Annotated in this window: 58 protein-coding genes and 1 pseudogene (2 of these 59 running past the window's edge); 23 read left to right on the top strand and 36 right to left on the bottom strand. The window is 43.3% G+C overall.

Going from position 1 to position 57,157, the window contains the following annotated elements; all coding sequences use genetic code 11:
- Positions 1 to 135 carry the 3' portion of a hypothetical protein gene (locus tag DIU38_RS27455; RefSeq protein WP_112655557.1) on the top strand. Its footprint begins 855 nt before the window's first position, so the window shows 135 of its 990 coding nt (coding positions 856-990); the start codon falls outside the window, past its left edge; its stop codon occupies positions 133 to 135.
- Here the strand turns inward: DIU38_RS27455 and DIU38_RS27450 are convergent.
- The 4 genes from DIU38_RS27450 to DIU38_RS27435 form a co-directional block, all read right to left on the bottom strand.
- Positions 104 to 733, bottom strand: a complete 630-nt coding sequence (locus DIU38_RS27450; RefSeq protein ID WP_112655559.1) for a rhomboid family intramembrane serine protease — start codon at positions 731 to 733, stop codon at positions 104 to 106. The two genes, DIU38_RS27455 and DIU38_RS27450, sit on opposite strands and share 32 nt — an antisense overlap.
- Positions 734 to 2,479, bottom strand: coding sequence for a M14 family zinc carboxypeptidase (locus tag DIU38_RS27445; protein ID WP_112655561.1), 1,746 nt, complete (start codon positions 2,477 to 2,479; stop codon positions 734 to 736).
- A 196-nt stretch (positions 2,480 to 2,675) separates the two neighbouring features.
- Complete coding sequence (locus DIU38_RS27440; RefSeq protein WP_112655563.1) at positions 2,676 to 3,029, bottom strand: MmcQ/YjbR family DNA-binding protein; 354 nt, start codon at positions 3,027 to 3,029, stop codon at positions 2,676 to 2,678.
- The gene (locus tag DIU38_RS27435; protein WP_146750306.1) at positions 3,026 to 3,766 is read right to left on the bottom strand and encodes a hypothetical protein; all 741 of its coding nucleotides are present in this window, start codon (positions 3,764 to 3,766) and stop codon (positions 3,026 to 3,028) included. The genes DIU38_RS27440 and DIU38_RS27435 overlap by 4 nt, the downstream gene beginning before the upstream one ends.
- 78 nt (positions 3,767 to 3,844) lie before the next feature.
- Here DIU38_RS27435 and pepT point away from each other — a divergent pair, with 78 nt between their 5' ends.
- Both pepT and DIU38_RS27425 read left to right on the top strand, forming a co-directional pair.
- On the top strand, positions 3,845 to 5,095 hold the full coding sequence (pepT, locus tag DIU38_RS27430; RefSeq protein WP_112655567.1) for a peptidase T: 1,251 nt from the start codon (positions 3,845 to 3,847) through the stop codon (positions 5,093 to 5,095).
- Positions 5,096 to 5,136: 41 nt separating this feature from the next.
- On the top strand, positions 5,137 to 5,631 hold the full coding sequence (locus DIU38_RS27425) for a GNAT family N-acetyltransferase (protein ID WP_112655569.1): 495 nt from the start codon (positions 5,137 to 5,139) through the stop codon (positions 5,629 to 5,631).
- A 7-nt stretch (positions 5,632 to 5,638) separates the two neighbouring features.
- Here the strand turns inward: DIU38_RS27425 and DIU38_RS27420 are convergent, their stop codons facing one another.
- From DIU38_RS27420 to DIU38_RS27410, 3 genes are read right to left on the bottom strand one after another with little or no spacing between them, the layout of a single operon-like run.
- On the bottom strand, positions 5,639 to 5,830 hold the full coding sequence (locus DIU38_RS27420; RefSeq protein ID WP_091169281.1) for a hypothetical protein: 192 nt from the start codon (positions 5,828 to 5,830) through the stop codon (positions 5,639 to 5,641).
- Positions 5,820 to 6,398, bottom strand: coding sequence for a zeta toxin family protein (locus tag DIU38_RS27415; RefSeq protein WP_112655571.1), 579 nt, complete (start codon positions 6,396 to 6,398; stop codon positions 5,820 to 5,822). The genes DIU38_RS27420 and DIU38_RS27415 overlap by 11 nt, the downstream gene beginning before the upstream one ends.
- The gene (locus DIU38_RS27410) at positions 6,391 to 6,930 is read right to left on the bottom strand and encodes a GNAT family N-acetyltransferase (RefSeq protein ID WP_112655573.1); all 540 of its coding nucleotides are present in this window, start codon (positions 6,928 to 6,930) and stop codon (positions 6,391 to 6,393) included. Before DIU38_RS27410 ends, DIU38_RS27415 begins: the two co-directional genes overlap by 8 nt.
- A gap of 70 nt (positions 6,931 to 7,000) precedes the next feature.
- On the opposite strand from DIU38_RS27410, the gene DIU38_RS27405 reads away from it, so the two are divergent.
- Complete coding sequence (locus DIU38_RS27405; RefSeq protein ID WP_112655575.1) at positions 7,001 to 9,361, top strand: S9 family peptidase; 2,361 nt, start codon at positions 7,001 to 7,003, stop codon at positions 9,359 to 9,361.
- 126 nt (positions 9,362 to 9,487) lie between these two features.
- Positions 9,488 to 10,069, top strand: a complete 582-nt coding sequence (locus tag DIU38_RS27400) for a hypothetical protein (protein ID WP_112655577.1) — start codon at positions 9,488 to 9,490, stop codon at positions 10,067 to 10,069.
- A 27-nt stretch (positions 10,070 to 10,096) separates the two neighbouring features.
- Here DIU38_RS27400 and DIU38_RS27395 read toward each other — a convergent pair whose 3' ends face one another.
- Complete coding sequence (locus DIU38_RS27395) at positions 10,097 to 10,696, bottom strand: murein L,D-transpeptidase catalytic domain-containing protein (RefSeq protein ID WP_112655579.1); 600 nt, start codon at positions 10,694 to 10,696, stop codon at positions 10,097 to 10,099.
- A 66-nt stretch (positions 10,697 to 10,762) separates the two neighbouring features.
- On the opposite strand from DIU38_RS27395, the gene DIU38_RS27390 reads away from it, so the two are divergent.
- The 4 genes from DIU38_RS27390 to infB all read left to right on the top strand — a co-directional run bounded on the left by DIU38_RS27390 (position 10,763) and on the right by infB (position 16,183).
- Positions 10,763 to 11,188 carry a hypothetical protein gene (locus DIU38_RS27390; protein WP_112655581.1) on the top strand — a complete coding sequence of 142 codons (426 nt, stop codon included), beginning with the start codon at positions 10,763 to 10,765 and terminating at the stop codon, positions 11,186 to 11,188.
- A 126-nt stretch (positions 11,189 to 11,314) separates the two neighbouring features.
- Positions 11,315 to 11,779, top strand: a complete 465-nt coding sequence (rimP, locus tag DIU38_RS27385) for a ribosome assembly cofactor RimP (RefSeq protein WP_112655583.1) — start codon at positions 11,315 to 11,317, stop codon at positions 11,777 to 11,779.
- Positions 11,780 to 11,782: 3 nt separating this feature from the next.
- Positions 11,783 to 13,018, top strand: a complete 1,236-nt coding sequence (gene nusA / locus DIU38_RS27380) for a transcription termination factor NusA (RefSeq protein WP_090532515.1) — start codon at positions 11,783 to 11,785, stop codon at positions 13,016 to 13,018.
- Between the two features lie 60 nt (positions 13,019 to 13,078).
- Positions 13,079 to 16,183, top strand: coding sequence for a translation initiation factor IF-2 (gene infB, locus DIU38_RS27375; protein WP_112655585.1), 3,105 nt, complete (start codon positions 13,079 to 13,081; stop codon positions 16,181 to 16,183).
- A gap of 159 nt (positions 16,184 to 16,342) precedes the next feature.
- Here infB and DIU38_RS27370 read toward each other — a convergent pair whose 3' ends face one another.
- The 3 genes from DIU38_RS27370 to DIU38_RS27360 all read right to left on the bottom strand — a co-directional run bounded on the left by DIU38_RS27370 (position 16,343) and on the right by DIU38_RS27360 (position 17,363).
- Positions 16,343 to 16,693: a DUF2513 domain-containing protein gene (locus DIU38_RS27370; protein ID WP_112655587.1), complete on the bottom strand. Its 351-nt coding sequence runs from the start codon at positions 16,691 to 16,693 to the stop codon at positions 16,343 to 16,345.
- 3 nt (positions 16,694 to 16,696) lie between these two features.
- The gene (locus DIU38_RS27365; RefSeq protein WP_112655589.1) at positions 16,697 to 17,086 is read right to left on the bottom strand and encodes a helix-turn-helix domain-containing protein; all 390 of its coding nucleotides are present in this window, start codon (positions 17,084 to 17,086) and stop codon (positions 16,697 to 16,699) included.
- Between the two features lie 91 nt (positions 17,087 to 17,177).
- A complete protein-coding gene (locus tag DIU38_RS27360; protein WP_112655591.1) occupies positions 17,178 to 17,363 on the bottom strand; it encodes a type II toxin-antitoxin system HicA family toxin in 186 nt (61 codons plus the stop codon).
- A gap of 558 nt (positions 17,364 to 17,921) precedes the next feature.
- Between DIU38_RS27360 and DIU38_RS27355 the strand changes: the two genes are divergently transcribed.
- The 3 genes from DIU38_RS27355 (at position 17,922) to DIU38_RS27345 (ending at position 21,669) form a co-directional block, all read left to right on the top strand.
- Complete coding sequence (locus tag DIU38_RS27355) at positions 17,922 to 19,487, top strand: M28 family metallopeptidase (RefSeq protein WP_112655593.1); 1,566 nt, start codon at positions 17,922 to 17,924, stop codon at positions 19,485 to 19,487.
- A gap of 228 nt (positions 19,488 to 19,715) precedes the next feature.
- Entirely contained in the window at positions 19,716 to 20,285 is a 570-nt protein-coding gene (locus tag DIU38_RS27350) for an RNA polymerase sigma factor (RefSeq protein ID WP_112655595.1), read from the top strand.
- Between the two features lie 16 nt (positions 20,286 to 20,301).
- Positions 20,302 to 21,669, top strand: a complete 1,368-nt coding sequence (locus DIU38_RS27345) for a carboxypeptidase-like regulatory domain-containing protein (RefSeq protein ID WP_146750307.1) — start codon at positions 20,302 to 20,304, stop codon at positions 21,667 to 21,669.
- A gap of 72 nt (positions 21,670 to 21,741) precedes the next feature.
- On the opposite strand, the gene DIU38_RS27340 is transcribed toward DIU38_RS27345, so the two are convergent.
- The 8 genes from DIU38_RS27340 to DIU38_RS27305 are packed head-to-tail and all read right to left on the bottom strand — an operon-like array spanning position 21,742 to position 28,822.
- Entirely contained in the window at positions 21,742 to 22,479 is a 738-nt protein-coding gene (locus tag DIU38_RS27340; protein WP_112655599.1) for a DUF4197 domain-containing protein, read from the bottom strand.
- 34 nt (positions 22,480 to 22,513) lie between these two features.
- Positions 22,514 to 23,524, bottom strand: coding sequence for an inorganic phosphate transporter (locus DIU38_RS27335; protein WP_090532528.1), 1,011 nt, complete (start codon positions 23,522 to 23,524; stop codon positions 22,514 to 22,516).
- Positions 23,525 to 23,545: 21 nt separating this feature from the next.
- Positions 23,546 to 24,196, bottom strand: a complete 651-nt coding sequence (locus DIU38_RS27330; protein ID WP_091169240.1) for a DUF47 domain-containing protein — start codon at positions 24,194 to 24,196, stop codon at positions 23,546 to 23,548.
- A 48-nt stretch (positions 24,197 to 24,244) separates the two neighbouring features.
- Positions 24,245 to 25,309 (bottom strand): sensor histidine kinase, encoded by a 1,065-nt coding sequence (locus tag DIU38_RS27325; protein WP_091169237.1) that lies wholly within the window; start codon positions 25,307 to 25,309, stop codon positions 24,245 to 24,247.
- Positions 25,310 to 25,318: 9 nt separating this feature from the next.
- Entirely contained in the window at positions 25,319 to 26,017 is a 699-nt protein-coding gene (locus DIU38_RS27320; RefSeq protein WP_112655601.1) for a methyltransferase domain-containing protein, read from the bottom strand.
- An 18-nt stretch (positions 26,018 to 26,035) separates the two neighbouring features.
- A complete protein-coding gene (locus tag DIU38_RS27315; RefSeq protein WP_112655603.1) occupies positions 26,036 to 27,160 on the bottom strand; it encodes an NAD(P)/FAD-dependent oxidoreductase in 1,125 nt (374 codons plus the stop codon).
- Between the two features lie 6 nt (positions 27,161 to 27,166).
- Positions 27,167 to 28,276, bottom strand: coding sequence for a type III polyketide synthase (locus DIU38_RS27310; protein ID WP_112655604.1), 1,110 nt, complete (start codon positions 28,274 to 28,276; stop codon positions 27,167 to 27,169).
- A gap of 18 nt (positions 28,277 to 28,294) precedes the next feature.
- Positions 28,295 to 28,822 carry a YceI family protein gene (locus tag DIU38_RS27305; protein ID WP_112655606.1) on the bottom strand — a complete coding sequence of 176 codons (528 nt, stop codon included), beginning with the start codon at positions 28,820 to 28,822 and terminating at the stop codon, positions 28,295 to 28,297.
- Positions 28,823 to 28,952: 130 nt separating this feature from the next.
- Between DIU38_RS27305 and DIU38_RS27300 the strand changes: the two genes are divergently transcribed.
- Entirely contained in the window at positions 28,953 to 29,837 is an 885-nt protein-coding gene (locus DIU38_RS27300; protein WP_112655608.1) for a UbiA family prenyltransferase, read from the top strand.
- 135 nt (positions 29,838 to 29,972) lie between these two features.
- Here DIU38_RS27300 and DIU38_RS27295 read toward each other — a convergent pair whose 3' ends face one another.
- From DIU38_RS27295 to DIU38_RS34250, 7 genes and pseudogenes are all read right to left on the bottom strand, one after another.
- On the bottom strand, positions 29,973 to 31,760 hold the full coding sequence (locus tag DIU38_RS27295; protein WP_112655609.1) for a DUF885 domain-containing protein: 1,788 nt from the start codon (positions 31,758 to 31,760) through the stop codon (positions 29,973 to 29,975).
- Between the two features lie 45 nt (positions 31,761 to 31,805).
- Positions 31,806 to 32,060 carry a Txe/YoeB family addiction module toxin gene (locus DIU38_RS27290; RefSeq protein WP_090532546.1) on the bottom strand — a complete coding sequence of 85 codons (255 nt, stop codon included), beginning with the start codon at positions 32,058 to 32,060 and terminating at the stop codon, positions 31,806 to 31,808.
- Positions 32,057 to 32,311, bottom strand: a complete 255-nt coding sequence (locus DIU38_RS27285) for a type II toxin-antitoxin system Phd/YefM family antitoxin (protein ID WP_090532548.1) — start codon at positions 32,309 to 32,311, stop codon at positions 32,057 to 32,059. Before DIU38_RS27285 ends, DIU38_RS27290 begins: the two co-directional genes overlap by 4 nt.
- A gap of 108 nt (positions 32,312 to 32,419) precedes the next feature.
- Complete coding sequence (gene uvrA, locus DIU38_RS27280; protein WP_112655611.1) at positions 32,420 to 35,266, bottom strand: excinuclease ABC subunit UvrA; 2,847 nt, start codon at positions 35,264 to 35,266, stop codon at positions 32,420 to 32,422.
- A 215-nt stretch (positions 35,267 to 35,481) separates the two neighbouring features.
- Positions 35,482 to 35,619 carry a hypothetical protein gene (locus DIU38_RS34260; protein ID WP_243770648.1) on the bottom strand — a complete coding sequence of 46 codons (138 nt, stop codon included), beginning with the start codon at positions 35,617 to 35,619 and terminating at the stop codon, positions 35,482 to 35,484.
- A gap of 69 nt (positions 35,620 to 35,688) precedes the next feature.
- Positions 35,689 to 35,736 (bottom strand): annotated as a pseudogene (locus DIU38_RS34255) (hypothetical protein); the annotation flags it as partial.
- Between the two features lie 59 nt (positions 35,737 to 35,795).
- Entirely contained in the window at positions 35,796 to 36,266 is a 471-nt protein-coding gene (locus DIU38_RS34250; protein WP_244311240.1) for a lytic transglycosylase domain-containing protein, read from the bottom strand.
- Positions 36,267 to 36,497: 231 nt separating this feature from the next.
- Between DIU38_RS34250 and DIU38_RS27270 the strand changes: the two genes are divergently transcribed.
- A complete protein-coding gene (locus DIU38_RS27270) occupies positions 36,498 to 37,916 on the top strand; it encodes a pseudouridine synthase (RefSeq protein ID WP_112655613.1) in 1,419 nt (472 codons plus the stop codon).
- Between the two features lie 161 nt (positions 37,917 to 38,077).
- Positions 38,078 to 39,211, top strand: coding sequence for a lactonase family protein (locus tag DIU38_RS27265; RefSeq protein ID WP_112655615.1), 1,134 nt, complete (start codon positions 38,078 to 38,080; stop codon positions 39,209 to 39,211).
- A gap of 151 nt (positions 39,212 to 39,362) precedes the next feature.
- Here DIU38_RS27265 and DIU38_RS27260 read toward each other — a convergent pair whose 3' ends face one another.
- The 4 genes from DIU38_RS27260 to DIU38_RS27250 form a co-directional block, all read right to left on the bottom strand.
- Positions 39,363 to 39,845 (bottom strand): hypothetical protein, encoded by a 483-nt coding sequence (locus tag DIU38_RS27260; RefSeq protein ID WP_091169207.1) that lies wholly within the window; start codon positions 39,843 to 39,845, stop codon positions 39,363 to 39,365.
- A 50-nt stretch (positions 39,846 to 39,895) separates the two neighbouring features.
- Positions 39,896 to 40,063 (bottom strand): hypothetical protein, encoded by a 168-nt coding sequence (locus DIU38_RS33245; RefSeq protein WP_167516291.1) that lies wholly within the window; start codon positions 40,061 to 40,063, stop codon positions 39,896 to 39,898.
- 177 nt (positions 40,064 to 40,240) lie between these two features.
- Entirely contained in the window at positions 40,241 to 40,825 is a 585-nt protein-coding gene (locus DIU38_RS27255) for a non-canonical purine NTP diphosphatase (protein ID WP_112655617.1), read from the bottom strand.
- 22 nt (positions 40,826 to 40,847) lie between these two features.
- Positions 40,848 to 41,441, bottom strand: a complete 594-nt coding sequence (locus DIU38_RS27250; protein WP_146750308.1) for a hypothetical protein — start codon at positions 41,439 to 41,441, stop codon at positions 40,848 to 40,850.
- Between the two features lie 178 nt (positions 41,442 to 41,619).
- Here DIU38_RS27250 and DIU38_RS27245 point away from each other — a divergent pair, with 178 nt between their 5' ends.
- The gene (locus tag DIU38_RS27245; protein ID WP_112655621.1) at positions 41,620 to 43,089 is read left to right on the top strand and encodes a peptidylprolyl isomerase; all 1,470 of its coding nucleotides are present in this window, start codon (positions 41,620 to 41,622) and stop codon (positions 43,087 to 43,089) included.
- A gap of 4 nt (positions 43,090 to 43,093) precedes the next feature.
- Complete coding sequence (locus DIU38_RS27240; RefSeq protein WP_112655623.1) at positions 43,094 to 44,056, top strand: AAA family ATPase; 963 nt, start codon at positions 43,094 to 43,096, stop codon at positions 44,054 to 44,056.
- Positions 44,057 to 44,185: 129 nt separating this feature from the next.
- Here DIU38_RS27240 and DIU38_RS27235 read toward each other — a convergent pair whose 3' ends face one another.
- Positions 44,186 to 45,049: a Cif family virulence factor gene (locus DIU38_RS27235; protein WP_090532564.1), complete on the bottom strand. Its 864-nt coding sequence runs from the start codon at positions 45,047 to 45,049 to the stop codon at positions 44,186 to 44,188.
- Between the two features lie 276 nt (positions 45,050 to 45,325).
- Between DIU38_RS27235 and DIU38_RS27230 the strand changes: the two genes are divergently transcribed.
- A complete protein-coding gene (locus DIU38_RS27230) occupies positions 45,326 to 46,000 on the top strand; it encodes a hypothetical protein (protein ID WP_112655625.1) in 675 nt (224 codons plus the stop codon).
- A gap of 15 nt (positions 46,001 to 46,015) precedes the next feature.
- Here the strand turns inward: DIU38_RS27230 and cysS are convergent, their stop codons facing one another.
- The 5 genes from cysS to mutL all read right to left on the bottom strand — a co-directional run bounded on the left by cysS (position 46,016) and on the right by mutL (position 52,189).
- Positions 46,016 to 47,482 (bottom strand): cysteine--tRNA ligase, encoded by a 1,467-nt coding sequence (gene cysS, locus DIU38_RS27225; RefSeq protein ID WP_112655627.1) that lies wholly within the window; start codon positions 47,480 to 47,482, stop codon positions 46,016 to 46,018.
- A gap of 87 nt (positions 47,483 to 47,569) precedes the next feature.
- Positions 47,570 to 48,679: an endonuclease/exonuclease/phosphatase family protein gene (locus tag DIU38_RS27220; protein WP_112655629.1), complete on the bottom strand. Its 1,110-nt coding sequence runs from the start codon at positions 48,677 to 48,679 to the stop codon at positions 47,570 to 47,572.
- Positions 48,680 to 49,552: a rhomboid family protein gene (locus tag DIU38_RS27215; RefSeq protein WP_091169178.1), complete on the bottom strand. Its 873-nt coding sequence runs from the start codon at positions 49,550 to 49,552 to the stop codon at positions 48,680 to 48,682.
- 33 nt (positions 49,553 to 49,585) lie between these two features.
- Complete coding sequence (locus tag DIU38_RS27210) at positions 49,586 to 50,311, bottom strand: rhomboid family intramembrane serine protease (protein ID WP_112655631.1); 726 nt, start codon at positions 50,309 to 50,311, stop codon at positions 49,586 to 49,588.
- 18 nt (positions 50,312 to 50,329) lie between these two features.
- Positions 50,330 to 52,189 carry a DNA mismatch repair endonuclease MutL gene (gene mutL, locus DIU38_RS27205; protein ID WP_090532576.1) on the bottom strand — a complete coding sequence of 620 codons (1,860 nt, stop codon included), beginning with the start codon at positions 52,187 to 52,189 and terminating at the stop codon, positions 50,330 to 50,332.
- 127 nt (positions 52,190 to 52,316) lie between these two features.
- Between mutL and DIU38_RS27200 the strand changes: the two genes are divergently transcribed.
- The 5 genes from DIU38_RS27200 to DIU38_RS27180 form a co-directional block, all read left to right on the top strand.
- Positions 52,317 to 53,948 carry an amidohydrolase gene (locus DIU38_RS27200; RefSeq protein ID WP_112655633.1) on the top strand — a complete coding sequence of 544 codons (1,632 nt, stop codon included), beginning with the start codon at positions 52,317 to 52,319 and terminating at the stop codon, positions 53,946 to 53,948.
- Positions 53,935 to 55,752 (top strand): serine hydrolase domain-containing protein, encoded by a 1,818-nt coding sequence (locus DIU38_RS27195; protein WP_112655635.1) that lies wholly within the window; start codon positions 53,935 to 53,937, stop codon positions 55,750 to 55,752. The genes DIU38_RS27200 and DIU38_RS27195 overlap by 14 nt, the downstream gene beginning before the upstream one ends.
- Positions 55,753 to 55,869: 117 nt before the next feature.
- Complete coding sequence (locus DIU38_RS27190) at positions 55,870 to 56,082, top strand: type II toxin-antitoxin system Phd/YefM family antitoxin (RefSeq protein ID WP_112655637.1); 213 nt, start codon at positions 55,870 to 55,872, stop codon at positions 56,080 to 56,082.
- Complete coding sequence (locus DIU38_RS27185; protein WP_112655639.1) at positions 56,079 to 56,345, top strand: Txe/YoeB family addiction module toxin; 267 nt, start codon at positions 56,079 to 56,081, stop codon at positions 56,343 to 56,345. Before DIU38_RS27190 ends, DIU38_RS27185 begins: the two co-directional genes overlap by 4 nt.
- 150 nt (positions 56,346 to 56,495) lie before the next feature.
- Positions 56,496 to 57,157: the 5' portion of a response regulator transcription factor gene (locus tag DIU38_RS27180; RefSeq protein ID WP_112655641.1), read on the top strand. It continues 145 nt past the right edge of the window; the window shows 662 of its 807 coding nt (coding positions 1-662); it begins with the start codon at positions 56,496 to 56,498; the stop codon falls past the right edge of the window.

Raw genomic sequence — 57,157 nt, 5'->3', positions numbered from 1 at the left:
GTACTGGAAAACTTTTGGAAAAATTGGGGGTTCCTGCTGTTAGAGATCATCAAGAACCCCGAAAAACCTATGAGCTTTTTATTTAATGCTGATGGGGATTTTATTAATGGCCAAGATTTGAAACTGCCATTGTAATCTGCTGCCAAAAATCGGGCAAAATTTCATGGTGAAATATAATGGTGATCATCAAGCCGCTCAGTGCGCCATAAAAGTGGGCATCGTGGTTAATCTGATCGCGCGAATACTTTGAGGCATAATGGCAATATACCAAATATAACACACCAAATATTACTGCCGGAATAGGTATCGGTATCGGCAATATCATCATCTGAGCCAATGGATTATATAATATTGCACTAAAAATAACCGCACTTACTGCCCCTGAAGCTCCAAGGCTGTAATAGCTGTAACGATCTTTGTGTTTGAGCACAGTTGGCATATCGCTTAAAATTAAGCTTACAGTGTACAATATGGCAAATTGAACGTGACCCAATAATGGCTCCAACCCGAACGCGAAAAAATAAAGCGACAGCATATTGAAAAACAAATGCATCCAATCGCGGTGAATGAGCCCGCTGGTAATGATGGTATGAATATCCTTTCCCCGCGAAACGGTGTAAGGATGCAGCATCATACGGCCATAAAGGTTATTGTTTGAAAAAGCTAAAAGCGAAGTAATAATTGTTATTACGAAAATAGCACAGGCCACTGGGGCCGTTTGTAAATATTCCATTTATTTAAGGTCGAGTTTGGTATTAGTTAATAGTCTGCCTACCGGGTAGCGCATAAAAGTTTTTTCAAAGTAAGGCGAATTGCGGTAAACAAAGAACAATTGCGCTCCGGCATTATTGGCCAACTGTGGGTCTTTCGCTTTGTCATCGTCCAGTTTTTGCTTAATTGACGGATCCTTTTTTAGCAGATCGGCGGCTATATCTTCAAAAACATAGTCCGAAAAATATTCTTTTTCGCCCAGCACCGAATCAAAAAAGTTCCACGCAAAAAACGAGTCGACACCCTGCGGTTCCAGCGTTTCCACGATATAACGGTTTATTGGCTGATTAGTATATACTACATAATCGCCGGTATAAAATTTAACAGGCATATCCACCGGGTTAAGCTTTACGCCGGTATGCAGATAATGGCCCTCAAATGGCCGGGCCGGTGTTTTCAGATCGGCTATATAATACATTTGCAGGTTAAGCGTGGTGTCATGTGCCAGTTGTTTCATTTGCACCCCATTCAGCTTAAACAGATCAACCACCTTACCCCATGCCTGCGGAATTACATAGGCAACAGGTTTATCGGCAGTGGCGGTAACTTTATAGGTATTGTAATATTTGATGGTTTTAGTGTAAGGCTTATCACGGTCATAATACAGCCTTGGCAATCCGCTGACCCCACTGGTTTTATAGCCTGCTTCATATCCTTTAAAAGTAATGGTATCAACCTTACTTTTATCAACCGTCCATCCTAATGCAAACGTTTTTTGATTGGCTACCTGCTCATCGGCTTTGCGTTTCAACTCTCCAATCAGGTTGGCATCCCGCTGGTTAATTTCAATAAGGTGCTGCATAAAATCATAAGTAGCATACACACGTTTATCAAAAGGCTTCAGCATATGCGTTTCGGTGATATAGCTGATGATATTATGCTGGGCGGTAAAGCCAGTAGCAAAGCGTGGGGTTTCTAAAAAACTAACGATACCCGAATCAGGAAGCCCTTCTTCGCCTGCACCGTAAGGGATCATCTCGTACCCGCTCTTTTTCATCTTGCTGTACAGATATGGGGTAAGTGTTTTGGTAGTATAGTCGGCCAGGATGGGGTTTTGCTTTTCTTTTTGAGTTTCAATAAGTGTCATCACATATTGATAGTCGGCTCCATCGCTGGTATGGTTATCTAAAAAGATTTCGGGTTTCCAGACCGTAAGGATCTGTGTAAAAGCCAAAGCGTTGCGGCTATCAGCCTTAATAAAATCACGGTTAAGGTCGAGATTGCGATAATTACCCCTAAAGCCGTAAGCCGATGGACCGTTCTGACTTACACGGCTCAGGCCGCGGTTAAGATTACCGTCGATATTATACAGCGCTATAAGGCAAATCACCACATCTTTTGGCAGGGTATTATTTTTAAGCAGATCACGTACAAGCATCATGCTTGCATCAATGCCCTCCGGTTCGCCAGGGTGAATGCCGTTGTTAATGAGCAGCACCCTTTTGTTTTGCTTTTTAATAACTGCCGGATCAAAGATCTTATCTTTTGAAAGTACAACGAGTGTAATAGGCTTGCCTACATCGGTTGTGCCGTAATTGATAAACTTCATTTGCTGCGGGTATAGCTTATTTAACTTTTGATAGTAATCAATTACCTGGGCGTAGGTGGCGGTATAATTTTTATCCTTACTTAACTCAAAGGGGGTTAGCTGGGCTTGGACAGATAAGGCAACGAAACAGGCAATAAGGGCAGCAAAAACTATCTTCATAAGTAAATACGTTGCTCAAATATAGTTTAAGTGTGGCAAAGGAAGGGGCTGTAAGGTGATTTTTACTGGTGAGGTGATTTAATTTATCGTCATGTCGAACTTGTTTCGGCACCCCATACGCTAAGTTTCAGACTTGCTTAGAGGCGATCTGTGCTGTGGGTTCCTGAAACAAGTTCAGGATGACGGGAGGACCGTTTTATAATACAGCTATCTCCGCCTGCACTTTCTTGGGCAGGCTTTTAACCACTTCATTATACGAGTGATCAATCATTTCGCAGAGTTGTTTACGGCTGAGGGAACCGTTCATTTGCACAGTGTTCCACATTTTTTTGTTCATGTGGTAGCCAGGCTGCACTTCGGGGTAGCGTTCACGGAGCTCAACAGCCCATTCAGGGTCGCATTTAACATTGAACCTGTCGCCGGTTTGTAAACCGGTTAACAGAAAGATCTTTTCGGCAATTTTAAAAACCAGGGTATCCTCACCAAAAGGGAAGCCTTCCGTTGCACCCGGTTTTTGCAAACAATAATCACGCAGTTCTTCTATATTCATCGTCTGAAGTTTCTGACCAGCTTGGTATAGGATACCGTATTGCCAAAATTATATTTAAAACCTATTGTAAACACGGCGAATTGGTCTGGTGCGTTATTTTTAAATTTTTGTGTATTATCATTATATCCATCTAATCCCTCGCCAAAAGTATAACTATGCTGATAACCGAGCGTTATGGTATAACCTACCTGGTCATAATCATCGTAAATTTTAAATTCATAACCAAAGCGCAAGGGAACCATCAAATTAACGCTTTTACTTTTTCCGGGAAACACATAGGTATCTGGACCATTAAAAAGATATAGGTTGGTGCGCTGAATATCGTTCATGCTGTTGGATATAGCGCCAATTCCGGCACCTCCGTAAAAATTTTTGATAACATTTAAAAAACCGCTGTTATCGTAGTCAATTATTTCACCTAACTGTAAATCGGCGTGAAGTACCAGGGCCTTATAATTATTTTTTGAATAGCGGCCAAACTGATCCTTATCCGGTGTACGACCACCGCCTTCAAGCGTACCAAACTGAAATTCGAGGCTCATTGGCACATAGGGACTGTAATTATAAGTCAGGTTAAGGCTCCCCCCCGGGTGCCAAACCTGGCGGTTAAGATCGTCAAAGCCACGGCCATAGCTTGCGCCAAAACCAACACCCCATTCATAATAGTTAAACCCACTTTGGGCTTTAGCCATAAACGTGGCGCAAGCCAAAACAAAAAGTAGAAAATATTTTTTCAATGTATAATTTTAATCAATATTTACAACTGGAGATGGCATTAACCACCGCCCAAATTTTCACTAATATAAAAGCTTTATATGAATTTCAGTTCATTCATTAAGTTCACAGTAGCCGAACGCTTCTTGCGTTATGTTACCGTTGATACGCAATCAGACCCCTCTTCGGTTTCATTTCCCTCAACAGAAAAGCAAAAAGATCTTGGTAGGCTGCTGGTTGATGAACTGCTGGTTATGGGTATAACCGATGCGCATTTGGATGAGTACGGTTATGTTTATGCTACAATTCCGTCAAATACTGATAAAAAGGTACCCGTAATTTGCTTTTGCTCGCATATGGATACCGCGCCCGATTGCAGCGGAAAGAATGTAAAACCTTTAGTGCATAAAAATTACCAGGGCCAGGATTTAATATTGCCGGATGATAACACCCAGGTGATCCGCATGGCCGAGCATGCCGACCTGAAGAACCAGATAGGTAACGATGTTATTACAGCCAGCGGTACCACGCTGCTCGGCGCCGATAATAAAGCCGGTGTGGCCGAAATAATGGATGCCTGCTACCAATTCATCAGCCATCCGGAAATAAAACATGGCGATATCCGGATCCTGTTTACGCCCGACGAAGAAGTTGGCCATGGTGTAGATCATGTGGATATTGCTAAATTGGGTGCCTTTGCCGCCTATACTATGGACGGCGAAAGCGCGGGTAATATGGAGAATGAAACTTTTTCGGCAGATGGGGCCAGGCTTACCGTTAATGGCGTAAGCTCCCATCCGGGATTTGCCAAAGGCAAAATGGAAAGCGCTATAAAAATTGCCGGGCAAATTATTGCCGCCCTGCCTGATGAACTTTCGCCTGAACATACCGAAGGTATGCAAGGATTTGTGCATCCGGTAGGTATAGAAGGCCATGTGGAAACCGCCGCTATCGATTTTATTATCCGGGATTTTGATGAAAGCAAACTCGCTGATCATGTTGAGGTTATCCGCCAAACTGCTACTAAAGTATTAAAGAAATTTCCCGGTTCTACGTTTGATATTACCGTGAGCCAGCAATACCGTAATATGAAAGGTGTGCTTGACCAGCACCCGCAAATTGTTGATTATGCCATGGAGGCCATTAACCGCACAGGCTTAACAGCTAAGTTATGCAATATCCGCGGCGGTACTGATGGTTCGAGGCTTTCGTTTATGGGCTTGCCTTGCCCTAACATTTTTGCCGGCGAACATGCTTTTCACGGCCGGCACGAGTGGGTATCGGTACAGGATATGCAAAAAGCGGTTGAAACTATTTTGCACCTGTGCATGATCTGGGAAGAAAGAAGTTAAGACTTACGACTTTTCTTAATAACACAAAACTAAATTTAAAGATGTATACAATACGCAAAGCCACTATAAATGATGTGGAAACCATCCGTGATATAGCCGATAAAACATGGTGGATAACCTATAGTCCCATCCTTGAACATGAACAGATTGCCTTTATGCTGAGCAGGATCTATTCGGCAGATAAGATCAGCGAACAGATTCAGGAAAATCAGCAAACTTACCTGTTACTGGAGGAAGAAGGCAATCCGGTGGCATTTGCAGCCTATTCGCCCCGCGAGGAAAACCCGGAGGTTTATAAGCTGCACAAGCTATACTGCCTGCCGCAAACCCAGGGCAAAGGCTACGGAAAAGTATTGATTAACGAGGTAGCCCAAAAAACTAAAGATGCCGGTAAGAAAACGCTGGAACTTAACGTGAACAGGTACAATAACGCCAAATCATTCTATGAAAAAATGGGGTTTGCCATAGCCTATGAAGAGGATATAGCCATCGGTAAATACTGGATGAACGATTATGTAATGAGAAAGGAATTATAAGTGATTGTTATTTGGCGGGAAGGGTTTTTAAAAGCTCTTTTGCGGGTACAGCTTTGAAACTGCCGTCTTTATCACCGATGATGAGGCTTTCATTATTAGCTGCGGCGGTTTCAACCAGCTTACGGTTCGCCCGCTTCATGCCTTCAAGCACTTTCGCCTCTAACTCATCCATGCCCATTTTTTGTGCTTTAGTTGTCATTTGCCTGATCTAAAATTACTTTCCAAATGTCGGATTCTATTATTGTTTCTTCTAACGATCCGAAACCTCTTGCTACAACCAGGGAGCCTGTATTCATATTATTTATTACAAACCATCTATCACAAAGAGGTATATACAAAGATACCAAATTTCTTATTCCCCGGTAATATCTCCGTTCTATTACATCGACAGGGATATTATGGCCTCCTTTACTCACTCGTTTAGCTACTCGTTCCATTGCCATTTCAGGAGAACTCAACCAAAAAAACAATAAAGTAACTTCATATCCTTTTTGCCGGGCTCTTTTAACCAAGAATACATAACTCCGGGTTGAAAGCGTTGTTTCAAAGGCAAAGTCAACTTCCCGGTTCAGCAACTCATCAATCCGTTGCAGCATGATCCGGCCGGCTTCGAATGCAACACTTTCCGGATTGAAGGGAGATAGTCCCGCCGCGATGTTATCTGCATTTACAAACTCATTACAGTTAAGCAATTCGGGTAAAACTGTATAGCTTGCCGTGGTTTTACCGGCACCGTTACAACCTGCTATGATATACAAATTAGGCATCCTGTGAATTTAGTTGTTCATCCTTAAAAATAGCATACATATATTTATCCATCACCTCGCCATTTTTAATAACTGACCTTCGTAGTACGGCCTCCTGAATATAGCCTGCTTTTTCGAGCACCCGTATGGATGCCGTGTTTCTATTATACACACCGGCTTCTAAACGCAATAGCGAAAAATGTTCAAAAGCATAAGTGGTTACCAGTTTTACTGCCGCGGTTGCTAAGCCCTTTCCCCAATGTTCTTCACCAAGCCAATAGCCTATTTCGGCGGTTATGCGGCTTTCGCCGGTAAAAAGTTCAACACCAATGCCGCCGCAGGCTTCACCGTTAACTACTATGGCAAAGGTGGTTAAAGGTTGCTGATTTTGGGCCAGGTTTACCCAAAACAGGGCATCCTCCATAGTATAGGGGTACGGGAACCTGTCGCGCAAAAAAGCCGATACTTTCGGGTTATCCGCATGCTTTTGAAGTGATGCTTCATCGCCGGGCTGCCATGCCCTCAATAAAAACCCGTTGCCCTGTAGTTCCATTTTGTAACAATAAAATGCTTAAAAATAGCAATCATTAGCCAAACTGTTAAATTGCATGCTTTATTGAGATATGAAAAAACTGTTAGGCTTATTGTTCCTGATCCCGGCAACTGGTGCTTTTGCCCAAAAGCTGGATTCCCTTAGCATCGAAAAAATTATGCGCGACCCTAAATGGATCGGGGTTTCACCCTCCAATATCAACTGGGCTAACGATAGTAAAAAGATCTATTTTAAATGGGATGATGATGCTTCGGGCGATACCCGGTTATATTCAGTTAGCCCCGGCGACAACAGGGTACAAAAAGTCAGCATTGCCGAACAGCGCGATCTGGTAGCCGGTAACGGCGAATGGAACAAAAAGCATAGCCAAAAGGTATTCAGTAAAAACGGCGATTTATTTTTATACGATGTAAAAGCCAACAAAACCACCCGGCTAACAAATACCGTAGCGCAGGAAGACAGCCCTGTTTTCAGCGGTGATGAAACAAAGATCATTTACAAAGAAGACAATAATCTCTTTGCCCTGAACCTGAATGGCGGCATCCTGGTACAGCTCACCAATTTTGTACGGACAGCAAGCGATAAAAAAAGTAAGGATAAACCCGGCGAGCAGGAACAATGGCTCAAAAAACAACAGCTTGAGTTGTTTGAGATCATCAAAAAGGAAGCAAAAGAAGATAAAAAAGATTCAACAGAAACAGCATTGCTTAAGCCCGACAAGCTGAAAGAGATTGCCTATGGCGATAAAAGACTGAGCGCTGTACAGATCAGTCCGGATGGCAGGTTTATCACCTATCGCCTTACCAAACGTGCCGATGGCGTTCAAAATGCTATTGTACCTAATTATGTCACCGCATCGGGTTTTACCGAGGACATACCTAACCGTTCAAAGGTCGGCCGTCCGTCGTCAACCTCAGAGACGTTTATTTACGATAAGCGCCGTGAAGCGGTTTACCCGGTTATTACATCAGAGATCCCCGGCATTAAAGACCTGCCCGACTATTTAAAAGATTATCCCGATGAATTAAAAGCCCGTCAAAAGGAAAACGCCGACAGGCAGGTAAATATCGATGGCGTTTTATGGAATCAAAGCGGCAGCAATGCCGTGGTCATTATCTCAGCACAGGATAATAAAGACTGCTGGATCATGCGTTTAGACCCGGTAAGCGGCAAACTAAGCCTGCTTGACCGTCAGCGGGATGAGGCATGGATTGGCGGGCCCGGCATTGATGACCCCGGAAATGCAGGTTTTATTGATGATAACCATTTTTATTTCCAGAGCGAGGCAAGCGGTTATTCGCATATTTATGTGGTTGACGTAACCAGCGGTGCCAAAAAACAACTTACCAGCGGCAAATGGGAAGTGCAAACTTTGCAGCTAAGCCAGAATAAAAAGACGTTTTATTTTACTGCCAATATCGATCATCCGGGCACCACTCATTTTTACAGGATCCCGGTTAGCGGCGGTACCCCGGTTAAAATTACCGGGATGAAGGGCGGCAACGAGGTAACACTTTCGCCCGATGAAAAGTGGCTGGCTATCCGCTATTCCTATTCAAATCGTCCTTGGGAGCTTTATATCCAGGCCAATAAACCCGGTGCAAAGGCGGTAAAAATAACCAACTCCGCCTCGGCCGAATACTTGTCATACTCCTGGCGGGGCCCCGAGATTATTTCCTTTAAAAACCGCTACGGTACCGATGTTTATGCTCGCCTGTATCAGCCTAAAAAGCAAGATCCTGCAAAACCAGCTGTGGTTTTTGTCCACGGTGCGGGCTACCTGCAAAATGTCACCTATTCGTGGAGTTACTATTTCCGCGAGTACATGTTCAATAACATGCTTGCCGATAATGGTTATACTGTTTTGGATATCGACTACACAGCGAGCGCAGGTTATGGCCGGGATTTTCGGACAGGGATCTATCGCCACATGGGAGGCAAAGACCTTACCGACCAGGTTGACGGCGTAAAATTGCTGGTTGAAAAATATGGCGTTAACCCGAAGCATGTCGGTTTGTACGGCGGCTCATACGGTGGCTTCATTACGCTTATGGGCATGTTTACCGAACCGGATGTTTTCGCGGCAGGCGGCGCCATACGCTCCGTTACCGACTGGGCGCATTATAACCATGAATATACTTCGAACATCCTTAATGAACCTTTTACAGATGAACAGGCTTACCGAAAAAGTTCGCCTATTTATTTTGCCAGTGGCTTAAAAGGCAACCTGCTGATGCTGCATGGCATGATAGATCAGAATGTAAACTACCAGGATATTATCCGCCTGACTCAAAAACTGATAGAGCTGCACAAAGAAAACTGGGAGCTGGCCTCGTACCCTGTAGAAGACCACGGCTTTGAACAACCCAGCAGCTGGGCCGATGAATATAAGCGCATTTATAAATTATTTGAGGGGACGTTGAAGAAGTAGGGTAATTAAGAGGAGCAGCAAAGGGGGGGACAAGCGGAAAACGCGGCAATCGCATGCTGTACCAGGCGGCTATATATCAAACCGCCCGCAAGTTAGGCCAAGTTATAAGCTAAAAATCAATCATTTATGAAAAAGGCATCCATTTTACTCGCACTGTTTCTTTTTTCCTGTTCACAGCCTATACAAAAACTATCAACATTGGTTAAAACACCTACTTTGTATCCAGCGAAAAACTATTCAAGCAAACTTTATGATGAGCCTTTTTTTAAAGAAGAACATTTCGACTATGTAATTAACAGGCAAACGAAAGACACATCAAAACGTAATTACACATCAGAAACGACGGTTATTGCAGGTAAAGTCAGGCAATATTTCAGAACTTGCGAAGTGACGCTCGATAAAAATGCTCTTGTTTTTCAATTGACGGACACTCCTTTTTCTGATGGCCGCTATGAATTGAAATTTGTTAAATCACCAGGTGTATTTGAAGCCAAATACAATCAAACATTTTCAATTACTGATAGCTCATATAAAAAACCTGTTTTTAAAGTGATAGATAAAAATGTTGTTCTTGATAAAGACACCTACGTAAAGGGCGAGCTTTTGAAGGGCAAGTTCTATTTTCAGATCGCCGCGTCGCATTTGTGGAAAAGCGAATATACCGATACAATATCCGTGTACGGATTTGTAAAAACTATTGTAAAGTAGAAAAAACAGATAGGGAATGAGCGTACATTAATTGTATATCCACATCAACACATGCTTCTTTTGTTTCTTCAACAAAGCATCCACAATTTTCATGGTATTATTTGATATAGCCGGGCAGCCCCAGCCTTCGGGTGTCCCTTTAGGGTAAACTTCAGTTTCGGCTACCTGTTCCCACGAATGAAAAACGATCTGCCTTGCTAAAGCGTTATTATTGGTTGCCTCCAATCCCGTGAGGTAATACTTTACGTGGATTCCCCAGGCGCTGTAGGCCCGCCCATCTATTTGATACTTACCAGGAGCAGTACAATGGCTGCCATCCAGGTTACTGAACGCAGGTTTGTCTTTCGACCATTCACCACTCCAGGGGTTACGGCCGCAGCCATGGCTTACCAATCCGGAAACCAGCACATCGTTTTTCCTGAAATCCCATACCATAAAACGTTTAACACCCGATGGCAGGGTCATGTCAATTAAAATACAATAGCGGGTGTTGTAACCACGTTGCCGGCAAAACGCCAGGCTTTGTTTGGCTTTTTCTTTAACACGGTTGAGGTCGATACGGGGCACGTCGGCATTAACTTTAACACAGCAAAAAGATATTAAGAAAAACAGGAATAAAGGTTTCAATTGTGGCAGATTTTGTGTTGTAAACAGAAATATCTGCTTTTTATTACAATAAATCTATCTTGTGAAATGAAAAAATATTTTCCTTTTTTACTTCTGTTATTGTTGTTATCCAGTTGTGCAGAAACATCAACCAAAACATTAGTAACCGTAAGCACCATTAACAACGGGAAAGCATTGCAGATAACCGGTTTCGATCCGGCTATCATTAATGAGATCAGTCGTGATTCATCTGCCAAAGCCTGGGAAACGCTGATGGCTGTTTACCGCATGCCCGCCGATACCAGCATGCGAAACCTCCAGCCCGCACAGCCGGGTAGTTATACCATTCATAACAATGTAGTTGTTTTTACACCCGATACGGCCTTTAGCACACAGCAAACGTATTTTTTTCGTTACTATGATTTCAGTGCAGGTAGTACGCTAACCGATTTGATAAAAAGCCGCAGCAAACCCGGAGCCTTGCACTATACAGATTTGATTTTTAAGCAATAAACCACCTATATGCTTGAAAATTTAATATTTTTGATTATATTTGCAACCGTTAATAAAAGAGGGGGCAATTAGTCCCCTCTTTTATTTTATCAATCAAAATTATTCTGTCAAAAACACCGGTGGGTAATGAATATTGAAAAAAGGGTAAAAGAACTGGTAGAAGAGAAGATAGCAGATAAACCAAACCTGTTTATAGTGGATATTAAAATGCACCCGAACGGTAAATTGGTGATCCTGCTTGATGGCGATAACGGTATCGGTATTGATGAATGTGTACAGGTAAGCAGGCACGTAGGCTTCCATCTGGAAGAGGAAAACGTGATTGAAACCGCTTATAACCTGGAGGTTTCATCGCCGGGCATTGACTATCCGCTGTCGTCGCCAAGGCAATACGCCAAAAATGTTGGCCGTAACCTGGGCATTAAAATGAAAGATGGGGCTAAACGCGAAGGCACATTAACCGGCCTTACAGAGGATGCCATCACCATTGAAGAAAAAGTAAAAGAAAAAGGGAAAAAAGCGCAGGTTATAGAAAGCGTTATCCCAATGGACCAAATAACAGAAACAAAGGTTTTAATATCATTTAAGTAAAAAATGAGCAATATTAATTTAATTGATTCTTTTCAGGAATTTAAAGATTTCAAGAACATTGACCGCCCTACCATGATGAGCGTTCTGGAAGACGTTTTCAGGAGCATGATCAGGAAAAAGTACGGTACGGACGAAAATTGCGACGTAATTGTGAACACCGATAACGGTGACTTAGAGATCTGGCGCACACGTAAAGTTATGGAAGATGGCTTTAGCGAAGATGATGACCTGGAGATAGAACTTGCCGAAGCACACCTGTATGACGCCGACCTTGAAGTTGGTGATGATTATATTGAACAGATCACTTTAGAAAGCTTTGGCCGCCGTGCTATTTTAGCCGCCCGCCAAACGCTGGTATCAAAAATCCTGGAATTAGAGAAAGACGAGATCTTCAAAAAATATAAAGACCGCGTTGGTGAAATTGTTACAGGCGAGGTTTACCAGGTTTGGAAAAAAGAAACTTTAGTTCTTGATGATGAAGGCAACGAGCTGTTACTGCCAAAAACGGAGCAGATCCCGGCCGACTACTTCAAGAAAGGCGATAGTGTTAAAGCTGTTGTATCAAAGGTAGATATGCTGAACAGCAACCCTAAGATCATCATTTCGCGTACAGCGCCTGAGTTTTTACAGCGCTTGTTTGAGCTTGAAGTGCCGGAAATTTTTGATGGCTTAATTACCATCAAGAAGATTGTACGCGAACCGGGCGAACGTGCTAAAGTTGCCGTTGAATCATATGACGACCGTATCGATCCGGTTGGTGCCTGCGTAGGTATGAAAGGTTCACGGATCCACGGTATAGTACGGGAGTTAAAAAATGAAAATATCGACGTCATTAACTTTACCAACAACGTTCAGCTATATATTCAACGTGCATTGTCGCCTGCCAAAATCACTTCTATTAAATTAGATGATGAGAAAAAAACAGCTGCTGTGTATTTAAAACCCGACCAGGTATCATTAGCTATCGGTCGTGGCGGGCACAACATTAAGCTGGCAGGAAAATTGACAGGCTACGAAATTGATGTTTACCGTGAGGCTGATGAGCATGACGAGGATGTGGACATTGAAGAATTTTCTGACGAGATTGAAGGCTGGATCATTGATGAATTTAAACGTATTGGTTTAGATACAGCAAAATCAGTACTGGCCTTAACCGTTGGAGAATTGGTAAAACGTACCGATTTAGAGGAAGAAACAGTAAAAGAAGTGCTATCAATATTGAATGCGGAGTTTGAATAAGCGGAATAAGCAAATTAAAATCGTATTTTTGCACTAAATAAGCAGAGAAAGTAATATTAAATGTCAGAAGACAAATCCATAAAATTAATTAAAGCAGTAAAAGAACTGAACATTGGCATGGGTACCCTTGTCGATTATTTAGCTACCAAAGGATACAAGGTTGACAAGCATCCTATGGCCAAGCTGGATAATGACATGTACAATGCCCTGTTAAAGGAATTTGCTGTTGACAAAAGTATTAAGGAGGAAGCTAAGCAGATCAGTATCGGAAAGATAAGGAAAGAAGAGCCTGCTGCACAGTTTCCTGAAAAGCCGGTTGAGAACCGCCGTTCGCGCGATTTTGAGAACGAAGAGATACTGATCAAGAATACAGGGCACTTTGCACAGCCGCAGGTTGAAAAACCAAAACCGGCCGAGCCTGCTCCGGCAGCGCAAGCTCCTGCACGTTCTGATGAGCGCAATGACGTATTACCTGGTGTTAAGGTGGTTGGAAAAATTGACCTTAACAACCTGAATGCTAAGCCACAGGCGGAGAAGCCTGCGGAAAAACCAGCGGAAGTAGTTGTTAAACAACCCGAGCCAGTTGCACAGGCACCTGCGCCAACACCGGCTCCGGCACCTGTCGAGCCAAAAGTTGAAGCGCCACAGCCGGTAGCCCCGGTTGTACCCGAACCACCAAAGGTTGAAACGCCAAAACCGGCAGCTCCGGTTGCCGAAGCACCTAAAGCTGAAGAGCCTAAAGCGCCTGTTGCTGAAAAAGCACCGGTTGCAACACCTCCGGCTGCTCCCGAAACTCCGGCTGCACCAGTAGCTGATGACAGCCAGGAGCCAGACGTGATCCGGGCTAAAGCCGAGCGTTTAACAGGGCCAAACATTATTGGTAAGATCCAGTTGCCGGTTAATGCGCCAAAACGCAACCCGGTAGCTTCATCATCAAATTCAAATAATAACTCGGCCGATCACAAACGCAAACGTAAGCGTAAAGATAACCAGGGCAACCCGCAGCAAGGCGCCGGTAACCATCCGCATGGCCAGCAGGGCGGTGGTGGCAATCACCCGCAACAAGGTCAACAGCCCAGCGGTGGTGGTACCATTAATCCTAACCGCCCGGATTTCAGGAACCGTACACATGGAGCACCCGGAAACAGCGGGCCAGGTCAGGGCCAGGGAGGTCATGGCAGTGGTAACCGCCCGGATTTCAGGAACAACCGCAATAATCCGCCTCAACATACAGGACCGAAGGAAGAACCTTCAGAAAAAGACATACAAGACCAGATCAAGGCTACGCTTGCGCGCTTAAGTGGCGCAGGTAAGTCGGGCAAGTTTGCACAGCGTGCTAAATTCCGTCGTCAAAAACGTGATGACGTTGCTGCAAGTGCCGAAGAACTGGCAATGGAACAGGAACTGCAATCAAAAGTATTGAAGGTTACCGAGTTCGTAACGGCAAATGAGCTGGCAAGCATGATGGATGTATCTGTAACGCAGATTATATCTACCTGTATGAGCCTGGGCATGTTTGTTTCCATTAACCAAAGGCTTGATGCCGAAACACTTTCAATTGTGGCCGATGAGTTTGGCTACCAGGTTGAATTTGTTAAACCGCAGGATGAGGAAGCCAACCTTGACCAGCCTGATGATCCGGCCGACCTGGTGACACGTGCACCAATCGTAACCATCATGGGCCACGTTGACCACGGTAAAACCTCATTGCTCGACTTTATACGTAAAACCAACGTAATAGGCGGCGAAGCGGGTGGTATAACCCAGCACATTGGTGCTTACGAAGTAACATTGCCTGATAACAAAGGAAAGATCACCTTCCTGGATACACCGGGTCACGAAGCGTTTACCGCTATGCGTGCAAGGGGTGCGCAGGTTACAGATATTGTAATTATAGTGATAGCTGCCGATGACAGCGTGATGCCGCAAACCCGCGAGGCCATAAACCATGCGCAGGCTGCAGGTGCACCAATCATCTTCGCCTTTAACAAAATTGATAAGCCGGGTGCCAATGCCGATAAGGTAAGGGAACAGTTATCGGCCATGAATATTTTGGTTGAAGAGTGGGGCGGTAAATACCAGTCGCAGGAAATTTCGGCCAAAACCGGCTTAAATGTTGACCTGCTATTGGAAAAGGTATTGCTTGAAGCCGAATTGCTCGAACTGAAAGCCAACCCTAACAAACGTGCCGTAGGTACTGTTATTGAGGCAGCTTTAGATAAAGGCCGTGGTATTGTTACCACCATCCTTGTACAGGCAGGTCGCTTAAAAGTAGGCGATCCGATATTGGCAGGCTGCTACAGCGGTCGTGTTAAAGCGTTAACCAACGAGCGTGGCCAGCGTGTGGACTCGGCAGGGCCTTCAACACCGGTACAGGTATTAGGTATGCAGGGCGCACCAACCGCGGGCGATAAGTTCAACGCGCTTGAAAGCGAAGTTGAAGCACGTGAAATTGCCAACAAACGCTTACAGTTACAACGCGAGCAGGGCTTACGTACACAAAAACACATCACCCTTGATGAAATCGGCCGTCGTTTGGCTGTTGGTAACTTCAAGGAGCTTAACATCATTGTTAAAGGTGACGTGGATGGTTCTATCGAGGCCTTGTCAGATTCGTTGCTGAAACTGTCTACCGAGCAGATCCAGGTGAACATCATCTCGAAAGCGGTAGGTCAGATCTCCGAATCAGACGTATTGCTGGCATCAGCATCCGACGCGATCATCATCGGTTTCCAGGTACGCCCTTCAGGTAGTGCCCGTAAACTGGCCGAAGCTGAACAGATTGATATCAGGTTGTACTCTATCATCTACGACGCGATCAACGAGATCAAAGCGGCAATGGAAGGTATGCTTGCACCAACCTTTGAAGAGAAGATTGTGGCTAACGTTGAGATCCGCGAAACCTTTAAGATCAGCAAAGTTGGTACTATTGCAGGTTGTATGGTATTGGATGGTAAAATTAACCGTAACAGCAAGATCCGCATCATCCGCGATGGTGTGGTGATCTACACCGGCGAACTGGCTTCACTGAAACGCTTTAAAGATGACGTGAAAGAGGTAAGCGCAGGCTACGAGTGCGGTTTGAACATCAACAACTTTAACAACATTGAAGTAGGCGATATTGTTGAAGCGTACGAAAATGTAGAAGTAAAACGCAAGCTGTAATTTATAACGGCTTTAAAATATCCAAGGGCTTATCTGAACAGATGAGCCCTTTTTTGTTGGAGGTTTTTTTCCGGGAATGGTAATTGCTCTAACAGAACTTTGACCGATAGATATTAGCACTCAGATATACAAAATTTCAGGCAGTAAATCATCGGTTCCTTATTTCAAACCTATGTGATTTTTCAAAGAGGATATTAACAAATCCTTAACAATATCTAATGTTACTGTAACGCCTTTATTTTTAAGAAATTCTTTAGCGCTGTTCCAAATGCTTTCGTTTTTGGCAGCATCAATGAAATCGTGTCCTTTGGAAGTAAGCCTACTTGGATAGACTAATTGATAACCAGTCTTCTCGGCTACAATATAATTTTCTTCGAGCAATAGATTTAAATGGTATTGTATGACATTTTCCTTAACACCAGAAACATCAATACTTGTTGGCCTATTGTAGGTGTCGAAGTCCTCAATTTTGAGTAGGATAGTTTTAATTAGATCAATGTCCCTTTTCATACTTTATACCAATTCCAGTTCACTCAACTCCTTGCCCAGTTGTTTGATTCCATTTAGTATCTTGCTTACTTGTTTTTCAGAAGGCGTGCGCTTGCCATTAACATATTCAGACAATAAGCTTTTTTGCATGCCTATGCGTTGCCCCAAAGCCGAAGCATTGATCTCTTTATAAAATTCAAAAAATGATGCCAGGTCGTACCTAAATACAATTTGATCAATTGTAGCTATTTTTTTCTTTGATTGCTCTGCGTATAAATTGTAAGCCTCTAAAGCATTATTTTTCAATTCGGTTATATTGTTACCTGTTGTAACAGCTACTATTAATTCATTTTCTTCATAGTATGCGTCAAAACCAGTATTAGTTTTGCCAACGGTGAAAGTGTGGTTCTTCATGATGCACTTAGTATTAAAATCATCTATCCTTAACGCCGGATCTGCACTTGTAATAAGGATACAAGAAACCTATAAGATATCAAGTCTGAGGCTATTTAAGCCCCGCCTGCTTTTTCAATTTTTCTGCTAACCCTTTTCCGATTTCAGCACTCCCGTGATTTGGGAAAATTAGGTTTTCTGTTTTGTCCGGATGTCTTAATATAATATGGCTCCCCGACTGCCGAACTTCATGCCACCCGGCTTTTTTAATAAGTTTAAGTAATTCTGAGCATTTCATTTCTCCTTCTCTAATTTATCATTAAAAGTAAACAAAAGTTCACTTTTTGTCAAATAAAAGTGAACTTTCGTTTACTTTTATTTGAGTGTAACGTGTTTGGTTAATCACGAAAAGGAATATATCGGTACCTAAACCGTGATTCAGTTCAGCAATAGGGTATCTCACCAAGTTACTGACAATATTTGTCAGTGTTCAATTTTTAAAAACAGGGTGTTCAACTTTTTGGACTTAAATTTTGTAACTATTTGGCTATCAGTAATGATTTGTTCATGATGGATTATTTGAGATTTTAATAAATTGTAACAACCTGATTATCAATGGAAAATTTTTGAGAAAAAGCACCAAGTGTTCACACTTTTAAAGTTGAACAGCAACAAGGCAATAGCATTGAACGGTGTATCATTGCGCTGCCAATATCCGACATTACCACATGCTCTGTCGCTGCGGCCAAAGAGCATAGCAATTCACCCCATGTAACAACTTTGTTAACACAATATATTCCCGATTTTAATTTATAATAAATAGGTTTGTTTTAACTGATCTTATAATTTATTATATATGAAATTAAAACTACTCTTTTCGTGTTTAATTACGGCTGGTATTGCAGTACCATCGTTTGCACAGGAACCTGTTGATGCGGCAATGGTTCAAAAAATAAGGGAAGAAGGCCTTAACCATTCAAAGGTAATGGAAACGGCTTTTTACCTTACAGATGTTTCGGGCCCAAGGCTTGCCAATTCTCCGGGCTTAAAGCGCGCCCAAAACTGGGCTGTTAATCAGCTTAAAACCTGGGGCATGGCCAACTCTAAATTGGAAGCCTGGGGTAAATTTGGCAAAGGCTGGGAGGTTCAAAAAAACTATGCAGCTATCACGATTCCTTACTATCACGCTATCATCGCCATACCTAAAGCATGGACACCGGGTACAAATGGCTTAATCAAAGGCGAAGTGATGATAATCAAAGCCGATTCGGCAGCAGAGCTTGAGCAATATAAAGGTAAGCTGGCCGGCAAGATCGTGATATTTGATACTAAAGCACCAACAGAACGTACCTGGAAAGTGGATGCCGCCCGTTATACCGATGAGGAACTTACCGAAATGGGCAACGCGAAAGTTGCACCAGCCGGCCCGCGCAGGAACGCTGTAGACCCCAACGCAGCCCAAATGGCTGCCTTCCGTAAATTACGTGCTTTCAGGACTGCATTAAGCCAATTTTTGGTTGATGAAAAAGCCGGTTTGGTTTTAAGTCAGGCCCGCGGTACTGATGGTACGGTATTTACGACCAACGGTGCTTCATATGCCGATACAGCCAAAGCCGTAGCACCCGAACTTGAAACCAGCAGCGAAGATTACCAGCGCATTTTGCGCCTTATAAAAGGCGGTCAGCCGGTACAACTGGAAGCTGATATTAAAACCCAATTCATTACCGACGACCTGCAGGGCTATGATGTAGTCGCTGAAATTCCCGGAACGGATAAAAAACTAAAAGACCAGGTAGTAATGCTTGGCGGCCACCTTGATTCATGGCATGCCGCTACCGGTGCTACCGATAATGCAGCGGGCAGCGCGGTAATGCTGGAGGCCATGCGTATTTTAAAAGCGATTAACTTTAAACCCAAACGCACCATTCGCATCGCCCTATGGAGTTCGGAAGAGCAGGGCTTATTTGGTTCGCGCGGATATGTGGCCAATCATTTTGGCGATCCTAAAACGATGGAGCTTAAACCCGAACAAGCAAAGCTTTCGGCCTATTACAACCTTGATAATGGAACCGGCAAGATCCGCGGAGTGTATTTGCAGGGAGATTCGGCCGCGGCACCTATCTTTAAAGCCTGGCTTGAACCTTTTAAAGATCTTGGCGCCACCACGCTTACCATTCGTAATACCGGCGGTACCGATCACCTTTCATTTGATGCCGTTGGCATTCCGGGCTTCCAGTTTATCCAGGATGCTATTGATTACGGTTCACGTACCCATCATAGTAATCAGGATACTTACGATCGCCTTATTGAAGACGACCTGAAACAAGCCGCTACCATTGTTGCTTCATTTGTTTACCATACGGCACAACGCGCCGAAATGATACCGCGCAAAGAGCTGCCAAAGCCTCAACCGGCAAGGTAAAACTTTTACGATATTTATAGAAAAGCGATGCTCCCGGGCATCGCTTTTTTTGTTTAACCTTTATGCTGGTGTCCTTTCAGTGCAGACTTAGTGTATTCAGGGTTTATAATAGAAATGGGCCAATACATATGAAAAACACCTCGTTATTGGCTTATTTTCCTTAAATAGAGCCGTCTGCAGGCAGTTAATTTCCATAAACCATTTTAATAAATTAATTTTGTATGTTTAATGAGCCTATTTATAAAACCCCAAAAACCAGGGAAATCAACAGACGAAGAACTACTTAGTGATTATCGCGCAAGCGGTAACCTAACAGTTTTGGGCAGCTTATATGAAAGATATATGCCCCTTGTTTATGGCGTTTGCCTTAAATATCTGAAAGATGAAGAACTGGCCAAAGACGCGGTAATGGGCATTTTTGAGGAGCTGGTTGATAAGGTTAAAAAGCATGAGATTAACCAGTTCAGGAGTTGGGTGTATGTACTTGGGCGCAATTATTGCTTGATGCAGTTACGGAGTGGTAAAAAGATGGAGTTGGTTAATTTAGATGAAGTTATGGAATTTACCCCCTTTTTGCATCCTGAGGATAATAACAGGGAAGAGGCTTTGAAAGCTTTGGAGCACTGCATAGCAGGGTTAACCGGCGGACAAAAACAAAGTATCCACCTGTTTTATTTAAAAGAGAAGTGTTATAAAGAAATTGCCGGGATAACAGGATATACTTTAAATGAGGTAAAGAGTTATATCCAGAACGGTAAGAGGAATTTGAAAATTTGCCTCGAACGGAACAGTGCATAGTAAAAAGGCAAATATATTGCAAATACAGAAGTATCTCAACGGAGAGCTTGATGCCCGTGCTATGCATAAACTGGAAATGGAGGCACTAAACGACCCTTTTTTGATGGATGCATTGGAAGGATATGAAAACATGGGGACAAGTCAACAGTTAAACCTTGCTGACCTTAGCTCAAGACTGCGGCAGCGTACCGGAGAGAATAAAGGCCGTGTAATGCCGTGGACCGTTTGGCCCATAGCGGCATCGGTTTTAATAGCATTATGTTTGGGAGGTCTGTATCTTAACAGATCTCCTAAACCTGAACTGCAAAGTAATAACATTGCAGGAAACAAAAATTCGACCCCGCCCATGGCAGCTGCCGCCGATACCGTAAAGACCGGCGATACGGTTAAAAAAGCGAGTGCCAATACGCCCACACAAGGCCCATCAATTGCAGTAAGCAAAAAATCAAGACGGGCCAAGCAATCGGCTAATGCACTTTATCAGCAGGAAATTTCGGCTGGTGACAATAAGACAGCTTCGAATGATGTTGCACCTCCAGTGGGCAGCAATATTTTAGCAGAACCGGCAACTCCGCCACCCGTTGCTAAAGATAAAGTTGTTTTGAAAGAAGAAGGCAATTTAAGTGAGCGGATAGTAGCAGGATACACAGCTCCAATTGCAAAAAAAGATACAGTAAGCCCGGATGTGATAGCATTAAGAGCGAATACGACAGTCGCGAAAGCAAAAGCTCCGCTGCAATTTAAATTACCCGGAAAGGTTGACGGTGTTACAACTTCACCAGCAACTGTTTTTGGCAGCAGTAAAGCGGCGGCACAATCATTATACATTGCCGGTACTATTATTTCGAGAGATGACGGCTCGCCTTTAATTGGTGCGGCAATCAGGATCAAAGGCACCAACCGGAGCACGGTAACTGACGTTAACGGAAAATTCGCACTTAGTTCGCCGGGGGATAAGGCTACGCTTGATGTGGTTTATATTGGTTATGAGCCGAGGCAGGTTAACGCCACACGCGGCGATAGTATTAAAGTAGCGCTTAAGCCCGATTCCAGGGCCCTTAGCGAGGTGGTTGTAACTAAAAAAGACGATGACAACGCCGAGGTAAGTGTTACCGCGGCACATCCGCAACTGGGCTGGGGCAGCCTGAAAAAATATTTACAAACTAATGCTGTACTGCCAGATGGTACTGCCGGCGCCGTGACCGTAACATTTACGGTATTCCCGAGCGGCATCACAGATGAGTTTAGCATTAAAAAAGGCCTGAATGAAGCAGCCGATCAAAAAGCCATAGAGCTCATCAAAAATGGCCCCTCATGGGTTGGCAGTACTAACAACAAACCCGAAGTTGTTACTGTAAAGGTTAAATTCCAAAAGCAAAAATAATATGCCCAATAAAAAAGCTGCGTTGAATAACATCGACGCAGCCTTTTTTTTTTATCTCTTTCTGTTATCTATTTATTGTCCTGCAGTTTTTTTCCTATCAGCAAAAGCGAATACTTTTTGCAATAAAGGCGTTGTACGAGCCCCAAGATTTTGACGAATATTAAGCTCTTCTTTGGCTATCTCCACAAATAACCCGTCGATGGCTTTTTGGGTCACATAATCGCTGATATCAGGATTAAGCTTTGATACAAACGGAACTTTGTTGTAGGCTTGTGCCGCGTCAGTATAGTATTTGGTAGCGTTCACTTTATTTAAACTGCCCTGGATAACAGGTTTGAATTGCAGGCTTAGCTTCGCGGTAGTGGTACGTTTAAAGTATTGTGTTGCCGCATCCTGGCTGCCCAATAAAATATTGGTAACATCCTGCAGGGTCATTTGCTTAATAGCATCAATAAAAATAGGTTTTGCCTGTTTTGCAGCATCTTCGGCTGCGCGGTTAAGCGAAAGGATTACATTATCGCAAAGGCTGTTCAGGCCAAGCCCGCGTAAGGTTCTCTCAGCCTTTTGTGCTTCGGGCGGGAAAAGGATCTTGATAGCGGCATTGCCAAAAAATCCGTTAACTGCCGATAGTTGATCAGAGCTTTTACCGGTGCCTATTTCAAGGGCCTGTTTTAAACCGTTGCCTATTTCAAGCGATGTTGGTGTTCCCTGGTTTTCAATAGTGGCGTTAGCTACCTGGTTTAGCGTATCACAGCTGGTGAATGTAATTAAAGCTATTAAGACGGGGATAATGAGTAGTCTTGTTTTCATAGTAGTAAAACTAACAAAATTACTCCCGGTTTGTTTAGGCAAAGAAATGTAATAATGCAAATACACCGGCGGCAATCAGTGCCGAAATAGGTATGGTAATGATCCAGGCCCAAACCAGGTTAATGGTTACGCCCCAGCGCACGGCCGATACTCGTTTAGTTAAACCCACACCTATAATTGAGCCGGTGATAGTATGTGTTGTTGAAACCGGGATGCCAAAACGCTCGGTAATAAAAAGGGTAATAGCACCAGCAGTTTCGGCACTTACACCTTCAAGCGGGGTAACCTTGGTTATTTTTGAGCCCATGGTTTTAACGATCTTCCAACCGCCCGACATGGTGCCCGCAGCAATAGCTGAGTAACAAGCTAAAGGGATCCACTCCGGCATTACTGAGCCTGGCTTTATCACTTTTGAAGCAATAAGGCTTACGTACAAAATCCCCATTACTTTTTGAGCATCATTACCTCCATGAGCAAAACTTAATGCCGCGGATGAAACCAGCTGCATACGTTTAAACCAGCGTTCGGCGGTAGCCGGCCTGGCAGCCTTGCACAGGTGCAGTATTAAAATGGTTACAACATAAGCTATAATTAAACCAATAAACGGGGCAAGCACGATGTAGGCAACAATTTTAAGCACATATTGCATTTCAACAGCATGCAGGGCGTTGGCACCCATATAAAGCGCGTTAGTCATACCGGCACCGGCAAAGCCCCCAATAAGGGTATGCGACGAGCTTGAAGGGATTCCGAACCACCATGTAAACAGGTTCCAGGTGATGGCTGCTACCAAACCAGCCAGGATCACATGCAGGGTAACATAGTGCTCCAATACAATTTTAGATACGGTATTAGCAACCTTATGATCTTTTATAAAAAAGTAAGCTGCAAAGTTGAATACCGCGGCCATTAACACTGCCTGAAACGGTGTTAATACTTTTGTAGATACAATGGTAGCTATAGAGTTTGCGGCATCATGAAAGCCATTGGTGTAATCAAACAACAGGGCGAGTACAACAATAACTACAAGTAGGGAAGTAACCATTTAGCTGGGGATAAGATTTACTTAAGCGTTTTTAACCAAGATTGACTCCATAACATTAGCTGCGTCTTCGCACATATCGGTAGCAGTTTCAAGGGCGGCTAATATTTCTTTGTATTTAATCAGGCGGATAGCATCCTTTTCATACAGGAACAAGTCGGCTACAGCGCGGTCAAAAACATAATCAGCCTGATTTTCAACACTATTTATCCTGATGCATGAATCGGCAATATTACGCACGTTCCTAAGGTCTTTCAGTTCTCTTACGGCTTTTTCCAAATCAACACTGGCCTGCAGTATCAGGTCAGATAGCTTACGGATGTGCTCATTCAAATCGTCTATCCTGTACAGGCTCATGCGGTTGGCCGCACCCTGTATATAGTCAGCCACATCATCAATAGCTGTTGCAAGGGCATGGATATCTTCACGGTCAAAAGGCGTAATGAAGTTTTTGCCAAGCTCCAGGTAAATCTGGTGAGTATATTCGTCGCCTTTGTTTTCAAGCTTGTCAATCTGTTTATATAAATCCTCGCGGGTTGCAGGGTTGTTTGAGTTAACTGCTTCAACCAGTATGGTAGCCATAGCTACAACATTGGCCGCGGCTTGTTCAAACAGCGGGAAGAATATTTTTTTATCCTTGGGTACAAAATACTGGAATATACTGTTTAGCGACATAGTGATTTGAAATTGGTGTAAAGGTACAGTTAGTATGTTAAATTATTGTTAACTTTTTAACACAGGTAAATTCGGGAAAGGAATGGTTTGCTTAGCCCTTGCCAAGGTAAAACCAAAGGTTGAACCAAGCCCTTCTGTACTGCGCACATTGATGGTTTGCTGATGGGCTTCAATAATATGCTTTACAATAGCAAGCCCCAGCCCGGAGCCACCAATTTGCCTTGAACGGCTGCTGTCTGTACGAAAAAAACGCTCAAATAACCTTGGCAAAAACTTTTCTTCAATACCTATACCATCGTCGGTAACTTCAACCAAAACCTGGTCGTGCAGTACAAAAAGGCTTACCGAAGTGCTGCCTTCTTCTTTACCGTACTTAAACGAATTATCTATCAGGTTCACGAGCACCTGTCTGATCTTTTCCCTGTCGGCATTCACCACAATAGGCTCATCATACTTTTGCTTAAATATAAGTTTAATGTGGTACTGCTTGCCTTTGATCTCCAATGATTCAAAAACCTCTTTGATCAGGTCGTTGATCTTGAATTTAGTATAATTGATAGGCATCTCACCCGATTCAAGTTTGGAAATTTCATCAAGGTCTTTGATCAGGTAACTTAGCCGGTCAACATTTTTCGAAGCCTTTTCCAAAAACTGGCGGGCCATTTCCTTGTCGTCAAAATCATCATCCTGCAAGGCTTCAATGTAACCCTGGATAGCAAATAGCGGGGTTTTAAACTCGTGCGAGATATTGGATAAAAAATCACGGCGAAATTTTTCCTGTTTGCGAAGTTCGTCTATCTCGGTCTTTTTCTGCTTGGCCCATTCCTTTACCTCCTGCTCTACATCGGCAATGGGATTGGCGCTTACATGTTCGCCAAGGGCATCCCTGAGGTCGCGGCCTAATTTCAGGTTATGGATCAGTTTATAAATTAGCTTGATACGGGAGTAGATGTATTTTTCGATGAGGTAGTAAAAAACGAAGTAACTTACACCAAGGGCCACCGAGAAAGTAACCATTACATCGTACCATTTATGCTGAAAATAAAAATTAACGGCCGAGAGCGTAATTGCCACGCCAAGCGAGGTTGTTAAAACCAGTACACGCAAATTCATAGCGTAAAGCTACGATTTATAGATGATTAACTCCCACCTGAAAGGCCAGCGCCATGTTAATTTAAAATTATCAATTTGTGCTTTTTTTAATAAAGCTAACAATTCGTGCCTTTTAAAACCACGCTTAACCGAAAGGGGACCATCGTTACGGGCCATGGCATTGCGGGTAAAAATGTGGGTTATAAACACTATGGCATGATATAAAAGCCAGTGACGGTGCAAGTCGGTAATGATAATTCCTTTTTGTGCCGATGTGTGCATGTTTTGAATAAGCGTTACCCAGCGTTCATCATCAAAATGATGAGTGAACAAACTGCATATAATTATATCGGCCGGTTTAATGAGGTATACCTCGTCAGTAACATCGGCCCGGGTAAAGCTGATGTTTTTATATCCGGAGGCCTGTTGCCGTGCGTAATTTACTGCCGTTGGCGCTGCATCAATACCGTTTAGTTTAAGGCGTATTTTCTTTTCTTCAGCCCATTTTGCAATAGCTATCAAGGCATCGCCCCCGCCACACCCCCAATCACTTACCGCATAATTATTACTTACCGCAAATTTTTTTAACGCGTTGATGATGCTTTTATGGCCACCGAATAGCGCGTTCATCTTCCCCAGGCCTTCAAGCACGGGGGTTATTTCGGCTGATGGGAGATCAAAATCATCCATGATCTCCAGCATATCGGTACGGTAACTTAAATCGGGCATATAATATATACGCCTGAACTATACAAATGGTTGGCCGTGAGTTTTACTTATCAGGTATTGTGCAACAGAAGGCAGGTGATTGAGCGTATTTAAAGTAAGGGCCGTCATGTTATCGTTGCCAAATAAACGCTGTAACTGCCGGCCAACCCAAAGCCTTTGCGCAAACTGTTTGTTCCAGCTTTGGGCATAATCCTGCTCAAGGTTGGCGCGCTTTTCAGGATTAAAGCTGCCCGGTTTATAGTGTGTAATAATTTTTTCGGAAAGGATTCTGGCCGAATGGATAGCCATGGTCATCCCGTTGCCGCAAAGTGGGGCTATCATCCCGGCGGTGTCTCCGCTCATCAGGATGTGATTATCAACAGGCGCCTTTTTCTCAAAGGAGATTTCGTTGATCACCTCCGGTTTATCCAGTAAAAACCTTGCGTTACGAAAGATCTCATCGAGATAAGGGTTCCTGCGGATCACGTTCTCTTCCAGAGCCTGTAAAGTGCCGTATTTGCGCAGGTCATCCCGGTGTGCCATGTAGCACATACAATACCTGTCGCCATCGGTTTTGCTTACCCCACAATAGCCGTCTTTGTAATTATTAAGCTGGATGAGATCGGTAGGGAAATCCATCTGTAAATGGAATTTTACGGCCAGGTATGGGCTGCGTTTATAAAAGAACGGTCGTTTAAGTTTTTGATCGAGATTGGAGCGTTTACCGAACGAGCCGATAGCCAACGGGGCTGTTAATGTTTCGCCGGGAGTTACAACTTCAAATTTTTCGCCAGCAAAACGAATATCCTCCACCCGTGTGCCGGTTAAAATATCAACTCCTTCGGCGAGGGCTTTTTGGTACAGAAAATTATCGAAAGTAAACCTGCTTAAACCAAAACCGCCCAGGTCAAGCTTTTGCGAAAGTTTGGTACCGGATGCTGCTGTTACTTCGAGCCGGTTGATGCGGGCAACATTCAGTTCATCAAGATTGATGCCCAAAGAAGACAAAAAAGGGATCACCTCGTTAGAGATATACTCGCCACAAACGCGGTGCATGGGGTAAGTCTTTTTTTCAATAACTGTCACTTTTAGCCCCGCGCGGTTAAGCAAGATGGCGTTGAACAATCCGGCCAGGCCTCCGCCAATCACAATTACATCGCTCATACCGGTTTAGTGCATTTCGAGTATCATCCCCTCAACGGTTAACCCCGGGCCAAAGGCGAAACTCAATATCTTTTGATCGATCAGGTTACCTGCCTTCAGCATTCTATCCAGTACAAACAAAATTGTGGCCGACGACATATTACCGTACTCCTGCAAAACCTGGTAAGCGAATGCGTTGCTTTCTTCAGGTAATTCCAGGGCATCTTCCACTGCTTCTAAAATGGTACGCCCGCCGGGGTGAACAGCATAAGCGGTAATATCATCCATCTCAGTTTTGGCCTTTTGCAAAAAGCGCTGGGTAAGTGATTTGATATGTTTCTTAATTTGTTTGGATACCTTGGAGGTGAGTTTCATTTCAAAACCTGTGTTGCCCACATACCAACCCATCTCATTACGTGCTTCAGTAACAAATTCTGAATAGAAGTTTTTGAGTAAAAGGTAATTGCCACTGCCTAAACGGTTAGCCGTATTTTCGACCAAAACGGCAGCAGCCCCATCTGAAAATAGTGAATTAGCAACCCAGTTATCCAGCGTATTCACTTTTTGAAAATGGAGCGTACAAAGCTCTACACTAACAACAAGCACTTTGGCGCCAGCATCGGCCCGGCAAATATAGTCGGCTACTTTGAGCCCGTTTATGGCGCCGTAGCAGCCCATAAAGTTGATGCAGGTACGTTCGGTATCGCGGTTTAGCTGCAGCCGGTCCACAAGTTCGATATCAATCCCAGGTGCGTGCATACCCGTACAGCTAATGGTTACCAGGTGTGTAATGCTGCCGATAATGTCATCTCCAAATTTTTGAAGGCAGTTTTTTGCGGCATTTACAGCTATGGCGATGGCTTCCTTTTCGTAAAGCTTTAACCTTTTCTGTGTGTCAGGGAATGGCTCGAGCCCTGCTGATTGTTCAAAAAAAGTGAAATCTGCCGCATCACGATAGCCAAAATCAGGAATTACCGAATAGCGGTAATCAATTCCGGAATGGTCATAAATCCCCTTTAACCTTGCTGCATTGATTGCGTCCAGCCTAAAGGCGTTAGCCATGAAATGGTAAATATCCTGCTGGGCAATACGATTGGCGGGATTTGCTATCCCGATAGCACTAATGCAACTCTCCATTAAAAATGATTAAGCGTTTTATTTGCTGATCTCCGCCTCAACCGAAACATTGGCCTCATTTGAAAGGATCAGGTTTTTGCCGCCTATGCCAAAATCTGTCCTCAAAATCATAAAGCTTCCTTTCAGTTGCGCTGTATTACCTGATTCCGTATACGTAAAAGGCACTTCAATCAACTTTGTTTTATCTCTTATAGTTACGTTAAAATTACCGATATAGTTGCTCCCGCTCTTACGTTTAAAGGAAACTGACTTTAGCGTGATCTTTGGATATTTAATTACGTCAAAATAATCTTCGCTTTTAAGATGCTTATCACGGCTTTCGTTATCGGTATTAACAGTGTTGGATAACACTGACGCTTCAATAGAGCTGCCTTCCAGGTCATTAGGCTTAAACTTAATATCGGCCTGCAAACCGCCAAAGGTGCCGCCAACATTAAAGCCAAGGTTTTTAATCTTAAAGCTGATATCTGATTTAGATACCGTTTGCGCGAAGCCCGCTGCCGTCGCGAAAATTAAAAGTACAACTATATAAATTTTCTTATTCATGTTACATTAACGTGGTTTCAAACATAATAATTTATACTGAAGGAATTTTGTACTTAAGGTTGTATGTTTATAACCGAAATCAGGCAACCTAATGTTGCCTCCGACAGTAATTTATAATGTAAAACACGCCATGAAGTTTAAACAATTTATCCCTACCCGGTCGGCATTTGCGCATTTAAGGCTTGTGTTTTCTGTTTTTTTGCTGCCGGTGTACCTGTTTGCCTTTAGCCAGGCCAGTGCAGTGAAAACGTGGGCAGCTGTGCTCGTGTTTTTCATCTGGCATTTTTTAGCATTTCCGGCCAGCAATGGCTATAACAGTTATTTTGACAAGGATGAAGACAGTATTGCCCTGTTAGCCAAACCGCCCGAAGTGGATCTCAGCCTGTATTATTTTTCCATTTTGCTGGAGGCTATTGCGTTTTTGCTTGGCTTTATCATTAGCTGGGAGTTTGCCTGTGCTGTGCTTATTTATGGCATTATGTCAAAATTATACAGTCACCCGGCTACCCGTTTAAAGAAATATCCCATCATCAGCTTTTTAACGGTGTTCATTTTCCAGGGATGCTTTATTTATTACACCACCTACACCGCCCTTACCGGCACAAGCCTGTTTGACCATTGGGATTTAGGGCTGATCATTCCGGGGGCTATCAGCTCCTGCCTCATCGGGGCATCATACCCCTTAACCCAAGTGTATCAGCATGAAGAAGACAGCAGGCGGGGCGATAAAACGCTCAGTATTGTTTTAGGCTACAAAGGCTCTTTTATTTTTTCGGGCGTATTGTTTGCCGCGGGGATAGCCCTTTCTTACTGGTACTGGCACCTAGCCGGGATGATGCTTAACTTTTATTTCTTTATAGCATGCGCCGCACCGATATTTTTCTTTTTTAATTATTGGTTTTATAAAGTAGGACAATCAACAGCTAATGCTAATTTTAAAAACGCTATGCGTATGAATTTCATTAGCTCAGGTTGTATGCTGATTTATTTCGGGGTACTGGCGGTGTTTAGTTGATAAAAAAAGTCATTTCGACGAGGAACGAGGAGAAAACTTATACGCCCTGCCTGCAGAATTGTATGTCGCAGATAGGGCGTATAAGTTTTCTCCCGTCGGTGGAAATGACATTTTTATTTCTTGATATTCTCTCTCTTACTTCTTCGCAGCCCAGGCATCCATTTTAGCCTCAAAAACCGCCATTGGCATGGCGCCATCTTTTAACACCTGGTCATGAAATTCGGCGATATTGAATTTGCCGCCTAATTGCTTTTCATATTTAGCGCGCAGTTCGCGAATTTTGAGTGCGCCTATTTTGTAGCTCAATGCCTGGCCGGGAATAGCCATATAACGTTCAATTTCGGCAGTTGCACCTTGCTCGCTGATAGCTTCATTATCCATCATATATTTAATAGCCTGCTCACGGGTCATTCCTTTGGTGTGGATGGCGACATCAACCACCAAACGGATAGCGCGGTGAATCTCATCGCCTAACGCACCCATATACTGGTAAGGATCGGTGTACAAGCCGAGCTCTTTCCCTAATGATTCGCAATACAGCGCCCAACCTTCTACATAGGCAGTTTCCCCGCCATCAAAGCGACGGAATTTTGGCAATGAAGCGTTTTCCTGGGTTAACGAAATCTGGTAATGGTGACCAGGAATTGCTTCATGCAAAAACAATGATTCCATACCCGATGTGGTGTTGAATTGGGTTGCATCCAGTATCGGCACATAAAAAATGCCGGGACGGGTACCATCTGCCGAACCCTGGTTATATTCGGCACTGGCCGATGCCGCGCGGAAGGCTTCGGTTTGCCTGATCTCGAAAGGGGTTTTAGGCACATGGTTAAACATTTTTTTCAGGTTTGGCTCCATGCGTTTGTGAATGTTTTCAAAAGCATCAAGTACATCCTTCGGGGTTTTGTAAGGAGTAAACTTAGGGTCAGTTTTCATGTATTCAAAAAACGCCTTCAAATCGCCCTTAAAGCCAACACTGCTTTTGATGCTATCCATTAAGCCACGGATCCGGGCAACTTCTTTCAAACCCAATTGGTAAATTTCTTCCGGAGTTTTATCGGTAGTGGTTTGTTGTTTAACTAAATAGGTGTATTTAGCAGTACCATCCGGCAGGGATGAAAAACCCGAGGTTGCACGTGCGTGGGGCAGGTATTGATTTTTCAGGTAATCGGCCAGTTTTTGGTAGGTTGGGTTAACTATGGTAGTTATCGCTTTTTTATAAGCCGCCGTCAGCTGTTTTTTATCAGCGTCCGAAAAATCCTTCGGCATATTCTTAACAGGTCCGTAGAACAGGCTTTTTTCTACATCTTGTGATACCAGGTCCTGCATTTCGGGAATCATTTTAACAACTAACGATTTTGGCAGCACTACGCCTGTTTTGATGCCTTTGTTAAAATTGGAGATGGCGGTATCCGCCCAGATCTGGAAAGCAGATAAACGTTTCAGCCAGTCGTTATAATCAACAACCGTTTTAAAGGGCTGCGCGCCAGAGCCCGAGCCCAGCTGCCCCATGGTAATTGGCAGGGCATAAAACTGGTTAAAAGGCATGTACTCAAAATGATACTTGAAATTATCAAGGGCCAGTTGCACCTCGTAGGTAAATATATCGTATGATAGCCTATCGTCTTCGTTCAGTTCTGCGCGGTCAAAGTTTTTCACTTTCGACAAGTAAACCGAGTTATAATCATGCGCCTTTTTCAAAAACTCAGCAGAGCCATCATTGGGTAGCAAGTCATTATAGCGCCTGTCGCCAATGTAGGTTGCATTAAGCGGGTAAAGTTTTAAGCCGTCCTGGAAATAATCTTCAAAAACTTTGGCGAGGTCTTTATTGGCCGGGATGCCGCTGGCGGTGTCTGTTGATTTAGGTTGATTACAGGCCGCTAACGAACCTGCTATAAATAGCATGAGTAGTATTTTTTTCATGAGGGTGTTGTTTAAACGATAAAGCTACGGAAAGGGAAAATATAATCAATAATGATATCTGCATTGCAGAATAAATATCGCGTCTGCTTCTACTCTGTAAATTAGCCTGTGTTCGAGATTTATCCGGCGCGACCACCAACCAGCTAAATTATGTTTTAAAGGTTCGGGCTTTCCACTTCCTTCATATGGAGTTCGTTCTATTTCTTTGATAAGAGAGTTGATCTTCTTTAAAATAGATTTATCTGTCGTTTGCCAATAAAGGTAATCTTCCCATGCAGGGTTTTGGAAAATTATCTTCACTCTTCAAGTAGCTTTCTTTCCTTGCCTAAACCTTTTTCATATTCTTGGATACCATGAAGTAATCTTTCTGCATTTTTAGGGCTTTTTAAAAGATAGAAAGTTTCCTCCATGCTTTCGTAATCAGCTTTCGATATCACAACAATATCTTCGGCATTGGCACTTGTCACTACCAAAGGCTTATGATCATTCCGCACCTTATCTAAAAAAGATTTTAGTTGCTGCCTGAAGGCAGTGTAAGTTGTGATCTCCATTCAAATTAGTTTTTATAAAGGTATAAAACCAAAACAACATGTACAAGTTTCTGTACATGTTGTTTTGGTTTACGTTAAGAGATAAACTTACGAAGTTTTGATTAATGCTTACAATCCCATTTCCTTCTTCAAAAACTTGCCTGTAAAGCTGCTCTTCACTTTGCACAAGCCTTCGGGTGTACCGGAGAACAGGATATTACCGCCGCCCGAGCCGCCCTCCGGGCCAAGGTCAATTACGTGGTCGGCCACTTTAATAACATCAAGATTATGTTCAATTACCAAAACAGTATTGCCTTTATCAACCAATTGGTTAAGTACACCTAACAATACGTTGATATCTTCAAAGTGTAACCCTGTAGTAGGTTCATCCAATATATAAAAGGTGTTTCCTGTGTCTTTTTTAGATAGCTCGGTAGCCAGTTTAACACGTTGCGCCTCACCGCCCGATAGTGTGGTTGAAGCCTGTCCTAAAGTTATATAACCCAAACCTACGTCGTTCAGGGTTCTTACCTTACGATAAATAGATGGGATGTGTTCAAAAAATGGCGTAGCGTCCTCAATGCTCATATCCAGCACATCGCTGATGGACTTGCCCCGGTAACGCACTTCCAGCGTTTCTCGGTTGTAGCGCCTGCCGCCGCATTCTTCGCATGGTACCTGAACATCGGGTAAAAAGTTCATTTCAATTACCTTCATGCCGGCACCCTGGCAGGTTTCGCAACGGCCGCCCTTTACGTTAAACGAGAAACGACCTGGTTTATATCCCCTGATCCTTGATTCCGGTAGTGCCACGAACAGATTGCGGATGTCCGAAAACACCCCGGTATAGGTAGCAGGGTTTGAGCGCGGTGTACGACCGATGGGGGTTTGATCTATCTCAATTACTTTATCAATATGTTCCAATCCCTCAATTTTTTCATAAGGTAACGGTTGTTTCTTCGCCCTGAAAAAATGATGGTTCAGAATAGGGTATAAAGTTTCAGTGATCAGGCTTGATTTACCGCTGCCCGATACACCGGTTATGCCGATCAGTTTACCTAAAGGGAAATCGACCGATACTTTCTTAAGATTGTGACCGGTAGCTTTTTTCAGGCTCAGGGTTTTGCCATTACCTTCGCGGCGTTTTTTTGGTACAGCTATTTCGCGCTCGCCATTGATATATGAAGTGGTAAGCGTATGCTTTTCCATTAGCTGCGCCGGAGTACCTTCGGCAACAACCTGGCCACCATGTACACCAGCTGCCGGGCCCATGTCAATTACGTGGTCGGCTTCCAGTATCATGTCTTTATCGTGTTCAACAACCAGTACCGTGTTTCCTAAATCACGCAGATTTTTAAGGGCATTGATCAAACGTTCGTTATCGCGCTGGTGCAAACCGATACTTGGCTCATCCAAAATGTACATCACATTCATCAACTGTGAACCGATCTGTGTAGCCAGCCTGATCCGCTGCGCTTCACCGCCCGATAGGGTCTTGGCAGTACGATCAAGCGTTAAATAGCTCAAACCCACATCCAATAAAAACACAATACGTGCGCGGATCTCTTTCAGGATCTCTTTAGCAATCACATTCTGGCGTTCATTAAGACGGTCTTCCAGGCCATCAAACCAATCCTGCAGGTGATTGATATCCATGCAGGCCAGCTCGAAAATATTTTTACCATCTACCTTAAAATGCAGCGACTCTTTTTTAAGTCTTGCGCCTTCGCAAACCGGGCAGGTACGGAGCACACGATAGTTCTCCATATCGTCCATCCCCTCGTCATTGCGGCGTTCCTGCTGCTCCTCCAGCATACGGATGATGCCTTCAAACGTGATCTGGTAGCTTTGAACATTCCACTTGTTATATTCTACAGCAACACTCAATGTTTCAGGGGCGCCGTTCAGGATCATATCCAACTGATCGCGGTTCAGCTTTTCGATAGGGGTTGAGAGCGAGAACTCATACTTTTTAGCCAGCGATTTCAACACCTGGAAAATCCATGTTTCGCGGTATTCACCAATAGGGGCTAAACCGCCATTCATGATGCTCAGTTTCGGATTAGGGATTACCGAAGCTTCATCAACCTCAAAAATATAACCCAGTCCGTTACACTTTTCGCAGGCACCATAAGGCGAGTTGAACGAAAATGTATTGGGTTGAGGCTCATCATATGAGATGCCCGAAACCGGATCCATCAGGTATTTACTATAATAGGATACATTATTATCCTTATCGGCAATACGGATAATGCCCTTGGCAATTTTTAAAGCCTGCTGAACGGATGTGTACAAACGTTTGCTGTCCTTCTCGCTTACCACCAGGCGGTCAACCACAATATCAATATCGTGGATCTTGTAACGGTCAACCTGCATTTTGGGTTCAACATCGGCAATGGCGCCATCAACCCAAACTTTTAAAAATCCTTGCTTGCGGATAGACTCAAACAACTCGCGGTAGTGGCCTTTACGTGCCTTTACCACCGGAGCCAGGATATTAACCGGCTGCCCGTCAAATTTTTCGCCGATGGTTTTGAGGATCTGGTCTTCGCTCATGCGTTCCATCTTTTCGCCGGTGGTGTACGAGTAAGCATCACCCGCACGGGCGAAGAGCAAACGCATAAAATCATAGATTTCGGTAATAGTACCTACGGTGGAACGCGGGTTTTTGCTGGTGGTTTTTTGCTCTATAGCAATAACAGGGCTCAGGCCCGACACCTTATCAACATCCGGCCGCTCCATCCCGCCCATAAACTGGCGTGAGTAGGCCGAAAATGTTTCCATATAACGGCGCTGGCCTTCAGCATAAATAGTATCAAATGCCAGTGATGACTTGCCACTGCCGCTCAAGCCGGTAATTACCACCAGTTGGTTGCGCGGAAAGGAAACATCTATATTTTTCAGGTTATGCACCCGGGCACCATAAACTTCAACTTCACTTTGCTCGCCCAGGTCAACAAGAGGTTTTGTACTCATACTTTATTAATATGGATTTATTGACATTGTTTGAAGCTAATTATTATAGTTACCAGTTTTTTACAAAACCCTGCTTTCCTAAAATTTTTGGCTTAAACCATCAACAATTTGCTACAAATATAAGCAAAAAAGGCCGATCATCCACTGTGGATGACCGGCCTCAAAGTGCTCCGTAATGTAATCTTTTAATTAATTTACAGTATGATTACCTGCTGTTAATTAATTGCCAGCAACTGTGATGCAGGCGGAATGACAAAGTAATTATCATACCCGTGCTCTTTTGGCTGCTCAATAACTGCTTTCATGGCAATAAGCTTATAAACATATGAACCGGTTTCGCGGTTCAGCTTCATGCGAAAGTAGTTATCTTCTTTTTGCTTGTTAATGGCGCGCGCTAATTTGATCGAGCCATTGTTGTAGGCAGCAGCAGCCAGTGTCCAGCTGTTAAATTCATCGTATAGTTCTTTGATATACTTGCAGGCTGCAATGGTTGACTTGCGAAGGTTTTTCCGCTCATCAACGCCATGGCCTACCTAAGTCCGTAGGTACGTGCAGTACCCGGCATAAATTGCCAAAAACCCGACGCTCCTTTAGATGATGTACCCGATTTAAGGCCTGACTCGACCAACGGTACATACTTAAAATCTTCGGGGATACCATAAAACTTCAAAATTGGTTCGATAATGGGGAACCATAGCTCGGCTTTGCGGTGCAATATATTGCTTTGCACGCTTTTATAGTCGTGCTGCCTGAGCGATTTGTTGAGTTTACGCGTAACCCTTGCGTCATTAACTGGTAATGCCTCATTGGCAAAGTTGTAAGCAACTGCCTTTGAGCTTTTGAGAAAAATAAAATCTGAGGTTCGGGCGCTTAAAGTTGCCGCTTTTGCAGCCTTTTCGATGATCGTTGTACCGAAAATATTAAGCTCTGAAATGAGAACCAGCACCAGTGTTACGGAGCACGTAAGTAAGTGTTTTTTAATCATTTCTTTTCCTATCATTTAACTATACATTTGGTAGAATGTGCTGCAAAGGTAGGTTATACAGATCACATAATCAAATACTTACCGTTTTGCTAACTTTTTTAGAGTTGGTTTTTGGTTCAAAAACGGCGTTTAAAACCGTTTAAACGGCGATTTTCCAAGCGGATATTTTTTTGATCTTTTTAGATAAAAATTGGCAAAAAAGCGTAACTTTGACCCTCACGCTGCGAAAGCGCTAAACAAAAAATTATGGTATTTAAGAGACCAGCAGGTAGTCGCGACGACAAACCCGGAAAGTCGTCATCAAGGAGTTCAAGATCCGACGACCGACCAAAAAAATCAGCATCAACCCCAAAAGGTAAAGCTACTCCAAACGGAGAGAAAAAAATACTTTCCAGACCGGAAAAAACATTCCAAAGCAACAGGTTCAGTGAGGATAAGCCCAAAAGCAATTTTAGGGGAGGTGAATCATCTGGCGATAAAAGATCAGGCGCTAAGCCAAGGCCTTACTCTGGCAGGCCTGCATCCGACAGCGACGAAAGGCCAAAAAGAAATTTTGGCAGCGATAGCACAGGCGAAAGGAAGTCATTTAGTGGCGGCCCGCGTAAACCTTACAGCGGCAGGCCAACAACCGGCGATAACGACAGGCCGAAAAGAAGTTTCGGCGGCGAATCACAAGGCGAAAAAAAACCTTACTCATCTCCGCGCACCCGTTCTTCAGCCAGCTTTGAGGGCAAGCCTAAAAGAAGCTTTGACGGGGACGCAGGGGGCGAACGTAAATTTGCACCAAGAGGAACCGAGGGGGGCTTCAAAAAACGCGAGGGCGGCTTTAAAGAGAAATCAACATTTGGCGAAAGGCCCGCACACAGGCCGCATGACAGGGAAAACCAACAGGATGCCCCTAAAACCATGCGCGGGCGTAAAAATTCTCCAGCTAAATCAGAAGACGACGGGCTGATCCGCCTGAACCGTTACATATCAAACGCGGGTATTTGTTCACGCCGTAAGGCCGATGAGCTGATTACCGCGGGTGTAGTATCTGTAAACGGCGAAGTGGTAACAGAATTAGGTACCAAAGTTGATCCGTTTAAGGATACTATTAAGTATAACGGCGAAACGCTGAAACGCGAGAAAATGGTTTATGTATTGTTAAATAAGCCAAAGGATTATATCACAACTACAGATGATCCGCAGGAGCGCCGTACCGTAATGCACCTGGTTGAAAAGGCAAGCCGCGAGCGTATTTACCCTGTTGGCCGTCTTGACCGTAACACCACCGGTTTATTATTAATGACCAACGATGGTGATTTGGCCGACAAGCTATCGCACCCGCGTAACAGCATCACTAAATTATACCAGGTTGAACTGAGCAAAAGCCTGAGCCAAGGCGATTTAAATAAACTAACCTTCGGCCTTGAGCTGGAAGATGGTGTAATTAAACCTGATTCGGTATCATACGTTACCGGTGGTTCAAAACGCGAGATCGGCATCCAGATCCACAGTGGTAAAAACCGTATTGTGCGCCGTATGTTTGAACACCTTGGTTACGAAGTGGTAAAACTGGACAGGGTGGTTTATGCAAACCTTACCAAAAAGGACCTTCCGCGTGGCCGCTGGCGTTACCTTGATGAAAAAGAGGTGATCCAGTTAAAACACCTGATGAAATAATAAAATGCCCCGTTAAACAGCGGGGCATTTTTTTTGTCTATTTTGTTATCTTGCACAGCAATAATTGTAAGGCTAAGCTAAATGTATAAAGCTTAAAGCTATATGATTGTCAGTATTTTTGCTATTTGTGAATTAATTAAATAGACCTTATATAATCGACCATGAAGAAATTTCTTTTGATCATAGCTATGCTTTCACCGGCGCTAACATTTGCACAAAATAAAAAAACAGGGCCTAAAACGTTCGACCTGGTGGTTGGTACTTATACCACCGGCAAAAGTAAAGGTATTGTGGTATACCGTTTTTATGCCGAAACCGGCAAACTGGCTTATCTCAGTGAAATTGATGGAGTAAATAATCCGTCGTATTTAACGTTAAGCGCCAATAATAAATTCATTTACGCGGTTAACGAACTGCCTAAAGGCGAGGTAAGCGCATTTTCATTTGAGCCCAAAACGGGCAAAATAACTTTTATCAACAAGCAATCAACACTGGGTGCCGATCCATGCCACATATCTGTTGATAAAGCACAAAAAAACCTGATCATAGCTAACTACTCAAGCGGCAACGTTGCGGTAATGCCTTTGAATAAAGATGGTTCGATAGCTAACGGAATTCAAACGGTACATGATGATGGCCATAGCATAAACAAGGAAAGGCAGGAATCTGCTCACGCGCATATGGCGGTCCTTACACCCGATGAAAAATATGTATTGTATAATGACCTTGGCACCGATAAAATAAATGTTTACCGCTACCGTCCTTCAAAAGAGCCCCGTATTGTGCCCGCAACACCGGCCTTTGTAAGTGTTACTGCAGGAGAAGGTCCGAGGCACCTGGAATTTTCGGCCGATAAAAAGACTGTTTACCTGGTAACTGAAATGGGATCGAACGTAATTGCGTTTGATTACAATAATGGTAAGCTGAAACAGAAACAATCCATCACCATGCTGCCAGATGGCTTTACCGGCCAAACTGCAGGTGCCGCTATCCACTTGTCGCCCGATGGCCGTTTTCTGTATGCTTCAAACCGTTTGGAAACCAATGAGATCAATATTTATGCTGTTAACCAGGAAACAGGCTTGCTTACTTTTGTAGCGCGCCAGTCCACCTATGGCAAAAACCCACGCGATTTCGCTATCGACCCAACAGGTAATTTCCTGATAGTAGCTAATCAGAACAGCGATAACATATGGGTATTCAAAATAGATCAAAACACCGGCAAACTTGCCCAAACAGGTATCAGAGTTGATATTGGCAACCCGGTGTGCTTAAAATTTGCACCAGCGGAGTAAGAAGGTGAAAGGATAAAGGTAAAAGGTGAAAGGTTTGGCCTCGCGCTGAAAATAAAAAAGGCGAAGTTTGAGATATTCCAAACTTCGCCTTTTTCATTTTATCAGCTGGAAAGGAAACCTTTAACCTTTCGCCTTTTACCTTTAACCTCAATTAAGGGTTTTTAGTAAACGAATAAACAATGTATCCGGTACTGTTGCCTACAGTAACGGGCGATTTCAGGGTCATGGTTGAGCCATCGTTGCTGGCAATATCCAAACGATATCCTTCTGATACGTTTTTGGCTTTATCCCCTTCATAAAGTTTTTTGAACTGGAATTGGGTACCGGTTGTACCACCGTTATAAACCGACCAGAAAATGGTTTGCGATGTTCCGTTGGTTAAAGTGTAGATACCATTACCGCTGTTGGTGAGCTTCCATGTGCTGCCAACAAAGGCTTCGGGTGGAGCCTGATCAAATACGCTCTGTACTGCATTTTGTACAAGGCCGTCATAACTTACATTATTGCAGGTCCAGGTACCAACAAATTTACCGCGCGATACATTAGACGTAGTTGTGCTTTTGGTTGACGAGCAGGCCGAAATGACCAAAACAAGTGAAAAGATTGCGATTGAGGTCTGAATTAACTTTTTCATGACAGTATATTTTTATGCATAAATAGCATAAATCCTGCCAAAGTATGTAATTATAAATTCACCGCTTGCTGGCGGGCGCGTTTTTCTAATTCAATTAGCCTTTTACTGATTGATTCGGCAATCTGGTCGGCTTCCCGCACTTTTTTAAGGCTATTAATAAACTTAGGGTTAGTATCCCTTTCCGATAAAATTTTACCGATTTGCTTAATAATGTTCATAGGTTATTCCTTATAGCTCTATTTTACGGGGGATATGCCAGCAAGGTTTCGTTTATGCCACGAATATCGAATAAACTTAGTTTAACGTTTTACCAAACAGAAAAAAACCCTCACAACCGGTAAACTTCCGTATGGTAAGGTGCTAAGTCTAAAATTGAGGCTGATACCTTAAAGCGGTCATTCACCGGCTTCATTTAAAAATGCGATCAAGCGTTCCATAGCTTTTGCCCGGTGACTAATGGCATTTTTTTCCTCCATGCTCATCTCGGCAAAGGTAATGTCGTATCCTTCGGGCTCAAAAATGGGGTCGTAACCAAAACCGCCGCTCCCGCTTAACTCCTGCCGGATGCTACCTTCAGCAGTGCCTTCAAAAAAATGCTCTTCGCCGTTCCATATCAATGAAATTACCGTGCGAAAGCGGGCTTTACGGTTAGTTTCGCCTTTCAAATTATCGAGTACTTTACTGATGTTTGCCGCATGATTGCCATGGGCGCCAGCATACCTGGCCGAGTATACGCCCGGCTCCCCGCTCAGGGCGTCAATTTCCAGCCCGCTGTCATCGCCAAAGCAGTTAAGCTTATATTCGGCATACACATGGTGACTTTTGATGGAAGCATTAGCTTTAAAAGTTGTACCTGTTTCCTCAATATCATCATGACAACCAATATCGGTCAGGGTTAGTAATTGGATAGCTCCATTGAGCTTGGCCGAAACCTCATCAAGCTTATGGCGGTTATTGGTAGCAAAAACTAATTGCTGCATATATCTTATTGGCGTGTTTTATTTATAATGTTTTAACCAACTCCCAAAAGGTTTTTTTGTAATCCACATTATCCATCATTTCATCAAATGAATAACTGTAAAGCACAGTGATCCCGTTTGAGGTTACCGGTTTATTAGGTTTAAGCACCTTTATGTCCTGTGGCAGGGCATCCCCGCCCAAAACAAGTACCTTGGTTGGTTTAAAAAATGTTTTTAACTGACTGAATTTGGTTTCACTGTAATTTGCCAGATTGAATATCGCCACGTCGTCGGGGTTAAGTTCTTTACGCTTCAAGATGTTTTCAAGGGCGGTTAAATGTTCGGCAACTATAAACCCGGCATTTTTATACCATGTTAGCACCAAAAAGTTCTTTAAGTTTTTACCCAAATACTTAAATTCATCAACCGGCGTTTTTATTACTACCTGAGGTTCAGGAATTAAAGATGAAACAATGGTTGCCGACACCGGTTTGGCATTTTCAGTTACAGGAGATAGTGGTACTGACGCAGGAAGTTCGGATTCAGTAATTTTATCATATAACAATTTATCTGCATTGAGCAGGTAAAGTTCATCCTCTAACAAAAACCGAAACGCGGCGGGGTTCTCAACTTTCACTTTAACAAATTTTAACCAAAAGTAGTTAAACGGTTTCAAGCTTTATAGGCATATTAGCACAATTATAGCCGGTTGATTTTGCAGAAAATATTTGTTCGGTTATAATTAATAAATTTTACCGAAATTCGTAGTTTTTAACGGGTTAACTATCCCGTTTTATTTAGTATAACAGCGTTACATGAGAAAGTTAGGAGTATTAGTACTAAGTTTTATTTTAACAATAACATTTGCAAAGGCACAGGTAGCATCAGATACAGCAGCAAAAAAACTGGTTAAAGCCGATTCGGTTATTGCCCCCACATCCGGCAAAACGCTTGATAAAATTGCAGCGGTAGTTGGTAACAGCCCGATACTGCTATCAGACATTGAACTGTCGTACGCTAACTTCCTGGTACAGGGAAACCAACCTGACCCAGCTGTTAAAGCCCGTATTTTACAAACTTTGTTAACCCAAAAACTGCTTGCCCAGCAAGCCGCAATTGATAGTATTGAAGTAAAGGAAGAAGATGTTGATGCCAACGTTGACCGCCGTATGCGCGAAATGACACAGCGCGCGGGCGGGCAGGAAAAACTGGAAGCATTTTTAGGCCGTTCGGTTATCCAGTACAAAGATGAGATCAGGCCCGACCTGAAAGAGCAGATGGTTGCTCAAAAAATGCAGCAGCACATTACCGAGAAGCTGAATGTTACCCCTCAGGATGTTAAAAAATATTACGATGGAATCCCTAAGGACAGCTTGCCTTCATTTAATAAAGAAGTTGAAGTTGGTGAGATTGTTTTTCAGCCTAAGTTAACTAAAGAAGAAAAAGACCTTTACAAAGCTAAGGCCGAAGAGTTAAGGCAGCGTGTTAAAAAGGGCGAAGACTTTGGTACACTGGCCAGGCTTTATTCGCAGGATCCGGGTTCGGCGCCTGAAGGAGGCGACCTTGGTTTTGCCGACCGCACCACTTTTGTGAAGGAATTTACCGCAAACGCCTTCAAGTTAAAAGCCGGAGAAATTTCCCCGGTGTTTGAAACGGATTTTGGCTTCCACTTTTTACAGGTGATTGAACGCCGCGGCGAACAGGTTCACGTAAGGCATATCCTCATTACACCCATTGTTACGCAGGCCAGTTTGGATAGGGCGAAAGCAAAAGCCGATAGTATTTACAACTTACTTATAAAAGATAAAAATGTAGGTGTCGATTTTTCAAGCGCCGCAGCCTATTACTCAGACAATAAAGACACTAAATACAACGGTGGTATGATGCTTAATGCCGAAGACGTACAAAGCCGTTCAACATTTATCCCTACTGATAAACTTGATCCTAAAGTGGCGCTTATTACCGATACGATGAAAATCGGCAGCATTTCAAAACCTGATCTGTTTACCGGCGCCGATGGTAAAAAGAGCTACAAAATATTGATGCTTAAATCGGCCACAAATGCCCATAAAGCTAATTTAGAGCAGGATTTCCCTAAACTTAAGGAATATGCCTATAATGATAAGGTTAACAGGACTGTATCTCAATGGTTCGAAAAACGGCGCAAGGAAACTTTCATTAAAATTGATAAAGAATATCAGGCATATGATGTGTTGAAGAAATGGGTAAATACCAATCCCTCGCCCGTAATCCCGGAGACCAAAACCAAATCATCATCTAAATAATTTTATGCAACACAGCTCTGATGTAGAAGCCGCAAACGCTTTAAAACAGGCCTACCAGCAAATACGTGCCGAAATAGGTAAAGTAATAGTAGGCCAGGATGAAGTGATAAAATTTGTGCTGATCTCTATTTTCAGTAACGGGCATTGTTTATTGGTTGGGGTGCCCGGGCTTGCAAAAACCCTGCTGGTGCAAACGGTATCGCAGGTGCTTGACCTTGACTTTAAAAGGATCCAGTTTACGCCCGACCTGATGCCTTCAGACATCATTGGCTCTGAAATATTAGGTGAAGACCGCAATTTTAAATTTATCCACGGCCCGGTTTTTTCAAACATTATCCTGGCCGATGAGATAAACCGAACACCGCCAAAAACGCAGGCAGCCCTGCTTGAGGCCATGCAGGAAAAAGCGGTTACCGCAGCCGGGGTAACACACAAGCTTGCACAGCCCTTTTTTGTATTGGCTACCCAAAACCCTATTGAGCAGGAAGGAACTTATCCACTGCCCGAAGCACAGCTGGACAGGTTTATGTTTAATGTAGCGCTCAGCTATCCTTCATTTAAAGAGGAACTGCTGGTTGTTAAGAACACCACCAGTACTACTAAAGCAGAAGTAAATAAAATATTAAACGCCCAGCAGATCATCTATTTTCAGCAACTGGTGCGCAATATCCCGGTTACAGATAATGTGATGGAGTACGCGGTGAAACTGGTATCCAAAACCCGTCCAAACAGCGAGTTTGCCACACCACAAATTAACCGTTTGCTAAGCTGGGGCGCAGGACCACGAGCATCGCAGTTTTTAGTATTAGGTGCTAAATGCCACGCGGTACTTAACGGTAAATACTCGCCAGATATTGAAGATGTACAGGCAGTGGCCAAACCTATTTTAAGCCACCGTATAGTGCGAAGCTATCATGCGGAAGCCGAAGGATTATCAGCAGCTGATATTATTGAGCAGTTGTTTTGATTGTCTGAATCAGAATTTGCAGAATTAAAGAATTTTCAGAATGTCATAAAAAAGGCCTTGCGATTAATTTGCAAGGCCTTTTTTATTCTGTTAATTTTAAAATTCTGTAAATTCTGATTCAGACAATGGTTATTCATTCTCAATAGGCGAGAAAATCTCAAGAAGGATATTCCATTTTTTTGTTTTGTCAATTTCCCAAACCCTTACATAATTGTAATTGCCTACAACATTTCCTTTGGTAATGCGGGCGTGACCATAGGTATAAGCAAGGTCATTACTCGCGGCACGGCCGCCATCGGTAGTTTCGGCAGTGATGCTGATAGCTTCGTTATTGATAAACTTCATCACCACATCGGTTCCTGTCATTGGCGGAAAGCCGGGGAAATAATAGCGGCCTTCAGGGCTTAAAAACTCCTTATAGCTGGCCATGGCTGATAATGTTAACCCATGATTAAATGTTTTATCGGTACCAATAATAACATTTTTGGCGCCGAATGGATCCTTACTTGGGCCTGAACGGTGCGCCGGGTCGGGTTCTTTAAAATCGGTAACAACTTCTTCCTCAGCTTCAGGATGCTGGATACCAAGGTCGATGAGAAGCTTTAATTTACCATCGGCGTTAGTACGCCAGATAGATACGTAATCGCCAAACACTTTATCATCATCAGTTTTGCCGTTTTGATATATATAAGGGCCCGCGGTGAAAGCCAGGTCGCCATTGGCCGAGATCCGGGCAAATTTGGGCTGCCAGCTAAGCTTGCCGGCCTGTTTATCAATCTTACTATAAAAATCAACAATCTTTACTACATCGGGCTTAAATATGATGCCATCGGGATCGGCAACTGCCAGGAAACCATCTTTTATTCCTTTACGTTCAACTAACTTATCAAAAGCTTGTTCAACACTAACTACCTTGTTTACATTAACAGCGTCCTGCGCCAGGGCAAAAGCACTATAACCAATAAATGTAGCAGCTAATATTATTTTCTTCATATTTATATTCGGGTTTTAGGGAGCAATTTAGTAATAAATTTTAAGTCGGAAACGCAATAGTCAAAATGCATTATACAGCATAGCATAATTTAACAATCGCATTATTTTTGTTTTATCCTGAAACGAAGATATGGGCAAATAATTGCAGAGCGCGGGTTTGATCATATAAAATACGCGTAAATATTTAAATTTACTTAATAATGAAGTTGAATAAAAAAACACTTAACTTCATAACCCAATTAACCTGTTTTTGTTTAAATCAATATAAATTGCTTCATGAAAAAGTATAAGCTATACTGCGTATTTGTACTTTTATTGCTGTGTGTAAAGGCAAAAGCGCAATACCTTTCTGACTACACCGGCCGTCCATATTATCTTAAAACCAATGATGGCATACAAGGCAGCGCCCTCCTTACCGATAACTGGCTGAATGGCACTGTTTATTTCGTTAACGGCAAAACAGCTAATACAATATTGAACTATAATATTTACGCGGATGAACTTTTGTTTAAAAGCCCCCGGGATTCATCGGTACAGGCCTTTGTTGACCCGGTGAAAGGTTTTTCAGTAAAAGGCATTGCGCTTGAAGAAAGTGACCAAACGGATATGAACTTTAACAGCGGCTTCCCGGCTGTGGATGATCAAACCCCAAAAACTTTTTACCAGGTAGTGGGAGACGGAAGGGTAAAACTGCTCCGTTATTACAAGAAAAAAGTACTTGAGTCAACGGGTTTTGCTTCGCAGGTAACCAGCAAAACCTTCATGACGGCCAACAGCTATTACCTTTTTGCCAATAACCAAATGACCCGGGTCCGGCCGTCGCAAAAAACCATCCTCGCAGCAATGAGCGACAAGGGCGATAAAATGCAGGAGTATATCAAAACCAACAAAGTTAATTTTAAAAGCGATGCTGCCTTAGCTAAATTATTCAGCTACTACAACTCACTTTAAAATCATGGCCTGTTATCAGGCTTTGCCCCAGGTGGTACCTTCTTTACTATCTTTTAGCTGGAAACCTATCTGTGATAAACCATCACGGATCTTATCCGACGTGGCATAATCCTTATTGGCTTTAGCACTGCTGCGCAGATCGACAATAAAGTTTAACACCTTTGGCAGATCGTCATTAGCCGCCTGCTCATTTTGTAAACCCAACACATCAACCACAAATAAATTCATAAGCGCGGTTAACTGTTCAAGGTTAGCGGCATCAATTTTCAATTTACCATCATATACCGAATTGATAATGCGCGATGCTTCAAAAAGCTCGGCTATTAAAACCGGGCTGTTAAAATCATCGTTCATAGCCGCATAGCAACGCTCCATTAATGGTGCTATTTCAACTTCGGTAGTGGCAGAGGCTTTTAATCCATCGGTAAGCAGGGTGAAGGCGTTCATAAGGCGTTTAAACCCTTTTTCGGATGCCTCCATTGCTTCGTTGCCAAAATCAAGTGTACTACGGTAATGGGCCTGCAGCATGAAGAACCTTACCGTCATGGGGCTGTAGCCTTTATTTAGTATCGAATTTTCGCCGCTAAACAGTTCATGCGGCAGAAAGCTGTTACCTAATGATTTCGACATTTTTTGGCCGTTTACCGTAAGCATATTGGTATGCACCCAGTAATTAGCCGGGTTGGTACCGCAGCAAGCTACGTTTTGGGCAATTTCATTGGTATGGTGCGTTGGCACAAGATCAATCCCGCCGCCATGAATGTCAAAGTGGCTTCCCAGGTATTTCTGGCTCATGGCCGAGCATTCCAGGTGCCAGCCCGGAAAGCCCACACCCCATGGCGAAGGCCATTTCATCAGGTGTTCGGGTTTGGCTTTTATCCACAGGGCAAAATCAAGCTTACCATGTTTTTCCTGCTGACCGCCAAGTGTGCGGGTATTATTTAAAAGATCTTCGAGATTACGGCCGCTTAATATGCCATAATCCTGGCTTTTGTTATATTTTTCAACATCAAAATAAATGGTACCATCTACCTCGTAAGCATAGCCCCTGGCAAGTATTTCTTTCACCATTTCTATCTGCTCAATGATATGGCCGGTAGCTGTAGGTTCAATACTTGGGGGCAGGTTGTTTAGGATCCTCATCACATCCCTGAAGCCAACGGTATATTTTTGTACTATCTCCATTGGCTCAAGCTGTGCAAGCTTGGCCTTTTTTGCAATTTTGTCCTCACCCTCGTCGCCGGCATCACCTTCAAGATGGCCCGCATCGGTCACATTACGCACGTAGCGCACCTTGTAGCCAATAGCTGTAAGGTACCTGAACATGAGGTCGAAAGATATATAAGTACGGCAGTTGCCTAAGTGAACATCGCTATAAACAGTAGGCCCGCAAACATACATGCCAACATGCGGCGTGTTAATGGGCTTAAATAACTCTTTTTTACGGGTTAAAGTGTTGTAAACAAACAAATTTTGTTGCATGAGCGCAAACTTACGATTTTTTCAATTTTAAGTTACTGCCTGCCGGCTTTCAGGTTTATTTTTACAAACGAAGAGCAATGACCTATGTTAATTCAGTACGAGATCGCTGCGTAAAGGATAATGGTCTGAAAGTTTTTTTTCAATCACTTTGTAGTTGAAAACCGAAAACTCCTGACTGCTCATAATGTAGTCTATCTGGTAATTGGGGAAATCGCCGTTATATGTGCGCCCTAAGCCTGATCCCTTTTCGCGGAATGAATTGTTTAAGCCTTTGGCCATTTGGTTAACCGCGAATGATGATGGGGTATCATTAAAATCACCGGCTATAATATAAGGATATGGACATTGGGCAGCATGCGCCTTTACTTTAAAAACCTGCTCGGCCCTTTTCATAAAAGCTATTTTAAGCTTGCTCCCCAGGCGCTTGGTTGATTTAATGTCGGTTTTTCCTTTTTTTGATACGCTGTCGATGTATTTGTAATCATCGGGGTCAAAATTGATGGATTGCAGGTGGATATTATAATACCTGAAAATTTTATCTCCCTTTTTTATATCAGCATATAAACACTGGTTACCAGATGTTCTGTCGGCCGCAAGGCGGATCATCCCTCTTGATAGAATAGGGAATTTCGAAAAGATAGCCATGCCAATGGCTTCACGGCTGTTAAAACTAAAGGGTTCAAAGTAAAAGTTATTGCTGCCTAATATTTTGTTGATCGAATCGCGTGTTTCATACTGCCCTTTATTGCGGGTATAAAACTCCTGGAACCCTATCACATCTGGCTGCTCGCTATTGATGATCTCCAGGATCTCATGCTTGGTTGATATATCGTTATTGAAGCCAAAATGTTTAAAGTTATGCACGTTGTAGGTCATGACATGTACAACGTTGAGCCCGGGGGGCAGCGAAAAACTTGATTTAAATCTGAACCCGATATTGTTATTAAGTACTCCCCAGCCAATTAAAATACTGACCAGCGAAAATAAAAACTGCCAGCGCTTGCGCAGCAGCCAATACAGCATCATGATCATATTAACCAACAGTATAGGAGGATAGGCAAGGCCGAAGAAAGCGAATAACCAATACTTGCGCGGATCAACCGAGGGGGCTAAATATCCTATTAGTAAAGCAAAACAGAAAAACAGGTTTATCCATAACAACACCCTGCTAAAAATACTTTGCTTTTTTTTTATCATTTATTCCTGTTTGCTTGCACGCGATAAAATTTCCCGCTCCTGTTTGCTTAAGCTATTGTAACCCGATTGCGATATTTTGTCTAAAATGCGGTCAACTTCTTCCTGACGCGGGTAGTCGGATGCGTTTTTGCCCATATTGTTTGAAACCACTTTTAACCTGGGTTTTCGTTTAAACAGCCCGGCTATTCCGCCCACCCAATCATGGCCTTTTTGTAATTGCTTAATATACACAAATCCCATTAAAGCACCACCAAGGTGGGCTATTTCGCCGCCGGCGTTTGCACCAACTATACCCAAAAAATCAATAACTAGAATTACAAATACCAGCCATTTTAATTTTACCGGCCCAAATAAAATTAATGATATGGTGTAGTTGGGCAACAGGGTGGCCGTTGCCACAACAATGGCCATTACACTGGCCGATGCACCAACTATAGTACTGTTCTGTGCAGCGTTAGCACTGGTAAATGCAGGCAGCAGGTTTAAGGCCAGCAGGTATAACAAAGCACCGGCCAGGCCGCCCATTAAGTATAAACCTATAGTACGTTTATTACCAAGGTACTCTTCAAATATCTGCCCCATCCAATATAGCCAAAGCATATTGAACAGGATATGAAGTATACCCGCATGCATAAACATATAGGTTAAGGGCGTCCAAAAACGCTTCAGCAAATCGGGCAGGTACGCCGGCATATTCAGATACTTATTGGCGTAAAATAAAATGGAGCTGTTATCAAAATGAGTCAGCAATTGTTCAACTACTGCCGGTATCCTGATAGCTAAAAAAACAATCACATTAATGCCTATAAGCAGGTTCAGCCTATTGCCGGAGCGCAGCATTTTGTAGTGGATATTTTGCCAAAGGGTGCTCATAATAAAGCTGTATTACAAAGATAACTACTGTTATTAATAAAAATTGTTTGGTCGTTGTAATCGCCAAATTTTAACCAGTAAAAACCCGATAAGCGCACCGCCAAGGTGTGCAAAATGCGCCACCGAATCTCCGGAAAATTGCTTTACCCCTAAAAATAATTCTATCACTACATATACAGGAATGATATATTTTGCCTTGATAGGCACAGGTATAAACAATATCATCAGTTCAAGATTTGGGAACAGCATGCCAAAAGCAATCAGCAAACCAAATATTGCTCCCGATGCCCCTACAATTGGTGTCGCATAAATATCAATAAGTTTTTCAGCATTTTCGCCATATTCTGCATAAGATGACTGAAGTGAGGGATGGGCAATGGTAAAGCTGCCGGTTATGCCATGCACCTCTATAGCCTGCACCGCAATTTGAAACAGAATTGCCCCTATTCCGCATAAAAAATAGAGGTTAAAGAACTTTTTTGAGCCGATAGCATATTCCACAATAGGGCCAAAAGAAAACAAGGCAAACATGTTGAAGAAAATATGGCCCCACCCCCCATGCAGGAACATGTAAGTAATGATTTGCCATAGCTTGAAATAAGGCGAATTAAAATAAAAGCCGCCTAACAATGGCACTATTTTGGCCTCATAAAATTGGCCGAACAGTACAAATGGCAAAAAGCATATTACATTTATAATCAGCAGGTTTTTAACAACAGGTGTAAGGTTAGCAAAAGGCGATTGATTGTATCCGTTCATATATAATTTAGCCTGGGGCTATTTTTCAAATCGTTCCATTAATTCGTTCATCGTAAAGGTACTGATTACGGGCTTACCATTCAATGCCTGATTAGGTGACTCACAGGCAAAAAGCTGGTCGATAAGCTGGTTCATTTCCTCCAGGGATAGCTTGGTTCCTGATTTAATAGCGCCGTTACGGGCTAGTGACCTGGCCAGGTTATCCCGTTTATCTAATTTAAGGATGGCCATATTGTTTTTAAAACCTTCCAGTAAATGTTCTAAAAGCTCATGCTCACCAACGTTGTTCAGTTCGGCCGGGATACCCTCTACTACCACGGTATTTTTTCCAAATTCGCGGATATCAAAACCCAGCGACCGGATATCAGGCAAAAGCTCTTTCAATAACTCAAAATCGGCACCGTTTAGTGTTACCGACTGCGGAAATAAGCTTTGCTGGCTCACCCCCGAATGATTTTGCAGCTGTTGTAAAAAGCGTTCGTACAAAATACGCTCATGCGCGGCCTGCTGGTTAATGAGCATAAAGCCCGATTTTATTTGCGACAGGATAAACCGGTTATGGATCTGGAACAGTTGCCGCTCGCTTGGTTTACTTACATCCTGCTCATCAACCGCTATGGTTTTTTCCTCGTGGATCTCGTGCTGAAAAAGGGTTTCCTTTTTACTGATCTCATACAAAGTATCCCAGTTTTGTGGAATGGGGTCTTTTTTATAACCCCCGCTCTCCCTTAAAAATGGGTGCTCCTGCCTGGGTTTTTCTGCTTTATCTGCAAAGGGATTAAAGTTTGGATTGAAAGAAATAGTAGGGGCGATGATCTCCTCAAATGGTTTGGGGGTTATCAGGTGCTCGATACTGTTTTCCTGGTCAAAATCCAGGCTGGGCGTAATATTATATCTGCCCAATGACCGCTTCACTGCCGACCGGATTATGGCATAAATAGCCTTTTCATCCTGGTATTTGATCTCAGTTTTGGTAGGGTGTACGTTGATATCAATTTTTGAAGGGTCGATATCGATGAACAAAACATAAAACGGAAAACAATCATCGGGCAATAGTTCTTCAAACGCTGTAGTTACAGCATGATTAAGGTAGGAATCGCGGATGAAGCGGTTGTTTACAAAAAAGAACTGTTCGCCACGGGTTTTGCGCGCAAACTCGGGCTTGCCTACAAATCCACGCAGCTTAATAATGGTTGTATCTTCTTCAACAGGTACCAGCCGCTGGTTATAATTATTGCCAAACAGGTGTACTATCCTTTGTTTAAGCGTTGTGCCCGGCAAATGATAAACTTCCTGGCTATCATGGTGCAGGGTGAAAAAAATTTCGGGATGTGCCAAGGCCACACGTTGAAACTCGTCAATAATATGGCGCATCTCTACCGGGTTGCTTTTTAAAAAATTGCGGCGGGCAGGGGTATTATAAAACAGGTTTTTTATAGAGATTGATGTGCCCGCGTTAGCAGCACATGGTTCCTGGCTTATCACTTCGGAGCCTTCAATAGTTATACAACTGCCCAGTTCGTCTTCATGGCGGCGGGTTTTCAGCTCTACCTGGGCAATAGCCGCTATAGATGCCATGGCTTCACCCCTGAAACCCATGGTACGGATCGCGAACAGATCTTCGGCTTTGCGTATTTTTGAAGTTGCATGACGCTCAAAGCACATGCGGGCGTCGGTAAGGCTCATGCCGCAGCCATTATCAATAACCTGGATCAGTGATTTACCGGCATCTTTAATAATAAGCTGGATCTTATCCGCACCTGCGTCAATAGCGTTTTCTACCAATTCTTTTACCGCAGAAGCCGGTCGCTGCACTACTTCGCCCGCGGCAATCTGGTTGGCAACGGCATCCGGTAAAAGCTGAATAATGTCTGACATCTAAAAAAAATTCCCTCCAATTTCTATTTCGATGCTAAATTAAATATTTGAAGGCATAACTTTATGATTTGATAGTTGTATATACTTTTGTGGTTTAATACAATTACAATAAACATACAATTACTTTATGAAGAGACTATTGCCCGCGCTGCTATTACTGGCAGCAGCCTGCAAACAAAAGGAATACAATGCCGATATGCTGGTAAAAAACGCGGTTGTGTATACCGTTGATAGCAATTTTACAACAGCAGGCGCATTTGTAGTAAGCGGAGGCAAGATACTTGCAGTAGGCAATGCCGATTCCCTTGAACAAAAATACAACGCCCGCGAAGTGGTTGACGCACAGGGTGCCGCGGTTTATCCCGGCTTTATTGATGCCCACGCTCACTTTTATGAATATGGCATGGGCCTGCAGGAAGTAAACCTGGTAGGCACCCACAGCTGGCCCGAAATTATCGACTCGGTAAAAGCTTATGCCGAGCGTAATACCGATGGCTGGATCATTGGTAATGGCTGGGACCAAAACGACTGGACTAATAAACATTTCCCCGATAAGGCAAAGCTGGATTCGCTGTTCCCGATGAGGCCGGTGATCCTTAGCCGCGTTGACGGGCACGCCGCTATAGCCAACCAGGCCGCACTGAACATTGCCGGTGTTAAACCGGGGCAAGCCATTAACGGCGGCGAAATAGAAACCAGTAACGGGAAACTTACCGGCATTTTGGTTGACAACGCGGTAGGTATAGTTACCCGTAAAATTCCGGAACCTACAGCCGCTATTATAGATACAGCCTTGCTATCGGCGCAAAAAAATTGTTTTGCCGCTGGCTTAACTACCGTTGATGATTGCGGGCTGCCTTATACCATGATAAACACCATTGCCGAGTTGCAAAATAAAGGCGACCTGAAAATGCGCCTGTATGTGATGCTGGCCGACCGACAGGAGAATTATGACTACCTGTTTAAGAAGGGAATTATTAAAACGCCCCGTTTAAATGTAAGGGCTTTTAAAGTTTATGCCGATGGTGCCCTCGGTTCAAGAGGGGCCTGCCTGCTAAAACCCTATGCCGACTCGGCCAAATGGAGCGGCTTTTTGTTGAGTAACCCAAAGCATTTTGAAGAAATAGCTCCAAAAATAGCGGCCCGCGGTTTCCAGATGTGTACCCATGCCATTGGCGATTCGGCAGTGCGGGTAATGCTTAAGATTTATGCGGCTAATTTAAAAGGCAAAAACGACCTGAGGTGGCGTATCGAACACGCGCAGATAGTATCGCCGCAAGACCTGGACATGTTTGGCCAATACAGTATTGTCCCATCGGTACAGCCTACGCACGCGACATCAGATATGTACTGGGCAGGTAAAAGACTGGGCCCCGAACGGCTTAAAACGGCTTATGCCTATAAACAATTGTTAAAGCAAAACGGCTGGATCCCTTTGGGTACCGATTTCCCGGTTGAGAACATTAATCCGCTTTATACGTTCTATGCAGCGGTTGAGCGCAAAGATTTGAAAGGTTTCCCGGAAGGTGGTTTTCAACCTGAAAACGCCCTGAGCCGGATTGAAGCATTAAAGGGAATGACCATTTGGGCAGCCAAAGCCAATTTTGAAGAAAAAGAAAAAGGCAGCATTGAACCCGGCAAATACGCCGACTTTGTGATACTGGATAAAGATATTATGAAAGTAAAAGACAGCGAGATTCCGGCAACCAAAGTGACCCAAACCTATATAAACGGAGTTAAAGTATATGATAAAAAATAAATGGGGCCGTGTTCCTTTAGTACTATTAGGGTTTGCATTATTTAATACCGCTTGCGCGCAAAATCCGCCGTTAACAGGGCAGGCCTTCATTGCCGAAGAAAGGTTGGTTGGCAACTCCACCGTGTTACTTAACAATGCCTCATACCTGGTGCCGCTGCAAAAGCTGGAGGATTTAAAAATTGCCAGTGTGCATTTCAATAACCAGTACGCCGCCGTTTTTGATAGCCTGTTAAATAAATATAACAAGGTAGATCTGTTTGATGGCAATACCTACTCGGGCAATAAAACACTGGCTAACCTCACTTCCGATCTGAAGTTTTACAACACCATTATAGTACAGGTAAATGATGCCGATTTAAGCAATCCGGATGTGATTGACTTTATCAGTACCAATCAAAAAAACAAGAATATAATTGTCGCGGCTTTTGGCAGCGGTTCGCTATTGAGCAAGCTTGATGTTATAACCGCCCCCGTGATCTGGACAGAACGGGTATCCGGGGTATCGGCTATGTACAGTGCCGAAGCCATATTCGGCGGGGTAAGTATCTCTCAAAAATTATCTAAAAACTACAGTGCGGTTTATAAAACCGGGATGGGCTTTACTACCGAGAAAACGAGACTACAATATACTGTTCCTGAAGAAGCCGGTATAAATGCTGCCAATCTGCAGGGAATAGATAAAATAGCACAGGAAGCCATCCGCGAGCATGCTACTCCCGGCTGCGTGGTATTGGTTGCAAAAGATGGTAAGGTGATATTTAATAAAGCTTACGGTTATCACACCTATGATAATGTGATACCCGACAAGCTGACCGATATTTTTGACCTTGCCTCCATGACCAAGGTATCGGCAACTACCATGGAAACCATGCAGCTTACCGACCAGGGTAAATTAAGCCTGGAGAAAACCCTTGGCGATTACATTCCCCTTGCCCGTAAAAGCAATAAAAACGACATCCGGATCCGCGAAGTGCTGCTGCACCAGGCGGGCCTGATCCCCGATATCCAGTCGTTTGAAAAGGTAAAACCAACTGATCACAGTACAGATTCGTCTGCCGCCTATCCAACAAAAGTATCTGATCATTATTACCTGCGCAAAGACTATTATAAAGATGTAATGCTGCCCGATATGCTGAACTCGCCGTTAAAAACGCGCGGGCAATATGTGTATAGTGATGTTAGTATGCTATTTATGCAAGAGGTTGTTGAAAACATTACTGCCGTGCCGCTCAACATTTATGTACAGCAGCATTTTTATACTCCGCTGGGAATGCAAACTGCAGGCTTCTTACCCTTATACCGCTTTACACCCGACAGGATAATCCCTACCGAAAATGATAAGGAGTACCGCATGTCATTACTTGATGGATATGTACATGACCCAACAGCAGCGCTTTTAGGTGGCGTTGCCGGGCATGCCGGTTTATTTGGCAGTGCCAATGATGTGGCCATATTATACCAGATGGTTTTAAACAAGGGGAGTTATGGCGGTGCCCAATATTTTAAGCCGGAGGTTGTTGACCTGTTCACCTCCAAACAATCGCCGGTGAGCCGCCGCGGACTGGGCTTTGACCGCTGGGACCCGATAGCCGAAAGACATTATCCTTCAAAACTGGCATCAGATCAGGCTTTTGGACATACCGGTTTTACAGGCACCTGTATCTGGGTTGATCCTAAATATAACCTGGTATATGTATTCCTGTCAAACAGGGTGAACCCCTCGGTGTCCAGTAAATTGGGCAGCCTTAATATCAGGCCGAGGATTCAGGACGTGGTATATGAGGCTATAACTAAAGGGTTGTAAGGGAATTTCGAAATTAGGGATTTTGATTTCGGATTTGCCCCATTATTTGCAGGGGCTGTATCGGGTTGTATTTTAGACAGATTTGACGGTTGAAATAAAAACGGGTATATTTGATATATGACAACATTAACCATACATCCTGCAGATGCAGATCAGGAAACTGCTATCCGGATTTTTTTGGATGCCCTGCATGTTGATTATAAAACGAGCGAAATAACGGATGATACTGCTTACTTGCTTTCTTCAGAAGCAAATGCTCAGCATCTGCAAAAATCAATTGAGCAAGAGCATCAAGGTAAAGTCACCAAACTTAACCTTGATGATATATAGAAGCTATAAATTTTACCGACGAAGCGCTGGCTGATCTCGAATACAGGAAGAAGAGCGGAAATATCATTATTCTTAAACGGATTCGTCAATTGATCCAGGCAATACAAATTGATCCGTTCAAAGGTATCGGTAAACCTGAAGCACTAAAACACAACCTTTCGGGTGCATGGTCAAGGCGTATTAACCAGGAACATCGTATTGTTTACAAAGTAGAAGACCATATTATAACAGTTTACTCACTTAGATTTCATTATACGAAATAATATCCCATATCTTGGGAGAGAAGTTATCCTGAAATAAAATACCTCTGGATTTTTATCATATAACTAAACTGGCTGATGGTCATCTTTTAAATAAAAACCCTAAATTTATTTAATTCCGAAATCGAATATCCGCAATCCCAAATCAGAACGATGCGCTATTTCACGATCCTGCCACCGGCCGAGCTTAAACCCTATGTAAGATTTTACTGGGTGCTTGAGCATGAACTGGAGCCGGATCATTCGTCATATATTTATCGCTCTGTTGCTGATGCCTGTGCCGAATTGGTATTTCACTACCGTTCATCGTTTAATGAATTGAATGAGAAGAATGAGCAAAGCCCAAGCTTATCGGGCATTCAATTTCAAACTACACAATACCGCAGGTTTATAACAACCGAAAGCTTTGGCATTTTTGGTGCCTATATTTATCCTTTTGCCGTGCCTTATTTTTTTAATACCCCCAGCAGCCAAACCAGCAACCTCGCATTTGATTTCGATACGTTTTTAAGCCGGCCCGGCCGGGAGCTGGAAGAGCAGATCATGTTAGCCGGAAATAACTATAAACGGGCAGAGATCCTGTCTGCATTTTTAATAGCCCGGTTACGTCAAAATGTGTTAAAAGACGATCGCATAGCGGTAGCGATCAGGGATGTGATCCACAATAAACAATACAGAACGGTTGCTCAACTGGCTGATGCCTATAATTTATCGGCACGGCAGTTCGACCGTAAATTTAAGGAGTCCGCGGGCTTTAGCCCCAAAACCTATATGCGGCTCACGCGCCTTCAGGATGCCCTGACTCAATATAATGC

This window comes from Mucilaginibacter metallidurans (assembly GCF_003286435.2).
GTDB classification, from domain to species: Bacteria; Bacteroidota; Bacteroidia; order Sphingobacteriales; family Sphingobacteriaceae; genus Mucilaginibacter; species Mucilaginibacter gossypii.
The sequence above is the reverse complement of the archived record's forward strand: the minus strand, read 5'-3'. Positions and strand labels throughout refer to the sequence as shown.

What these genes read in the sequence shown, in the direction of transcription:
- DIU38_RS27450 (WP_112655559.1), bottom strand. Translation starts at nt 733, where the DNA reads ATGGAATATTTACAAACGGCCCCAGTGGCCTGTGCTATTTTCGTAATA.
- DIU38_RS27445 (WP_112655561.1), bottom strand. Translation starts at nt 2,479, where the DNA reads ATGAAGATAGTTTTTGCTGCCCTTATTGCCTGTTTCGTTGCCTTATCT.
- DIU38_RS27440 (WP_112655563.1), bottom strand. Translation starts at nt 3,029, where the DNA reads ATGAATATAGAAGAACTGCGTGATTATTGTTTGCAAAAACCGGGTGCA.
- pepT (WP_112655567.1), top strand. Translation starts at nt 3,845, where the DNA reads ATGAATTTCAGTTCATTCATTAAGTTCACAGTAGCCGAACGCTTCTTG.
- DIU38_RS27425 (WP_112655569.1), top strand. Translation starts at nt 5,137, where the DNA reads ATGTATACAATACGCAAAGCCACTATAAATGATGTGGAAACCATCCGT.
- DIU38_RS27420 (WP_091169281.1), bottom strand. Translation starts at nt 5,830, where the DNA reads ATGACAACTAAAGCACAAAAAATGGGCATGGATGAGTTAGAGGCGAAA.
- DIU38_RS27415 (WP_112655571.1), bottom strand. Translation starts at nt 6,398, where the DNA reads ATGCCTAATTTGTATATCATAGCAGGTTGTAACGGTGCCGGTAAAACC.
- DIU38_RS27410 (WP_112655573.1), bottom strand. Translation starts at nt 6,930, where the DNA reads ATGGAACTACAGGGCAACGGGTTTTTATTGAGGGCATGGCAGCCCGGC.
- DIU38_RS27405 (WP_112655575.1), top strand. Translation starts at nt 7,001, where the DNA reads ATGAAAAAACTGTTAGGCTTATTGTTCCTGATCCCGGCAACTGGTGCT.
- DIU38_RS27400 (WP_112655577.1), top strand. Translation starts at nt 9,488, where the DNA reads ATGAAAAAGGCATCCATTTTACTCGCACTGTTTCTTTTTTCCTGTTCA.
- DIU38_RS27390 (WP_112655581.1), top strand. Translation starts at nt 10,763, where the DNA reads ATGAAAAAATATTTTCCTTTTTTACTTCTGTTATTGTTGTTATCCAGT.
- rimP (WP_112655583.1), top strand. Translation starts at nt 11,315, where the DNA reads ATGAATATTGAAAAAAGGGTAAAAGAACTGGTAGAAGAGAAGATAGCA.
- nusA (WP_090532515.1), top strand. Translation starts at nt 11,783, where the DNA reads ATGAGCAATATTAATTTAATTGATTCTTTTCAGGAATTTAAAGATTTC.
- infB (WP_112655585.1), top strand. Translation starts at nt 13,079, where the DNA reads ATGTCAGAAGACAAATCCATAAAATTAATTAAAGCAGTAAAAGAACTG.
- DIU38_RS27370 (WP_112655587.1), bottom strand. Translation starts at nt 16,693, where the DNA reads ATGAAAAGGGACATTGATCTAATTAAAACTATCCTACTCAAAATTGAG.
- DIU38_RS27365 (WP_112655589.1), bottom strand. Translation starts at nt 17,086, where the DNA reads ATGAAGAACCACACTTTCACCGTTGGCAAAACTAATACTGGTTTTGAC.
- DIU38_RS27360 (WP_112655591.1), bottom strand. Translation starts at nt 17,363, where the DNA reads ATGAAATGCTCAGAATTACTTAAACTTATTAAAAAAGCCGGGTGGCAT.
- DIU38_RS27355 (WP_112655593.1), top strand. Translation starts at nt 17,922, where the DNA reads ATGAAATTAAAACTACTCTTTTCGTGTTTAATTACGGCTGGTATTGCA.
- DIU38_RS27350 (WP_112655595.1), top strand. Translation starts at nt 19,716, where the DNA reads ATGAGCCTATTTATAAAACCCCAAAAACCAGGGAAATCAACAGACGAA.
- DIU38_RS27340 (WP_112655599.1), bottom strand. Translation starts at nt 22,479, where the DNA reads ATGAAAACAAGACTACTCATTATCCCCGTCTTAATAGCTTTAATTACA.
- DIU38_RS27335 (WP_090532528.1), bottom strand. Translation starts at nt 23,524, where the DNA reads ATGGTTACTTCCCTACTTGTAGTTATTGTTGTACTCGCCCTGTTGTTT.
- DIU38_RS27330 (WP_091169240.1), bottom strand. Translation starts at nt 24,196, where the DNA reads ATGTCGCTAAACAGTATATTCCAGTATTTTGTACCCAAGGATAAAAAA.
- DIU38_RS27325 (WP_091169237.1), bottom strand. Translation starts at nt 25,309, where the DNA reads ATGAATTTGCGTGTACTGGTTTTAACAACCTCGCTTGGCGTGGCAATT.
- DIU38_RS27320 (WP_112655601.1), bottom strand. Translation starts at nt 26,017, where the DNA reads ATGCCCGATTTAAGTTACCGTACCGATATGCTGGAGATCATGGATGAT.
- DIU38_RS27315 (WP_112655603.1), bottom strand. Translation starts at nt 27,160, where the DNA reads ATGAGCGATGTAATTGTGATTGGCGGAGGCCTGGCCGGATTGTTCAAC.
- DIU38_RS27310 (WP_112655604.1), bottom strand. Translation starts at nt 28,276, where the DNA reads ATGGAGAGTTGCATTAGTGCTATCGGGATAGCAAATCCCGCCAATCGT.
- DIU38_RS27305 (WP_112655606.1), bottom strand. Translation starts at nt 28,822, where the DNA reads ATGAATAAGAAAATTTATATAGTTGTACTTTTAATTTTCGCGACGGCA.
- DIU38_RS27300 (WP_112655608.1), top strand. Translation starts at nt 28,953, where the DNA reads ATGAAGTTTAAACAATTTATCCCTACCCGGTCGGCATTTGCGCATTTA.
- DIU38_RS27295 (WP_112655609.1), bottom strand. Translation starts at nt 31,760, where the DNA reads ATGAAAAAAATACTACTCATGCTATTTATAGCAGGTTCGTTAGCGGCC.
- DIU38_RS27285 (WP_090532548.1), bottom strand. Translation starts at nt 32,311, where the DNA reads ATGGAGATCACAACTTACACTGCCTTCAGGCAGCAACTAAAATCTTTT.
- uvrA (WP_112655611.1), bottom strand. Translation starts at nt 35,266, where the DNA reads ATGAGTACAAAACCTCTTGTTGACCTGGGCGAGCAAAGTGAAGTTGAA.
- DIU38_RS34260 (WP_243770648.1), bottom strand. Translation starts at nt 35,619, where the DNA reads ATGAAGCTGAACCGCGAAACCGGTTCATATGTTTATAAGCTTATTGCC.
- DIU38_RS34250 (WP_244311240.1), bottom strand. Translation starts at nt 36,266, where the DNA reads ATGATAGGAAAAGAAATGATTAAAAAACACTTACTTACGTGCTCCGTA.
- DIU38_RS27270 (WP_112655613.1), top strand. Translation starts at nt 36,498, where the DNA reads ATGGTATTTAAGAGACCAGCAGGTAGTCGCGACGACAAACCCGGAAAG.
- DIU38_RS27265 (WP_112655615.1), top strand. Translation starts at nt 38,078, where the DNA reads ATGAAGAAATTTCTTTTGATCATAGCTATGCTTTCACCGGCGCTAACA.
- DIU38_RS27260 (WP_091169207.1), bottom strand. Translation starts at nt 39,845, where the DNA reads ATGAAAAAGTTAATTCAGACCTCAATCGCAATCTTTTCACTTGTTTTG.
- DIU38_RS33245 (WP_167516291.1), bottom strand. Translation starts at nt 40,063, where the DNA reads ATGAACATTATTAAGCAAATCGGTAAAATTTTATCGGAAAGGGATACT.
- DIU38_RS27255 (WP_112655617.1), bottom strand. Translation starts at nt 40,825, where the DNA reads ATGCAGCAATTAGTTTTTGCTACCAATAACCGCCATAAGCTTGATGAG.
- DIU38_RS27245 (WP_112655621.1), top strand. Translation starts at nt 41,620, where the DNA reads ATGAGAAAGTTAGGAGTATTAGTACTAAGTTTTATTTTAACAATAACA.
- DIU38_RS27240 (WP_112655623.1), top strand. Translation starts at nt 43,094, where the DNA reads ATGCAACACAGCTCTGATGTAGAAGCCGCAAACGCTTTAAAACAGGCC.
- DIU38_RS27235 (WP_090532564.1), bottom strand. Translation starts at nt 45,049, where the DNA reads ATGAAGAAAATAATATTAGCTGCTACATTTATTGGTTATAGTGCTTTT.
- DIU38_RS27230 (WP_112655625.1), top strand. Translation starts at nt 45,326, where the DNA reads ATGAAAAAGTATAAGCTATACTGCGTATTTGTACTTTTATTGCTGTGT.
- cysS (WP_112655627.1), bottom strand. Translation starts at nt 47,482, where the DNA reads ATGCAACAAAATTTGTTTGTTTACAACACTTTAACCCGTAAAAAAGAG.
- DIU38_RS27220 (WP_112655629.1), bottom strand. Translation starts at nt 48,679, where the DNA reads ATGATAAAAAAAAAGCAAAGTATTTTTAGCAGGGTGTTGTTATGGATA.
- DIU38_RS27215 (WP_091169178.1), bottom strand. Translation starts at nt 49,552, where the DNA reads ATGAGCACCCTTTGGCAAAATATCCACTACAAAATGCTGCGCTCCGGC.
- DIU38_RS27210 (WP_112655631.1), bottom strand. Translation starts at nt 50,311, where the DNA reads ATGAACGGATACAATCAATCGCCTTTTGCTAACCTTACACCTGTTGTT.
- mutL (WP_090532576.1), bottom strand. Translation starts at nt 52,189, where the DNA reads ATGTCAGACATTATTCAGCTTTTACCGGATGCCGTTGCCAACCAGATT.
- DIU38_RS27200 (WP_112655633.1), top strand. Translation starts at nt 52,317, where the DNA reads ATGAAGAGACTATTGCCCGCGCTGCTATTACTGGCAGCAGCCTGCAAA.
- DIU38_RS27195 (WP_112655635.1), top strand. Translation starts at nt 53,935, where the DNA reads ATGATAAAAAATAAATGGGGCCGTGTTCCTTTAGTACTATTAGGGTTT.
- DIU38_RS27190 (WP_112655637.1), top strand. Translation starts at nt 55,870, where the DNA reads ATGACAACATTAACCATACATCCTGCAGATGCAGATCAGGAAACTGCT.